This window comes from Nonomuraea cavernae (assembly GCF_014646355.1).
In the GTDB taxonomy this organism is placed as follows: Bacteria; Actinomycetota; Actinomycetes; order Streptosporangiales; family Streptosporangiaceae; genus Nonomuraea; species Nonomuraea cavernae.
The window spans coordinates 113400-169454 of the sequence record NZ_BMNH01000012.1; the positions used below are offsets into that span (position 1 = coordinate 113400).

The 56055-nt window shown below is 72.5% G+C and carries 54 protein-coding genes (2 of these 54 running past the window's edge); 17 read left to right on the top strand and 37 right to left on the bottom strand.

All coding sequences use genetic code 11. The annotated features are described in order from the left end of the window. The 4 genes from IEY82_RS20490 to IEY82_RS20505 all read right to left on the bottom strand — a co-directional run. Positions 1-579 carry the 5' portion of an NAD(P)H-dependent flavin oxidoreductase gene (locus tag IEY82_RS20490; protein WP_263648319.1) on the bottom strand. 471 nt of this gene lie to the left of the window's left edge, so 579 of the gene's 1050 nt are visible here — the first part of the coding sequence; it begins with the start codon at positions 577-579; its stop codon lies off the left edge, out of view. A 125-nt stretch (positions 580-704) separates the two neighbouring features. Continuing rightward, positions 705-1457: a CoA-transferase subunit beta gene (locus IEY82_RS20495; RefSeq protein ID WP_189125771.1), complete on the bottom strand. Its 753-nt coding sequence runs from the start codon at positions 1455-1457 to the stop codon at positions 705-707. After that, positions 1454-2314, bottom strand: coding sequence for a CoA transferase subunit A (locus IEY82_RS20500; RefSeq protein ID WP_189125772.1), 861 nt, complete (start codon positions 2312-2314; stop codon positions 1454-1456). The genes IEY82_RS20495 and IEY82_RS20500 overlap by 4 nt, the downstream gene beginning before the upstream one ends. Further along, entirely contained in the window at positions 2314-3063 is a 750-nt protein-coding gene (locus IEY82_RS20505) for an enoyl-CoA hydratase family protein (protein ID WP_189125773.1), read from the bottom strand. The genes IEY82_RS20500 and IEY82_RS20505 overlap by 1 nt, the downstream gene beginning before the upstream one ends. A 103-nt stretch (positions 3064-3166) precedes the next feature. Between IEY82_RS20505 and IEY82_RS20510 the strand changes: the two genes are divergently transcribed. The 3 genes from IEY82_RS20510 to IEY82_RS20520 all read left to right on the top strand — a co-directional run bounded on the left by IEY82_RS20510 (position 3167) and on the right by IEY82_RS20520 (position 5874). Then, positions 3167-4069, top strand: a complete 903-nt coding sequence (locus tag IEY82_RS20510; protein ID WP_189125774.1) for an SDR family oxidoreductase — start codon at positions 3167-3169, stop codon at positions 4067-4069. A gap of 187 nt (positions 4070-4256) precedes the next feature. Then, the gene (locus IEY82_RS20515; protein ID WP_229697623.1) at positions 4257-4568 is read left to right on the top strand and encodes a hypothetical protein; all 312 of its coding nucleotides are present in this window, start codon (positions 4257-4259) and stop codon (positions 4566-4568) included. Positions 4569-4761: 193 nt separating this feature from the next. Beyond that, complete coding sequence (locus IEY82_RS20520; RefSeq protein ID WP_189125776.1) at positions 4762-5874, top strand: WXG100 family type VII secretion target; 1113 nt, start codon at positions 4762-4764, stop codon at positions 5872-5874. Here IEY82_RS20520 and IEY82_RS20525 read toward each other — a convergent pair. Beyond that, positions 5871-7466, bottom strand: coding sequence for a FadD3 family acyl-CoA ligase (locus tag IEY82_RS20525; protein ID WP_189125777.1), 1596 nt, complete (start codon positions 7464-7466; stop codon positions 5871-5873). The two genes, IEY82_RS20520 and IEY82_RS20525, sit on opposite strands and share 4 nt — an antisense overlap. Before the next feature lie 224 nt (positions 7467-7690). Here IEY82_RS20525 and IEY82_RS20530 point away from each other — a divergent pair, with 224 nt between their 5' ends. Further along, positions 7691-8458 carry an SDR family oxidoreductase gene (locus IEY82_RS20530; protein WP_189125778.1) on the top strand — a complete coding sequence of 256 codons (768 nt, stop codon included), beginning with the start codon at positions 7691-7693 and terminating at the stop codon, positions 8456-8458. Between the two features lie 111 nt (positions 8459-8569). Here the strand turns inward: IEY82_RS20530 and IEY82_RS20535 are convergent, their stop codons facing one another. The 13 genes from IEY82_RS20535 to IEY82_RS20595 all read right to left on the bottom strand — a co-directional run bounded on the left by IEY82_RS20535 (position 8570) and on the right by IEY82_RS20595 (position 23281). Continuing rightward, positions 8570-9757, bottom strand: a complete 1188-nt coding sequence (locus IEY82_RS20535) for a lipid-transfer protein (protein WP_189125779.1) — start codon at positions 9755-9757, stop codon at positions 8570-8572. After that, positions 9754-10293 carry a MaoC family dehydratase gene (locus IEY82_RS20540; RefSeq protein ID WP_225263429.1) on the bottom strand — a complete coding sequence of 180 codons (540 nt, stop codon included), beginning with the start codon at positions 10291-10293 and terminating at the stop codon, positions 9754-9756. Before IEY82_RS20540 ends, IEY82_RS20535 begins: the two co-directional genes overlap by 4 nt. Further along, complete coding sequence (locus IEY82_RS20545) at positions 10290-11594, bottom strand: acyl-CoA dehydrogenase family protein (protein ID WP_189125780.1); 1305 nt, start codon at positions 11592-11594, stop codon at positions 10290-10292. The genes IEY82_RS20540 and IEY82_RS20545 overlap by 4 nt, the downstream gene beginning before the upstream one ends. After that, positions 11594-12712 carry a bifunctional MaoC family dehydratase N-terminal/OB-fold nucleic acid binding domain-containing protein gene (locus IEY82_RS20550; RefSeq protein WP_225263431.1) on the bottom strand — a complete coding sequence of 373 codons (1119 nt, stop codon included), beginning with the start codon at positions 12710-12712 and terminating at the stop codon, positions 11594-11596. Before IEY82_RS20550 ends, IEY82_RS20545 begins: the two co-directional genes overlap by 1 nt. Next, positions 12709-13875, bottom strand: coding sequence for an acyl-CoA dehydrogenase family protein (locus IEY82_RS20555; protein ID WP_189125781.1), 1167 nt, complete (start codon positions 13873-13875; stop codon positions 12709-12711). Before IEY82_RS20555 ends, IEY82_RS20550 begins: the two co-directional genes overlap by 4 nt. A 39-nt stretch (positions 13876-13914) precedes the next feature. Next, on the bottom strand, positions 13915-15570 hold the full coding sequence (casI, locus tag IEY82_RS20560) for a steroid-22-oyl-CoA synthetase (protein ID WP_189125782.1): 1656 nt from the start codon (positions 15568-15570) through the stop codon (positions 13915-13917). A gap of 14 nt (positions 15571-15584) precedes the next feature. Next, positions 15585-16802: an NADH:flavin oxidoreductase gene (locus IEY82_RS20565; RefSeq protein WP_189125783.1), complete on the bottom strand. Its 1218-nt coding sequence runs from the start codon at positions 16800-16802 to the stop codon at positions 15585-15587. A 110-nt stretch (positions 16803-16912) separates the two neighbouring features. Further along, positions 16913-17269, bottom strand: coding sequence for a hypothetical protein (locus IEY82_RS20570; RefSeq protein WP_189125784.1), 357 nt, complete (start codon positions 17267-17269; stop codon positions 16913-16915). 3 nt (positions 17270-17272) lie between these two features. Continuing rightward, a complete protein-coding gene (locus IEY82_RS20575; RefSeq protein ID WP_189125785.1) occupies positions 17273-17983 on the bottom strand; it encodes an ABC transporter ATP-binding protein in 711 nt (236 codons plus the stop codon). After that, positions 17980-18711, bottom strand: a complete 732-nt coding sequence (locus IEY82_RS20580) for an ABC transporter ATP-binding protein (RefSeq protein ID WP_189125786.1) — start codon at positions 18709-18711, stop codon at positions 17980-17982. Before IEY82_RS20580 ends, IEY82_RS20575 begins: the two co-directional genes overlap by 4 nt. After that, positions 18698-20983, bottom strand: coding sequence for an ABC transporter permease (locus IEY82_RS20585; protein ID WP_189125787.1), 2286 nt, complete (start codon positions 20981-20983; stop codon positions 18698-18700). Before IEY82_RS20585 ends, IEY82_RS20580 begins: the two co-directional genes overlap by 14 nt. 70 nt (positions 20984-21053) lie before the next feature. After that, positions 21054-22457 (bottom strand): ABC transporter substrate-binding protein, encoded by a 1404-nt coding sequence (locus IEY82_RS20590; RefSeq protein ID WP_189125788.1) that lies wholly within the window; start codon positions 22455-22457, stop codon positions 21054-21056. Between the two features lie 62 nt (positions 22458-22519). Continuing rightward, positions 22520-23281: an SDR family NAD(P)-dependent oxidoreductase gene (locus tag IEY82_RS20595; RefSeq protein ID WP_189125789.1), complete on the bottom strand. Its 762-nt coding sequence runs from the start codon at positions 23279-23281 to the stop codon at positions 22520-22522. Between the two features lie 237 nt (positions 23282-23518). Here IEY82_RS20595 and casG point away from each other — a divergent pair, with 237 nt between their 5' ends. Continuing rightward, positions 23519-25174 (top strand): steroid-24-oyl-CoA synthetase, encoded by a 1656-nt coding sequence (casG, locus tag IEY82_RS20600; RefSeq protein WP_189125790.1) that lies wholly within the window; start codon positions 23519-23521, stop codon positions 25172-25174. A gap of 144 nt (positions 25175-25318) precedes the next feature. On the opposite strand, the gene IEY82_RS20605 is transcribed toward casG, so the two are convergent. Genes IEY82_RS20605 through IEY82_RS20615 form a run of 3 tightly spaced genes read right to left on the bottom strand, consistent with a single transcriptional unit; the run spans position 25319 to position 29478 of the window. Then, the gene (locus IEY82_RS20605; RefSeq protein ID WP_189125791.1) at positions 25319-25939 is read right to left on the bottom strand and encodes a PaaI family thioesterase; all 621 of its coding nucleotides are present in this window, start codon (positions 25937-25939) and stop codon (positions 25319-25321) included. Then, positions 25936-28311, bottom strand: coding sequence for an acyl-CoA dehydrogenase family protein (locus IEY82_RS20610; RefSeq protein ID WP_189125792.1), 2376 nt, complete (start codon positions 28309-28311; stop codon positions 25936-25938). The genes IEY82_RS20605 and IEY82_RS20610 overlap by 4 nt, the downstream gene beginning before the upstream one ends. 6 nt (positions 28312-28317) lie before the next feature. Next, positions 28318-29478: a steroid 3-ketoacyl-CoA thiolase gene (locus IEY82_RS20615; protein ID WP_189125793.1), complete on the bottom strand. Its 1161-nt coding sequence runs from the start codon at positions 29476-29478 to the stop codon at positions 28318-28320. A 239-nt stretch (positions 29479-29717) separates the two neighbouring features. Here IEY82_RS20615 and IEY82_RS20620 point away from each other — a divergent pair, with 239 nt between their 5' ends. Beyond that, positions 29718-30635, top strand: coding sequence for a 3-oxoacyl-ACP reductase (locus tag IEY82_RS20620; RefSeq protein WP_189125794.1), 918 nt, complete (start codon positions 29718-29720; stop codon positions 30633-30635). 98 nt (positions 30636-30733) lie between these two features. Here IEY82_RS20620 and IEY82_RS20625 read toward each other — a convergent pair whose 3' ends face one another. From IEY82_RS20625 to IEY82_RS20635, 3 genes are all read right to left on the bottom strand, one after another. Beyond that, positions 30734-31510, bottom strand: a complete 777-nt coding sequence (locus IEY82_RS20625; RefSeq protein ID WP_189125795.1) for an SDR family oxidoreductase — start codon at positions 31508-31510, stop codon at positions 30734-30736. A gap of 45 nt (positions 31511-31555) precedes the next feature. Then, positions 31556-32302: an SDR family NAD(P)-dependent oxidoreductase gene (locus IEY82_RS20630; RefSeq protein ID WP_225263435.1), complete on the bottom strand. Its 747-nt coding sequence runs from the start codon at positions 32300-32302 to the stop codon at positions 31556-31558. 70 nt (positions 32303-32372) lie between these two features. Further along, positions 32373-32996, bottom strand: a complete 624-nt coding sequence (locus tag IEY82_RS20635) for a TetR/AcrR family transcriptional regulator (RefSeq protein WP_189125796.1) — start codon at positions 32994-32996, stop codon at positions 32373-32375. A 157-nt stretch (positions 32997-33153) separates the two neighbouring features. Between IEY82_RS20635 and IEY82_RS20640 the strand changes: the two genes are divergently transcribed. Continuing rightward, positions 33154-34713 carry an FAD-dependent oxidoreductase gene (locus tag IEY82_RS20640; RefSeq protein WP_189125797.1) on the top strand — a complete coding sequence of 520 codons (1560 nt, stop codon included), beginning with the start codon at positions 33154-33156 and terminating at the stop codon, positions 34711-34713. Next, positions 34710-35966: an alpha/beta hydrolase family protein gene (locus IEY82_RS20645; protein ID WP_225263437.1), complete on the top strand. Its 1257-nt coding sequence runs from the start codon at positions 34710-34712 to the stop codon at positions 35964-35966. Before IEY82_RS20640 ends, IEY82_RS20645 begins: the two co-directional genes overlap by 4 nt. 128 nt (positions 35967-36094) lie before the next feature. On the opposite strand, the gene hsaA is transcribed toward IEY82_RS20645, so the two are convergent. Beyond that, positions 36095-37261 carry a 3-hydroxy-9,10-secoandrosta-1,3,5(10)-triene-9,17-dione monooxygenase oxygenase subunit gene (gene hsaA / locus IEY82_RS20650; RefSeq protein WP_189125798.1) on the bottom strand — a complete coding sequence of 389 codons (1167 nt, stop codon included), beginning with the start codon at positions 37259-37261 and terminating at the stop codon, positions 36095-36097. A 172-nt stretch (positions 37262-37433) separates the two neighbouring features. Here hsaA and IEY82_RS20655 point away from each other — a divergent pair, with 172 nt between their 5' ends. Genes IEY82_RS20655 through IEY82_RS20665 form a run of 3 tightly spaced genes read left to right on the top strand, consistent with a single transcriptional unit; the run spans position 37434 to position 39669 of the window. Beyond that, positions 37434-38588, top strand: a complete 1155-nt coding sequence (locus IEY82_RS20655) for a 3-ketosteroid-9-alpha-monooxygenase, oxygenase component (protein ID WP_308015991.1) — start codon at positions 37434-37436, stop codon at positions 38586-38588. Further along, the gene (locus tag IEY82_RS20660; protein WP_189125799.1) at positions 38585-38878 is read left to right on the top strand and encodes a ferredoxin; all 294 of its coding nucleotides are present in this window, start codon (positions 38585-38587) and stop codon (positions 38876-38878) included. Before IEY82_RS20655 ends, IEY82_RS20660 begins: the two co-directional genes overlap by 4 nt. Next, entirely contained in the window at positions 38875-39669 is a 795-nt protein-coding gene (locus tag IEY82_RS20665) for an SDR family NAD(P)-dependent oxidoreductase (RefSeq protein WP_189125800.1), read from the top strand. Before IEY82_RS20660 ends, IEY82_RS20665 begins: the two co-directional genes overlap by 4 nt. A 99-nt stretch (positions 39670-39768) precedes the next feature. On the opposite strand, the gene IEY82_RS20670 is transcribed toward IEY82_RS20665, so the two are convergent. Both IEY82_RS20670 and bphC read right to left on the bottom strand, forming a co-directional pair. Then, positions 39769-41241, bottom strand: a complete 1473-nt coding sequence (locus IEY82_RS20670) for an FAD-dependent oxidoreductase (RefSeq protein WP_189125801.1) — start codon at positions 41239-41241, stop codon at positions 39769-39771. Between the two features lie 42 nt (positions 41242-41283). Further along, on the bottom strand, positions 41284-42213 hold the full coding sequence (gene bphC / locus IEY82_RS20675) for a biphenyl-2,3-diol 1,2-dioxygenase (protein WP_189125802.1): 930 nt from the start codon (positions 42211-42213) through the stop codon (positions 41284-41286). A gap of 280 nt (positions 42214-42493) precedes the next feature. On the opposite strand from bphC, the gene IEY82_RS20680 reads away from it, so the two are divergent. Both IEY82_RS20680 and IEY82_RS20685 read left to right on the top strand, forming a co-directional pair. Then, positions 42494-43297 (top strand): SDR family NAD(P)-dependent oxidoreductase, encoded by an 804-nt coding sequence (locus IEY82_RS20680; RefSeq protein WP_189125803.1) that lies wholly within the window; start codon positions 42494-42496, stop codon positions 43295-43297. Between the two features lie 26 nt (positions 43298-43323). Beyond that, positions 43324-43506: a cupin domain-containing protein gene (locus IEY82_RS20685; protein ID WP_372459740.1), complete on the top strand. Its 183-nt coding sequence runs from the start codon at positions 43324-43326 to the stop codon at positions 43504-43506. A 234-nt stretch (positions 43507-43740) separates the two neighbouring features. On the opposite strand, the gene IEY82_RS20690 is transcribed toward IEY82_RS20685, so the two are convergent. The 7 genes from IEY82_RS20690 to IEY82_RS20720 form a co-directional block, all read right to left on the bottom strand. After that, the gene (locus tag IEY82_RS20690; RefSeq protein WP_189125804.1) at positions 43741-44925 is read right to left on the bottom strand and encodes an acyl-CoA dehydrogenase family protein; all 1185 of its coding nucleotides are present in this window, start codon (positions 44923-44925) and stop codon (positions 43741-43743) included. Between the two features lie 8 nt (positions 44926-44933). Beyond that, positions 44934-45956 (bottom strand): 4-hydroxy-2-oxovalerate aldolase, encoded by a 1023-nt coding sequence (gene dmpG / locus IEY82_RS20695; protein ID WP_189125805.1) that lies wholly within the window; start codon positions 45954-45956, stop codon positions 44934-44936. 16 nt (positions 45957-45972) lie between these two features. Continuing rightward, positions 45973-46875 (bottom strand): acetaldehyde dehydrogenase (acetylating), encoded by a 903-nt coding sequence (locus IEY82_RS20700; protein WP_189125806.1) that lies wholly within the window; start codon positions 46873-46875, stop codon positions 45973-45975. Between the two features lie 64 nt (positions 46876-46939). Further along, positions 46940-47725: a 2-keto-4-pentenoate hydratase gene (locus tag IEY82_RS20705; protein WP_189125807.1), complete on the bottom strand. Its 786-nt coding sequence runs from the start codon at positions 47723-47725 to the stop codon at positions 46940-46942. Positions 47726-47829: 104 nt separating this feature from the next. Then, positions 47830-48858, bottom strand: a complete 1029-nt coding sequence (locus IEY82_RS20710) for a ferredoxin--NADP reductase (protein ID WP_189125808.1) — start codon at positions 48856-48858, stop codon at positions 47830-47832. Between the two features lie 20 nt (positions 48859-48878). Continuing rightward, entirely contained in the window at positions 48879-50564 is a 1686-nt protein-coding gene (locus IEY82_RS20715) for an FAD-binding protein (protein WP_189125809.1), read from the bottom strand. Beyond that, positions 50561-51433: an alpha/beta fold hydrolase gene (locus IEY82_RS20720; RefSeq protein ID WP_225263439.1), complete on the bottom strand. Its 873-nt coding sequence runs from the start codon at positions 51431-51433 to the stop codon at positions 50561-50563. The genes IEY82_RS20715 and IEY82_RS20720 overlap by 4 nt, the downstream gene beginning before the upstream one ends. A gap of 219 nt (positions 51434-51652) precedes the next feature. On the opposite strand from IEY82_RS20720, the gene IEY82_RS20725 reads away from it, so the two are divergent. Then, positions 51653-52231 carry a flavin reductase family protein gene (locus IEY82_RS20725; RefSeq protein ID WP_225263441.1) on the top strand — a complete coding sequence of 193 codons (579 nt, stop codon included), beginning with the start codon at positions 51653-51655 and terminating at the stop codon, positions 52229-52231. Between the two features lie 13 nt (positions 52232-52244). Here IEY82_RS20725 and IEY82_RS20730 read toward each other — a convergent pair whose 3' ends face one another. Continuing rightward, the gene (locus IEY82_RS20730; RefSeq protein WP_189125810.1) at positions 52245-53135 is read right to left on the bottom strand and encodes an IclR family transcriptional regulator; all 891 of its coding nucleotides are present in this window, start codon (positions 53133-53135) and stop codon (positions 52245-52247) included. Between the two features lie 193 nt (positions 53136-53328). Between IEY82_RS20730 and IEY82_RS20735 the strand changes: the two genes are divergently transcribed. The 3 genes from IEY82_RS20735 to IEY82_RS39240 are packed head-to-tail and all read left to right on the top strand — an operon-like array spanning position 53329 to position 55081. Continuing rightward, complete coding sequence (locus IEY82_RS20735) at positions 53329-54327, top strand: LLM class F420-dependent oxidoreductase (RefSeq protein WP_189125811.1); 999 nt, start codon at positions 53329-53331, stop codon at positions 54325-54327. Then, a complete protein-coding gene (locus tag IEY82_RS20740) occupies positions 54324-54818 on the top strand; it encodes a nuclear transport factor 2 family protein (protein WP_189125812.1) in 495 nt (164 codons plus the stop codon). Before IEY82_RS20735 ends, IEY82_RS20740 begins: the two co-directional genes overlap by 4 nt. Next, positions 54815-55081, top strand: a complete 267-nt coding sequence (locus IEY82_RS39240) for a nuclear transport factor 2 family protein (RefSeq protein WP_263648330.1) — start codon at positions 54815-54817, stop codon at positions 55079-55081. Before IEY82_RS20740 ends, IEY82_RS39240 begins: the two co-directional genes overlap by 4 nt. Before the next feature lie 61 nt (positions 55082-55142). Here IEY82_RS39240 and IEY82_RS20750 read toward each other — a convergent pair whose 3' ends face one another. Together IEY82_RS20750 and IEY82_RS20755 are read right to left on the bottom strand one after the other, a co-directional pair. Further along, positions 55143-55613 (bottom strand): nuclear transport factor 2 family protein, encoded by a 471-nt coding sequence (locus tag IEY82_RS20750; protein ID WP_225263443.1) that lies wholly within the window; start codon positions 55611-55613, stop codon positions 55143-55145. 141 nt (positions 55614-55754) lie between these two features. Further along, positions 55755-56055, bottom strand: the end of a protein-coding gene (locus IEY82_RS20755; RefSeq protein WP_225263445.1) for an LLM class F420-dependent oxidoreductase. The gene runs 599 nt beyond the window's last position; 301 of the gene's 900 nt are visible here — the last part of the coding sequence; the start codon falls outside the window, past its right edge — the gene reads right to left on this strand; its stop codon occupies positions 55755-55757.

Consider the following 56055-nt stretch of genomic DNA (forward strand, 5'->3'; position numbering starts at 1 on the left):
CCGGGTGCCCATCGCGATGCCCGCCGCGCCGTACGAGAGGGCCGCCGCGAGCCCGCGCCCGTCGAAGAAGCCGCCGGCCGCGATGACCGGGATGTCGACCGCGTCGACCACCTGGGGCAGCAGCAGCGTGGTGGCGACCGCGCCGGTGTGGCCGCCGCCCTCGCCGCCCTGCACCAGCACCGCGTCGGCGCCCCAGGCCGCGACCTTCTCGGCGTGCCGCCGCGCGCCGACGGACGGGATCACCACCACCCCGGCGTCCTTCAACCTGGCGATCAGCTCCTGGCGGGGGGCCAGCGCGAACGAGGCGACCTTCACCTGGTTCCTGATCAGCAGGTCGATGCGGTCGGCCGCGTCGGAGGCGTCGGCGCGCAGGTTGACCCCGAACGGGGCGTCGGTGCGGGAGCGGACCTCCTTGATCGCGGCGGCGAGCTCGTCGAGGGTCATGGTGGCCGAGCCGAGGATGCCGAGCCCTCCGGCGTCGGCCACGGCGGAGACGAGCCGGGGGCCCGCCACCCAGCCCATGCCGGTCTGCACCACCGGATGGCGGACGCCGGTGAGCCGGGTCAGCGGCGTGTCCAGAACCTGCCCGGCCACACCGGAGGCTTCACCCGAACCGTCCTGCCCGGTCACACCGGGACCTCTGCCCGAGCTGGCCTTACTCGCGGTCACACCGGGGCCTTCACCCGGGCTGTCCTCGCGCGCGGTCACGAGCGGACCTCGCGGTCGCGCAGGGAGCGCGGGTCGAGCACCTCGCGGATCAGGCGCAGCTCCTCGGCGGACGGCTGCCGGGTCTCGGGCACGTCGCCCTCGATGACCGGCTCGAACCCGGTGGCGGCCAGGATCTGCTCGACCTCGACCCCGGGGTGCGCCGACAGCAGCCGCATCGCCCCGTCGGGGGCGCCGAAGTCGAAGACCGCGAGGTCGGTCACCACGCGGCGCAGATCGTGGAACCGGGCCGCCCCCGAGCCCAGCTCGGCGGCCCGGTCGGTGCCGACGCCGCTGACCATGTCGACCTTCGGCACGAAGACGCGGGCCGAGTGGCGAGGGATCCAGTAGCTGGTCGGGTTGCAAATCGTGTTGCCCGGCGCGCCCCGCACGCCCAGGAGCTGCGACTTCGGCCGCGCCCAGTCGCCGACGGCGGAGATGTTGGTGTTGCCGTGCCGGTCGATCTGCGAGGCGCCCATCATCACGTGCCGGCGCCCGTTCTGCACCAGCCACAGGTGCTCGCGGAACGGCAGCCACCCTTCTACCGGGCCGGCCGGCGCGCCGAACGGCACGGGCTCGGCGGTGAGCAGCGCGCCGCCGTCGGTGGTCAGCAGGCCGGGCTCGAACGTGAGCCGGGCCAGCCGGGCGCCCAGGATCGAGCAGGTGCCCATCGCCGCCGCCAGGATCTCGCCATCGCCCCGCCACGCCTCGGCGCAGGCCACCACGCAGATCTCCGCTCGGGTCGCGCTCATCGTCCCGCCCCTTCCTGCTCCTCGTGCCACTGCCGTACGGCCTGCCGGTAGGCGTCCTCGTCACCGGACAGGAAGCGGTCCTCGAAGGCGGCCCACCCCGTCGGGTCTGCCGCCGAGGCGGCGTAGTGCCGCTGGAACGCCTCGTCGCGGCCGGAGCCGAGGTCGGTGAAGTGCCCGCCGTCCGGCGTCTCCACCACGCCCGTGACGTGCATGCGGCTGACCAGCAGCGTCTGGGGCGGGCCGTCCAGCTCTCCGGCGGGCACCATCCGCTCGCAGGACAGGTAGCAGCGGGAGGCGGCCTTGGCGAACAGGTCGTCCAGGTACGGGTCGGGGCCGAGGTAGCGGCCGTTGCCCCGGGTGTCGGCCAGGTCGAGGTGCACGAGCGCCGCGTCCATGGTGAGCGCGGGCACCGCGACCAGCTCCTCCTGGTCCTCGTACGGCGAGCGGACGGTGCGCAGGCCGGGGTTGACCCGCACGACGTCGGAGCCGAGCCCGGCCCGCGTCGGCAGGAACGGCAGCCGGTGCGCCCCGGCCAGCAGGCCGAACATGAACATGCCCTCGTCGTACTCGGTGAACTCGATCGCCCCGCTCTGCCGGGCGGCCCGGAAGTGCGGTTCGAGGGCGACGGAGTCGAGCGTCACGAACGGGGCGACGACCCGGCGGACCTTGCCGGCGGCGCAGAGCAGGCCCACGTCGGGCCCGCCGTACGAGACGAGGGTCAGGTCCTTGAGCGAGGACCGGTGGATCGCCCGGACCAGGGCCATCGGCTTGCGCCGCGAGCCCCAGCCGCCGATCCCGATCGTCATGCCGCTCTCCAGCGAGCCGACGATCTCCTCCACGGACATCACGGCGCCCATCAGCTGCCTCCTTCCGCGACGAAGGCGTCCCGGTGCCGGTCACCGGCGCCCATCAGGTTGAGCTCGTAGGTGAGGCCCTGCTCGAAGCGGTAGCTGCGCTTGACGTCAACGGGGTCGATGCCGTTGAGGGACTCCTTGGCGCGCCGGATCACGTACGGGTCCTTGTCGGCGATCCGGGCCGCCACCTCCAGCGCGGCGTCGCGCAGCCCGTCGCGGGGCGCGAGCTCCAGCACCGAGCCGAACGCGTGCAGCTCGGCGGCCGTGACGTTGCGGCAGGTGTAGACCATGGCGCGCATCAGGTGCTGGGGCACCAGCCGGGCCAGGTGGGTGGCCGCGCCGAGCGCGCCCCGCTCGACCTCGGGCAGCCCGAAGTAGGCGTCGTCGGAGGCCACCACGATGTCGGCGTTGCCGGCCAGTCCGACCCCGCCGCCCAGGCAGAACCCGTGCACGGCGGCGATCACGGGAACCTCGCACTCGTAGACCGCCGCGAAGGCCGCGTAGCACCCCCGGTTGGCCCCGACCAGCGCTTCGAAGCCGCTGGTGGCCTGCATCTCCTTGATGTCGACGCCGGCGTTGAAGCCCCGGCCCTCGGCGCGCAGCACGACCACGCGGGTCCCGGGGTCACGTCCGGCCTCTCGTACGGCGTCGGCCAGGTCGAACCAGCCCCGCACGGTCAGCGCGTTGACCGGCGGCACGTCCATCACGACCTCGGCGATGCCCTCGCCGTGGGTGCTGGTGGAGATTCCCATAAGCTACCTTTCGACCTAACATTTGTTAGAAACTAAGCTAGCAGAGCGGCCCGTTCTCCTCGACGCCGCCCGATTTCTCCGTAGAACCGCAAGGAGCCTGAGCATGATCTGCGAGGACCGAGTCGTCATCGTGACCGGCGCCGGGCGCGGCCTCGGCCGCGCGCACGCGCTGGAGTTCGCCCGGCAGGGCGCCCGGGTCGTGGTCAACGACCTGGGGGTGGGCCCCTCCGGTGAGGGCGGGTCGGACGGCCCGGCCCAGACGGTGGCCGAGGAGATCCGCGCGCTGGGCGGCGAGGCGGTGGCCGACCGCTCCGACATCGCCACCGAACAGGGGGCGCGACTGCTGGTGGCGAGCGCGCTGGAGCACTTCGGACGGCTCGACACCCTGGTCAACAACGCCGGGTTCGTCCGCGACCGGATGCTGGTCAACCTGTCCGAGGAGGAGTGGGACGCGGTGACGCGGGTCCATCTGAAGGGGCACTTCCTGCCGCTGAAGCACGCCGGGCTGCACTGGCGGGCCGAGTCCAAGGCCGGCCGGCCGGTGGACGCCCGCGTGATCAACACCTCTTCCGGGGCCGGCCTGCTGGGCAGCGTCGGGCAGGGCAACTACTCGGCCGCCAAGGCGGGCATCGTGGGGCTCACCCTGGTCGCGGCGGCCGAGCTGGGCCGCTACGGCGTGACCGTCAACGCCATCGCGCCCGCCGCCCGCACCCGGATGACCGAGGAGGTCTTCGCGCGGACGATGGCGGCCCCCGAGGAGGGCGTGTTCGACGCCATGGCGCCCGAGAACGTGTCGCCGCTGGTCGTCTGGCTCGGCTCCGCCGAGTCCAAGGACGTGACCGGGCGGGTCTTCGAGGTCGAGGGCGGCCGGATCTGCGTGATGGAGGGCTTCCGTCACGGCCCGGCCGCCGACAAGGGCGCGCGCTGGGAGCCGGCCGAGTTGGGCCCCCGGATCGCCGCCCTCCTCGCCGACGCCACCCCGCCGGAGCCCGTCTACGGCGCCTGACCGGTCAGCCGGCGCTCACGTTCTCGCGGGACACGCGCAGCCCCGTCCAGGCGATGGCGACGAGCGCGACGGTGAGCGCGACGGCGAGATGGCCGGTCGCGCCGAAGGCGGAGGAACCCGGGTGTGGCCGATCGACCGTCCATTCGTCCCGTTAAAGAACTAATCTACCTATATGCATGATCATGTGATGATGACCCCGACCGATATCAAATCGGCCGGCTCAAGATATATCGCGCTCGGAAGCGCACTCGAAGAACGTGCTCGCGCGTTCCGGGACGACGCGGCTCCCACACCACGGTGCTTCGGTCTGGTGGAAGGCGCTTCCAGAGAGCTTGACGATCATTACCTGGACTTCTACACCGAAACGAGCGACTACATCACCGATCTTCACCGGAAGCTGACCGCGGCGGGTACGGCTCTCCTACGCATAGGCCGGAATCAGGAACGCGTCGAGGCGCACGAGCAGGAGCAGATCCGCAGGCTCCCCCACGGCGACTGACGGGAGGTGCCGACGGTCCGCTCACGATGTGGACGTGGATGAACCGATCTTCGAGGTGAGCTGTCGCGGCCGCCGCGCCTGACCCCATGGTCGCGCCTAGCGGGCGGCCTTCGTGTGTGAAGAGGACTGCATGGCTCAGTGGCACGAGAGACCTCTGCAACTTCTGGAGACCCTCTACCACGCGATACGTCGCGTGGGAAACGACGAGGACGTGCACCGCCTGCGCATCATGGCGCAGGCCTGTCGGAATATGCGAGCGAGGCTGCTGGAGACGCACGACGACCTCGTCCAAGCGGAAGATCTGCTCGCGAACTGGCGGGGAGACAGCGCGACCGAGTTCAAGGAAACCCACGGCAACCTTCTGGACCCGGAATTCCGGTTGCAGGCCATCGATCAACTCGGCGAGGCCTACAAGGTCCTCGAAACCGCCGCCGATGTGTCAGTCAGAACGCAGAAAGCCTTGGCGGAGCTGGCGCAAAGCCTGCTCATCGCGATCGTGATGGCAGCGGCGATCTCGAGTGTCACCGCCGGCCTGGCCAGCCTGGCGGCCTGGGCCAGGTCGGCGAAGACGACCAGCGAGATCGCCGTCGTCGCCACCACGACGCTCGGCAGATTTCGGTTGATCTTCCGTACGCTCGGCGGACTCCTGAGGAACCTCACGACAGCCGTCGGCCGATCACGCGTGGTGCGCGGCCTCGGGACGAAGGCCGGCGACGAACCGTTGACCTTCCTCCAGATGGCCCGGGGGTCTTGGAAATCGTACTGGCAGCTGTATCGGTGGGGGTTGTTCGGCAATGTCGCCATCAACGCCGTGGCCAACCCGTTCCGAGGACGGCACCCGCTCGACAGGTCTCTTCTGTCGCTCGCCGAGGGCGGCAACTCCGCCATCGTCGCCGGCCTGATCGGGGGCACCGGAGGCATCGCCGCGTTCGCCGCGATGAACCCGTGGAAGCGCAACCTGATCCAGGGGGCCGTCGCCGGCGGGGGTGCCACGTTCTGGAACGACCGGGTCGAGGGGAAGTCCTGGGAGCAGACCGGCAAGGAGGTGGTGTTCGCCGCCGCGCTTGCGGGCGGTTTGAACGTCTTCTATGTCGGCATGGGGGAAAGCAGGTTCGTGGCCGGACAGGGCTCGGAGGCCTGGCGCCGTTACTGGGGAGACCTTCCCCCCATGGTGAAGGGCTACGTCGTGGGCTATCCCGGCAACGTCTCCATGAGGGTCGCCGTGCCCTGGGCGGCGAAGCCCGAGCCTCTCGACATGCCGACGTTCAGGCTGCCCGGCGGGCCCGACGACCCGGATGCCGACTAGCCAGGGTCGGGGGCGAGGGCGGGCAGGCCGGCCTTGTCGATCTTGCCGGCCGCGTTGCGGGGCAGGCGGTCGACCAGGACGACCTCGCGGGGCACCTTGAAGTTGGCCAGCCGGTCCCGGCAGTGGGCGATCAGCGCGTCAGGGGCGAGGGCGGCGCCCGGCCGGGCCGCGACGTACGCGCGACCCACCTCGCCCATCCGGGCGTCCGGCACGCCGACCACCGCGGCCTCGGCGACGCCCTCGGCGGCGGCCAGCACCTGCTCGACCTCGGCGGGGTAGACGTTGAACCCGCCCACCACGTACATGTCCTTGGACCGGCCGGTGATGGTCAGGTTGCCGCGTTCGTCGAGCCGGCCCCGGTCGCCGGTCACCAGCCAGCCGTCCCTGATCGTCGCGGCGGTCGCCTCCTCGTCGTCGAGGTAGCCCAGCATCACGTTGTGGCCGCGGACCAGCACCTCGCCGTCCTCCCCCACCGGCAGCGGCTCGCCGGCGGCGTCCGCCACGCGCACCTCCACGCCCTCGATGGCCCGCCCGGCGCTGCCGGCCACGGTCTCGTCGTCATCGTCGAGCGAGCAGGCGGTCACCGTGCCGGACGCCTCCGTCAGCCCGTACGCGGTGATGACCTCGGGGAACAGCTCGGCCCGCATCCGCTGGACCAGGGCGACCGGCACCACCGCGGCGCCTGTCACCGCGAGCCGCAGCGACGACAGGTCGTAGCGGTCGCGTTCGGGCGCGTCGAGCATCGTGATGTAGATGGTCGGCGCCCCGGGCAGCACGGTGATCCGCTCGGCCTCGATCAGCCGCATCGTCTCCGCCGCCTCGAAGACCGGCTGGAGCACCATCGTGGCGGCCCGCAGCAGGCAGGCGAACACCCCGGCCTTGAAGCCGAAGGTGTGGAAGAGCGGGTTGACGATCAGGTAGCGGTCGGCGTGGTGCAGCCCGTTGCGCTCGCTCCAGGCCAGGTAGGTGCGGACGTTCTGGCGGTGCGTGCACATGACGCCCTTGGGCCGGCCGGTGGTGCCGGAGGTGAACAGGATGTCGGCCACGTCGTCGGGACGCACCGCGGCGGCGCGGGCGACCGCCTCCTCCTCGGGGATCCCGGCCGCCCCGGCGACGAAGTCCGCCCAGGGCATCGCCCCCGGCCGTGCCTCGTCGTCGTACGTCACCACCGCCGACAGGTCGGGCAGCCCGGCCGCGCCGTCGCCCTCGGCGGAGGGCAGGCCGAGCATGGCGAGGTAGGAGTTGCCGAGGAAGCCGTCCTCGACGAACAGGAACCGGACCCGGCCGCGGCCGAGCAGCCAGCGCGCCTCCTCGCCCTTGTACCTGGTGTTGATCGGCACCACGACCGCGCCGACGCTCATCGCGGCGAGGGCCGTGACGATCCAGGGCAGGCCGTTCGGCGCCCAGATCGCGACGCGGTCCCCCGGCCGGGCGCCGAGCGCGAGGAACCCGCGGGCCGCCTCGCGCACCCGGTCCAGCAGCCGCGCGTAGGTCAGCCGGGACGCGCCGTCCACCACCGCCTCGGTGCCGGGGAACTCGCGGGCCGCCCGCTCCAGGACTCCGGGGATCGTCAGTGCCTCGTTGTCGCTCACAACATCCCTGCCTTCTCAGTCCGGACGCGGCCCGTCGCGCCACGCGTACGTCACGGCCCCCATGGTGGCAAGTGACGGGGGTTCGGCGGAACAGCCGTCCCGCTGGCCGGTATCGGCTCCCCGCGTCCGGCCGTGCGGCCCGTACCCTCCGAGGGATCGTCCGGGGGGATCACCCCGGGATCGTGCGGGTGGACGGTGCGAGTGGACTGTGCGGGAGGACTTCGGTGGACGCGACGCTGGACTTCGGCGGCCGGGCGGTGCTGGTCACCGGCGGCACCAAGGGCATCGGCTTCGAGATCGCGCGGGCGTTCCTCGCCGCGGGAGCCGACGTGGTGGTGTGCGGCCGCGGCGAGCCGGAGACGCTGCCGAGCGCGGGCGGCAGGACGGCCCGCTTCGTCGCGGCCGACGTCCGCGACGCGAGCGCCGCCGTCCAGTTGGTGGAGCGTACGGTCGAGCTGCTCGGACGGCTCGACGTGCTGGTCAACAACGCCGGAGGCTCCCCCGACGCCGACGCGGCGACGGTCTCGCCGAGGTTCGTCGCCAGGATCGTGGACCTGAACCTGCTGGCCCCGTTCTACGTGGCCCAGCCCGCCAACCTGGTCATGCGCGCCCAGGAGACGGGCGGCTCGATCATCAACATCGGCAGCGTCTCCGGCGTGGACCCCCAGCCGGGCACCGCCGCCTACTCGGCGGCCAAGGCCGGCCTGCTCATGCTCACCAAGGCACTGGCGCTGGAGTGGTCGCCGAAGGTGCGGGTCAACCACATCACCACCGGCCTGACCCGTACGGAGGCTGCGGCGGCGGTCTACGGCGAGGACGGCGGCGCGGCGGTCGCCGCGGTCGTCCCGATGGGGCGGATGGCGGTGCCGGCCGACATCGCGAACGCCTGCCTCTACCTGGCCAGCGACCTCGCGGCCTACGTGACCGGCGCGGACCTCGCGGTGCACGGCGGGGGCGAGTTCCCGGCCCGCTACACGGCGACGCGGACCTGACCGATCCCGCCACGATCGCGTTCATCGTGACCTTCACCGGTCGCGGTCCACCGGTCGCGGTCCACCGGTCGAGGGGAAGTCCGGCGAGGCCCGTGCCCCCGCCCGCGCGGCTCAGCCGTCCGCGCCCAGGACGAGGCCGCTGGTGGGCACGCCGGTGCCCGCCGTGACCATCACGTGGCTCACCCCCTCCGGCTGGTTGACCGACGTGCCGCGGACCAGCCGGACGGCCTCGGCGACGCCGTTCATGCCGTGCAGGTACGCCTCGCCGAGCTGACCGCCGTGCGTGTTGAACGGCAGCCGCCCGCCGAGTTCGAGGTGGCCGTCGGCGACGAAGTCCCTGGCCTCTCCCCTGCCGCAGAAGCCGAGCTCCTCCAGTTGCGGGAGCACCAGCGGCGTGAAGTGGTCGTACAGGATGGCCGCGTCCATGTCGCCGGGGCCGAGGCCGCTCTGCCCGTACAGTTGCCGGCCCACCAGCCCCATCTCCGGGATGCCGCTGATCGTCGGGCGGTAGTAGCTGGTCATCATGTGCTGGTCGGCGCCCGAGCCCTGGGCGGCGGCGCGGATCACGGCGGGCGGGTGCGGCAGGTCGCGGGCCCGCTCGGCCGAGACCACGACCAGCGCCTGCCCGCCGTCGGTCTCCTGGCAGCAGTCCAGCAGGCGCAGCGGCTCGGCGATCCAGCGCGACGCCTGGTGCTCCTCCAGGGTGATGGGCCGCTGGTAGAACCAGGCCGCCGGGTTGGTCGCGGCGTGCCGCCGGTCCACGACCGCGACCCGGCCGAAGTCCTCGCTGGTGGCGCCGTACTCGTGCATGTAACGGCGGGCGAACACGGCCACCCACTGCGCCGGCGTCGCCAGGCCGAACGGCGTCATCCAGGAGTAGGCGGCGCGGTCGGCGCTGGTGTCCATCGGCCGGTCCGCCTGGCCGAGGCCGTAACGCTCGCCCGAGCGCTCGTTGAACGCCCGGTAGCAGACGACGACCTCGGCGACGCCGGTCGCGACGGCCATGGCCGCCTGCTGGAGCGTGCCGCAGGCCGCGCCGCCGCCGTGACCGACGCGGGAGAAGAAGGTCAGCTCGCCGATCCCGGTGTTGCGGGCGATGTGGATCTCGGAGCTGCTGTCGGCGGTGAACGTGACCATCCCGTCGACGTCGGACGGCTTCAGCCCGGCGTCGGCCACGGCGGCGAGCACGGCCTCGCAGGCGAGCCGCAGCTCGCTGCGACCCGAGTTCTTGGAGAACTCCGTGGCGCCGATGCCCGCGACGGCCGCGACGCCGCTGAGCGGATGGGGGCGGCTGCTCATGTTCCGTCCTTGGGGTCTGCGGCCTTGGGGGCTGCGGCCTTGGGGTTTATGGCCTTCGGATCGGCGGCCTTCGGATCGGCGGCCGGCAACCTTACGGCGACGGTGCCGGAGACGTGCACGCCCCGGCCGTTGACGCCGCGCACGGCGATCTCGACCCGCTGGTCCTCGTCGTGCTTGGCGGTGACGGCGCCGGTCAGCACCATCGTGTCGCCGGGGTAGTTGGGCGCGCCGAGCCTGATCCTGATCGCCTTGACGGTGGCGGCAGGACCCGCCCATTCGGTGACATAGCGGTCGACCAGGCCGTTGGTGGTCAGGATGTTCATGAACACGTCCTCGGAGCCCCGCTCGACGGCCAGGCCGGGGTCGTGGTGGACGTCCTGGTAGTCGCGGCTGGCGATGGCGGTCGCGACGATCAGGGTGCGGGTCAGCGGGATCGCCAGCTCCGGGAGCGGGTCGCCCACCGCCACCTCCCCGTACGTCCTGGAGGTCGGGTTCACGGCGTCACCGGAGTCGTACGTCCTGGAGGTCGGGTTCACGGCGTCACCGGACCGGTGGCGAGGACGCCGCCGAGGCGGGCCAGGTCGGCGCTCGGCCCGCCCAGGGTTCCGGCGATCTGCCTGGCCCACAGGAAGTGCCGGTGCACGGGGTACTCGACGTCGACGCCGATGCCGCCGTGCACGTGCTGCACCCGGTGGGCCACGGTCAGCCCGGCGTCGCCGGCCCACCACTTCGCGACCAGCACGGCGGCCGGCGCGGGGCCCTCCTCCAGTGCGGTCACGGCCTGCCAGAGGCATACCCGCAGGGCGTCGATGTCGATGTAGCAGTCGGCGAGCTGGTGCTGCACCGCCTGGAAGCCGCCCAGCGGGCGGCCGAACTGCCTGCGCTCGGTGAGGTAGGTCACCGCGTGCCGCAGCGCGCCCTGGGTGACGCCGAGTTGCAGGGCCGCCAGGGCGACGGCGGCGTGTTCGAGGGTCCACGCGACGGCTCCGCCGCCGGGCGTCCCGACCGCCTGCGCGGGCGCGCCGGTCAGGGTGAGGTTGCCGGCCAGGTCGTGCGTGGTGGTCTCGGCCCGTTCCCAGACGACGCCCTCGGCGCCGGACTCGACCAGGAACAGCCCCGGCCCGTGCTCGGTGGCGGCTGAGACCAGCACATGACTCGCGCCGAACGGCGACGGGACCACGGCCTTCGTCCCGGTCAGCCGCCACCCATCGCCATCCGGTACCCCGTCGCCGTCCCGCGCGCTGCTGTCCCGACCAGCACCGTCCCGACCAGCACCGTCCCGACCAGCACCGTCCCGACCAGCACCGTCCCGACCAGCACCGTCCCGACCAGCACCGTCCCGACCAGCACCGTCCCGACCGGCGGCATTCCGACCGGCGTCGTCTCGCGCGCTCTCGTCCCGACCTGCGGCCTGCCGGTGGGCGGCGCAGGCCGGGTGGGCCGGGTCGGCGGGGCCGAACTCCTCCAGCGCGAGGGTGAGCCGGGAGGTGCCGTCCACCACGCCGGGCAGCAGGGTCGCGCGCTGCGCGGGCGTGCCGTGCCCGGCGATCGCGAGGGCCGCGACGGCGGCCGGCCACAGCGGGACCGGCGCCACGAACCGGCCCTGCTCCTCCAGCAGGACGCAGAGCGCGGCCAGGCCGAGCCCGGCCCCGCCCGCCTCTTCCGGCGCGGCGATCCCGAGCAGGCCCGCCTTGCCCAGCTCCGACCAGAGCTCCTCGTCGAGGTGGGTCTCGGAGCTCTCGGCGGCACGGACGCGGTCGGTGGTGGCGCGGTCGGTGAGGATCTCGCGCGCCAGAGCGCGAACCTCTTCGAGCTCCTCGTCCAGGGTGAAGTCCATCAGTGGTGATCCTCCTGCGCGACCGGCCGGAACACGGGAAGTGAGAGACCGGGGTCCGCGTCGAGCCAGTCGAGCGTGACCGGCAGGTCGATCTCGACCTCGTCCGGGGTGACGCCGGCCAGGTTGGTGATGAGCCGGGTGCCTTCCGCGAGCTCCACGACCGCGACGACCAGCGGGTACTCGAACGCCGGATGACGTGGGTGGTGGCTGACCACGAAGCTGTGAACGTGCCCGCGGCCGGACGCCTCGACGGTGTCCCAGTCGAACGAGCCGCACTCCGGGCAGCAGGGGCCGGGCGGATGGCGCAACGCCTGGCACGCGGCGCAGCGCTGGATGACCAGCCGGTGCTCACGCGCCGCCTCGAACCAGAACGCGTTGTCCCGGTTCACCGCCGGCCGCGGCCTGAGCGCCTCCGGCGGGGTCTCCGGGGTGTCCGCCGGAGATGGCGGCGTGGGGCGCCTCTGGGGGCGGAAGCGCAGGGTGCGCCAGCGCTGCACCGCGACCGTCTCGCCGTTCTGGTCCGTGTAGGTGCGTACGGTGGTCACGAACCGGCCGGGGCCGAGGGCGGTGACCTTCTCAGGGGAGATCGACTCGACGACCTCCCGCACGCTGACGTGGTCGCCGGGCACCAGCTCGCGGTGGAACTCGAACTCCGAGTCGGTCGCCACGACCGAGGTGTAGCCGCCCTCGCCGAGCAGGGCGGCGAGTTCCTCGGAGCCCGGGCCGCCGCTCCGGCCCGCCACGGTGGCGGCGTACCCACGCATCGTCCACGCCTGCGTCATCGACGCGGGCGCGACGATCCCCGGCCGGCCGCTCGCGCGGGCCGCCTCCTCGTCCTGGTAGACGGGGTTGCCGTCGCCCATGGCCTCGGCCCAGTGGCGGATCATCGGCGCGTTGACCGGGTCGGGACCGGGCCTGGGCGGCACGATCTCGCGGCCGGTGAAGGCCAGCAGCCGCTCCTCGTACCCGTCAACGGCCACCGGCCCGGACGGGCTGACGTCGTCGGCCACCTGCTCGAACGCGCTGCCGCCGTCGGCCACAGCCCCGGACGCGCTGCCGCCACCGGCCACCGCCCCGGGCGTGCCGCGGTCGTCGCTGACCGGCTGGGGCGCGCTCACGCTCCACGTCCCATCCGGGGCAGGCCGAGCCCCTGGGTGGCGACCATGTCGCGCAGAACCTCGTTCACGCCGCCGCCGAAGGTGTTGACGATCCCCTGCCGGGACAGTTGCTCGATCTGACCGGCGAGCACGGCGCCCGGTGAGCCGGGCCGGATCCGGCCGGCCGCGCCGAGGATCTGCGACAGCGTCCGCTGCACGTCGATGTGCGTCTCGGTGCCGTACACCTTGGCCGCGCCCGCGTCGGCGCCGGACAGCGCGTCCCGCGCGACGGCCGCGGTCATCTTCCAGTTCATCAGCCGCATCGCCTCCAGCCGCGCGTACGTGCGCGCGAGGTCGCGTTGCACCCAGGGCAGCTCGATGGCGCCGTTGTCGCGGGCCCAGCCGAGGACCTGCTCCCAGAGCTGGATCATCCGGCCGCCGAGCGCGGCCAGGCCGACCCGCTCGTGGTTGAGCTGGTGGGTGATGAGTTTCCAGCCGCCGTTGACCTCGCCGACGAGGTTGCCGGCGGGCACCCGTACGCCGCCGTAGTAGGTGGCCGTGACGACCATGCCGCCGACGCACTGGATGGGACTCCAGGAGAATCCGGGGGCGTCGGTGGGGACGATCAGGATCGAGATGCCCCGGTGCTTGGGCGCGTCCTGGTCGGTGCGACAGGCCAGCCACACGTAGTCGGCGGTGTTCGCGCCGCTGGTGAAGATCTTGCTGCCGTCGATGACCCACTCGTCGCCGTCCCTGACCGCGCGGGTGGTGAGGGAGGCCAGGTCGGTGCCCGCGTCCGGCTCGGTGTAGCCGATGGCGAAGACGATGTCGCCGGACAGCATGCCGGGCAGGAACCTGTCGCGCTGCTCGGCCGAGCCGTGGCTCATCAGGGTCGGGCCGACGGTGTTGACGGTGACGAACGGGAAGGGCAGCCCGGCCCGCTGGACCTCGTCGAAGAAGACGTACTGCTCCTCGATCGAGCGGCCCTGCCCGCCGTACTCGGCCGGCCAGCCGATGCCGAGCCAGCCGTCGGCGCCGAGGCGACTGGTCACCTCGCGGAAGCGGGGACCTCCCACGCCCTCCTCACCGGCCCGGCGCCGCTCGTCCTCGGTCAGCAGCCCCGCGAAGTACTCCCGCAGCTCGGTGCGCAGCCGCCGATGCGCGGGGGTCTCGCGCAGATCCATGTTCCGTTCTCCTCCTGAGTTCGCCAAGGCCGTGGGTGGCTAGGGCAGGAACCGCTGTCGTCCGTTGGCCGCGAACTCGGCGCGCAGCGCGGCCTTGTCCTCGCCGGTCATCGGGACGTAGTCGGGAGCGCCGCGCCCGCTCCAGCGGTGGACCTGGTCGCCGGTCCGCCAGCCGTCGTGCTGGATCTCCTTCTTGCGCAGCTTGCCGGAGCCGGTGGCCGGCAGCGCGTGGGAGACCCGGACGAAGCGCGGCGCCCCCTTGGTGCCGAGGTCTGCCTGCTCCGCCAGGAAGGCGGGCAGGGCGAGGTCCTCGAAGGCGGTGCCTTCGGGGATCTCGATGGCGGCCATCACCTGGTCGCCGGAGCGCGGGTCGGGCACGGCGAAGGCCGCCGCCGCCACGATCCGCGGGTGCCGGCGCAGGACGCGTTCGGTGAGCAGGGCGGAGATGTTCTCGCCGTCCACCCGGATCCAGTCACCGGAGCGTCCGGCGAAGTGCAGGTAGCCGGCCTCGTCGAGATAGCCGAGGTCGCCGGTCCAGTACCAGCCGTGGCGGACCCGTTCGGCGTCGGCGGCGGCGTTGTTGTAGTAGCCCTCGAACCTGGCCGCGCCGTCGACGTCCACGATCTCGCCGATGGCCGCTTCGGCGTTGGTCACCCGGCCGTGCTCGTCGAGCAGCGCGGGCGGGCAGGTCTCCCGGGTCTCCGGGCAGACCACTCTGACCCCGGCGTGGGCGGGCCTGCCGAGCGCGCCCGGCGGCCCCTCCGGGGCCAGTGTGATCAGGCCGGAGCCCTCGCTGGACCCGTAGGCCTCGATGAGCCGGCAGCCGAAGCGGCGCAGGAAGGCGGCCTGGTCCTCCGGTGACGCCTCGGTGCCGAAGGCGTGGGTGAGCGGGTTGTCGGCGTCGCCGGGGGTCTCCGGCGTGGCCAGGACGTACGCGATGGCCTTGCCGACGTAGGTGAAGAACGTGGCGCCGTAGAAGCGGACGTCGGGCAGGAACCGGGAGGCGGAGAACTTCGGCACGAGGGTGACGGTCGCGCCCGCGACGAGCGACGGCGCCCACAGGCCCATCACCGCGTTGCCGTGGAAGAGCGGCATGCAGCAGTAGGTCACGTCGTGCCGCCGGACGTCATACTTGCCGGAGTTGGCGTACCCGAGCCTGGCGAGCCGGCCCTGGGAGCAGCGGGCCGCCTTGGAGGCCCCGGTGGTGCCGGAGGTGAACAGCAGCAGCAGCTGCGCCTCGGGCGTGATGTCCGGCTCGCGGTACGGCTCGCGCGCCTGGGCGGCGAGCCGCGCCGCGTAGTCCGGGCCGTCGACGACCAGGAACCGGTCGCGAGGGACGCCGAGATCGAGGCCGTCGAGCAGGCGCAGGCCGGCCTCGTCGGTGACGACGAGCATCGGGTCGGTGTGCCTGACCTCCCGCTCCAGGGTGGAACCGCGCCGGGTGGGGTTGATGCCGACGATGGTGGCGCCGCAGAGGGCCGCCGCGCCGAGCCAGAAGACGTACTCGGGCACGTTGTCGAGCAGGACCCCGATGTGGAACGGGCCGTCGGCGCGCAGTTCGCGCGCCAGGCGGGCGCGGGCCGCGCTCTCGCGCACCACCTCGTCCCAGGTCCAGGTGCGCTCGCGGGTCCGCAGCCCGGGGTGGTCGTCGCCGGCCCGGTCGAGCAGCAGGTCGGCGATGGTGTCTCGTCGCACGGTGGTGGTTCTCCTCAGGCCCGCTCGGCCTGCCTGATCAGGGGCCCGGTCAGCACGCAGTGGGTGCCGCCGTAGATGGCGGTCATGCACTTGTTGCAGTGGATGCACAGGGACTTCACGTCGGCGTCGGCCCGCATCCGGTTGATCAGGTCGGGCTCGCGCAGCAGCGCCCGGGCCATCGCGACGAACTCGAAGCCCTCGCTCATCGCCTGGTCCATCACCTTCTTGTCGGTGATCCCGCCGAGCAGGATGAGCGGCATCCTGACCGCGGCGCGGATCTGCCGGGCGTCCTTGAGCAGGTAGGCGTCCTGGTAGGGGTAGGAGTGCAGCAGCCGCTTGCCGACGAGCTTGACCCCGAGCCTGATCGGCTGGGGCATGGCCGCCGCGAACTCCCGCAGCGGCGCCTCCCCCTTGAACAGGTACATGGGGTTCAGCAGTGAGCTGCCCGCGGTGAGCTCCAGGGCGTCGACGGAGCCGTCCTGCTCCAGCCACTGGGCGACCTGGATCGACTCGTCGAGCCAGAAGCCGCCGGGCACGCCGTCGTCCATGTTGAACTTGGCGGTGATCGCGATCCGGTCGCCGACGGCGTCGCGGACGGCGCGGGCGATGTCCCTGGACAGGCGGGCCCGGTTCGCCAGGCTGCCGCCGTACTCGTCCTTGCGGTGGTTGAGCCTGGGGCTGAGGAACGAGCTGGCGAGGTAGTTGTGCCCGAGGTGGATCTCGACGGCGTCGAAGCCGGCCTCGATCGCCATCGTGCCGGCGTGCCCGTGGGCCTGGACGATCCGCCGCAGGTCGTCGCGGCTGGCCGCGCGGGTGAAGCTGGTCGTCGTGGCGTGGAAGTGCCGGTTCGGCGCCAGCGCGGGCAGCCGGTTGGACTTGGGGTTGGCGACCGGGCCGGCGTGGCCGATCTGCGCGGCGACGGCCGCGCCCTCGGCGTGCACGGCGTCGGTCAGCTTGCGCAGGCCCGGCAGGGCCTCGGGCGTCCACTGGAGCTGCCGCGCGCTCGTACGCCCCTCGGGGGCGACGGCGCAGTAGGCCACGGTGGTCATGCCGACGCCGCCCGCCGCGTGGCGCACGTGAAACTCGATGAGCTCGTCGGTGACCAGGCTCTTGCGGCTCAGCCCCTCGTACGTGGCCGCCTTGATGACGCGGTTGCGCAGGGTCACCGGACCGAGCTTCGCCGGGGCGAGCACGTCCGGCACGTCCTTGGCCGGGGGTGTCGTCTGAGTCAAGGGGGATCCTCCGTCCGGACTCCGGATTGGAGCAAGGTCGACGTTAGTCAGCGGGATCCGCCGGGGATCGGCGAATCCCGCTGACCGGGAGAGCGAGGGGGCGCGGCGGGTCAGTCCCGGCGCTCGCGCAGGGCCTCGGCGAGCTGATCGGCCTGCGCCTGCCCTTCCACGAGCTGGCGGAGCAGCCACAGGCGCAGCACTCCGGCCACGGCCGCGGCGAGGTAGAGGGCGGCGCCCAGCACGGTGACGGAGACGCACGCCGTGGCGAGGATCTGGAAGGAGGCGATGTCGCGCGCGTCGTCCTGGCTGAGGGAGTTGTTGTAGGCGATGAGGGCGCCGACCACTCCGGCGACCATCAGCAGCGCGCCCAGCGCGCGTGCCTTGCCGTCGTGGCGGGAGCGGTCGGTCTTGAGTCTCATCCGCGCCACCTCCGACCTGAACTGCTCGCGTCGTTCCTCTGTCAGCATGGTTCAACCTCCTAGATAGCCGCTGGACAGGTGGTCCTCGATCTCGCCGGGTGTGCCGACCGAGACGACGCGTCCGTTCAGCATCAGGGCCGCGGTGTCGGCGATGGGCAGCACGGCGCGGGCGAACTGCTCGGCCACCAGGACGGACAGTCCCTCGGCGACGAGCTGCGCCACGGTGTCGTACATCTGCGTCACGATCATGGGGGCGAGGCCCATGGACAGCTCGTCGAGCAGCAGGATCGCGGGAGCGGTGCCGAGGGCGCGCGACAGCGCGAGCATCTGCTGCTGGCCGCCGGACAGCGACCCGGCGAGCTGGTCGCGCCGTTCGCCGAGCATCGGGAAGCGGGTGTAGGCGGCCTCCTCCATGTCCCGCAGCCGGGTGCCGGTGCGGGTGGCGACCCACAGGTTCTCGCGGACGGTCAGGTTGGGGAAGATGCCCCGGCCCTCGGGGATGGAGCACACCCCGAGCCGCGCCGCGTCCTCGGCGGCCAGGCCGTTGACCCGCCTGCCGGCCAGCCTGAGCTCGCCTCCGGTGAGCGGCAGCAGGCCCGCGCAGACCTTCATGGTGGTGGACTTGCCGCCGCCGTTGGGGCCGAGCAGCGCGACCACCGAACCGGCCTCGACCCTGAGGTCCACTCCGCGCAGCACCTCGATCGGGCCATAGGCGGCGCGGGCGCCGGCCAGCTCCAGCAGCGGCGCCGGTTCGTCCTTCATGCCGAGACCTCCTCGGTGCCGATGTAGGCGGCGATGACCTGGGGCGACTCCTGGATCTCGCGGGGCGTGCCCGAGGCGATGACCGCGCCGTAGTCGAGGACGTGGATGGTGGAGCAGAGCCGCATCACCAGCGGCAGGTCGTGCTCGACCAGGCAGATCGCCAGCCCGTCGGCGGCGAGGCCGGTCAGCAGCCGGGCGAAGGCGTCGGTCTCGGCCTCGGTCTGGCCGGAGGCGGGCTCGTCCAGCAGCAGCACCCGGGGCGAGGTCATCAGGGCGCGGGCGACCTCGACGACGCGGGCCCGGCCGGTCGGGATGCCGGAGACGTCGAGGTCGGCGATGTCGCTCAGGCCGGTCAGCTCCAGGACGCGGTCGGTCTCCTTGCCGACGTCGGCGCGGTGCCCGCCGGCCCGCCGGATGTCTCCGGCGACCCTGACGTTGTCGCGCACCGACAGCGACAGGAACAGTTCGAGCCGCTGGAAGGTGCGCGCCAGGCCGAGCCGGGCCCGTCTGGCCGGCGGCAGCCGGGTGATGTCGGCGCCGTCGAGCAGCACCTGTCCGGCGTCGGGCCGCAGCAGGCCGGTGACCGTGTTGAACAGCGTCGTCTTCCCGGCGCCGTTCGGCCCGATCAGCCCGGTGATCCGGCCCGGCTCGATGCCGACGCTCACCTCGTCGACGGCGAGGTTGCCGCCGAAGCGGACGGTGATGCCCCGGGTCTCAAGCAATGGCATGGACGTCTCCCTCCTCGACGGCCGGCCTGGCGTGCGGCCCGCCGCGGCCCTCGCGGGCGGGCAGGCCGAGCTCCTGGTCGAGCCGGTCGCGCAGCTCGTCGGTGTACGGCTCGTCGATGCCGGCGAGCTCGGGCGGTACGCTCCGGCGCCGGGCGAGCTCCTCCTCGGTCAGCACGGCCCGCGGCATGAGCGCCCTGCCGAGCGCCGGCAGCGTCATGACCAGCAGCGCGGTCAGGATGGCGAACCACCAGTTGCCGATGACGCCGGTCAGCGCGAGCAGGTAGAGCACGGCTCCGGCGGCGGCGCCTCCGGCCAGCACGGGCCGGGCGCCGCGCAGCGTCCGGTAGCCGTCGAAGAGGTCGTGTACGAGGCCGCTGGGGTTCTTGCCCACGCCCATGCCGATCAGGGCGGTGGCGACCAGCACGACCTGGCCGAGGGTCTGGTAGATCGTCGCCATCTCGGGGGTGGCCCTGGCCAGGTCGTTGAAGGTGCCGATGATGATGACGAAGCCGACGCCGGACATCAGGCCGCCGAACAGGGCGCCGCTGACGTATCCGATGCCGCCGACGACGGTGAGCATCACCAGGGACAGGCCGGCCATGATGGCGAAGTTCTCGCCCGAGACGGATCCGGCGGCGGTCGACATCAGGACGCCGCCGAGCCCGGCGATGGCGGCCGACAGCATGAAGACGCCGAACTTGAGCCTGACCAGGTCCTGGCCGAGCATCGCCGTGGCGGCGGGGCTGTCCTTCATGGCCGCCAGGCGCCTGCCGTAGCCGCTGCCGCGCAGCGCGACCAGGCCGACGGCGATCGCCGCGAACAGCGCGGTGGCGCTGATCAGCAGCGTGCCGGGGTCGCGCAGGTCGAGCGGGCCGAGCTGGAGCGGCGGGACGATCAGCGCGCCGTTCGGGAACAGCGAGAACGTGACGCCGAAGAGGGTGTGCTCGACCGTGTCGCGCAGCACCATGTTCGACAGGAACACGCCGAAGGCCATGGTGGCGAGCGCCAGGTAGAGCCCGCGCAGCCGGAGCGCGGGCAGCGCGACCAGGCCGCCCACGACGGCGGCCACGAGCACCGCGAGCAGGATGCCCCACAGGGTGAGGCGGGCGGCCAGTCCGGTGCCGGTGATGCCGAAGTGGAAGGCGACGATGGTGGCGACCGCGCCGAAGGCGAGCGGCGCGAGGTTCAGCTCCCCCGCGTAGCCGGTCAGCAGGGTGAGCGAGAGCGCAATGATCGCGAACGTCATGCCCAGCCCGAACGTGGTGATCGAGGTGTCCTCCATGAGCGGCATGAGCAGGACGACGGCGGCCACCAGGGCGACGCCCCAGACCGCGGCCCGGCGCACGGTCGGGACCCGGTAGCGTTCGCGGGTCCGGACGGCGGCGCCGCGCAGCCGGTCCTGGGGCAGCAGGACGAGCACCACGAACAGGATGATCATCGGGAGCGAGACGCGGAGGTTGCCGGCCCACGTCCAGTCGGTCGGGAAGTAGGCGGTGACGTACGTCGCGGCCAGGCCGAGCACCATCGCGCCGGCGAAGGTGCGCGGGATGCTGCGCAGCCGGCCGAACATCGCCGCCGCGAACGCGTCGATGACGAGCAGCGTGAGCGCGTTGGCCTCCAGCGCGCCACCGCCGATCGGCGTGATGAGGATGCCGGCCAGCACGGCGAGGGTCGAGCCCATCGCCCAGGAGAGCGCGGCCACCCGGTCGGGGTTGTGCCCGTTGAGCCGGATCAGGTCGGGGTCGTCGACGGTGCCCCGCATGACGACGCCGACGCGGCTGCGGGTGAAGAGCATGCGCAGGCCCACGGCGATCGCGGCCGCCACGAGCAGGCAGATGATCTCGTGGACCCGTACGACGACGCCGAGGAACTCGACCTTGGCGTCGGCGCCGAAGAACATCTCGACGACCCTGGCCTCCTCCGGATGCCAGAGCCACTGCGACAGGAACACCATGCCGAGCATGATCGCGACGGTGACCACGATCCTGGTCACGTCCGCGGTGTCCCGCAGCCCCTTCATGATCACGGCATGGAGCGCGGCCCCCATGGCGGGCCCGACGACGCCCACCACGACGACCAGCGCCAGCCAGACCGGCCAGCCCCAGCCGTGGGCGAGCTGCCAGTAGAGGAACGTGCCGAGCATGGCCTGGGCGCCATGGGCGAAGTTGAAGATCCCGGAGGTGTTGTACGTCAGGACCAGCCCGGAGGCCGCGATGGCGTACACCGCCCCGAGGACGAGCCCCAGGAGGGTGAAGGTCAGGAACGTGGTCATGCGCTGCCCTTGCTCTGGACGGCTGGAAGGCCGCGGACCGGCGGGCGGCCGGTCCGCGGCCGGGGGACGATCAGCCCTGCGGCTTGATCACGTCGGGAGTCAGGAACGTGGTGGCGATCCGGTCCTCGCCGAGCTTGGTGCCCCACGTGGACGGGTCCGTCTTGATCACGTTGGCCGGGTCGCAGTCGAACTCGCCGACGGTCGCCGGGGCGACCTGCTTGTACGTCGAGCCGGTGAGCTTCACCATCAGCGAGCAGGAGGCCGGCAGGTTGCCGCCCGGGTCGGTCGGGGCGTGCAGGCCGCCGCCGGTCCACTCGTGCACCTGGCTGAGCTTGTTGACCATGCACTGGCGGGTCAGGTCGGAGCCGCAGTCCTTGGCCGCCGTGGCCCAGAGCAGGAACGCCGAGGTCGCCTGCATGCCGAGCAGCGCGGTCTTGCCGCTCTCGGCGTTGACCAGGTCGAGGTACTTCTTGACCGCCGGCACCTGGCCGGCGTTCTCGAACGGCTGGAAGATCAGGCCGGCGTGCAGGTTGTCGCCCTGGCCGGCGGCGTTCCACTTGGCGACGGCCTGGCTGTACCAGGTGGCCTCGAAGACCAGCGTCGGGTCGGCGCCGACCCGGTCCAGCGCCTCCAGCAGGCTGAAGGCGGCGGGGTCGGGCGACTTGGAGGTCCACAGCGCCTTGACGCCGCACGACTTGAACTTCTCGGCGAACGGCACGTAGCTGGGGTCGCCCTCGTTGTTGAGCTGGACGCCGCACTTCTTGGGGGTGACGCCGATGCTCTTCATGGCGGCTTCGATCTTCTTGCTGCCCGCCATGACCGCCGGCGAGGTGGAGGTGATCAGGTCGACGTCGCTGGCGAAGCCGGGGAACGTCTTGGCGGCCACGCGCAGCGGCGCGGCGTTGAAGTGGTCCACCGGGTAGGGGACGGGCTCGAACTTCATCGGGCCCATGGCGGCGTTCGGGCCGACGGTGTAGCCGGCGACCATGGGCAGCTTGCAGCCGACGCGATACTGCTCGGCCGCCTCGTCCAGCGCGAAGCCGTGCCCGACCAGCATGAAGTCCTGCTTGCAGGCCTTCTGCATGACGGTGGCTGCCTGCATGTAGGCGGCGTCGTACTGGTTGCCGGTGATCTTGCGGCCGTTGATGCCGCCCTGGCCGTTACACCACTTGATCATGGCGCCGACCGCGTCGCCCATCTCCTTGGACAGGCCGGGCGCCTTGGGGAAGCCGCGGTCGTCGCCGAAGCCGATGGTGATGCCGGTGTCGGTGACGCCCTGGTCGGTCGCCCCCTTGGCGGTGCCCGGCCCGCAGGGTGACTGCAGCGTGCCGAACGTCTCCTGGCTGGCGGCGGCCGACGGCTGCCCGGCGGCGGTGGTGGCCTCCGGCGCGGCGCCGCGTTCGCTCGCGCAGGCCGCGAGCGTCACCAGTGCCAGGGCACCGGCCGCCAAACGGGTGATCGCCTTCACTTCCATGCGATCTCTCTCCTTTCGTGACCGCCCGACCGCGGCGGTGTCTGTGGGGGGGGTGGTGCGGGTCAGCCGAAGTTCGCCTGACCACCGTCGAGCGGCACGGTCGCGCCGGTCAGATACCGCAGGTCCGGGCCCACCAGCGCGACCACGGCCCGGCCGATGTCGGCCTCGCAGTCGCCGATGCGGCCGAGCGGGATCGTCTTGCGGAACTCCTCCGCCTCCTCGGGGTTGGTCTCCGTCCACCCCTTCAGGCCCGGGGACAGGGCGTGCGGGGCGATGTTGTTGGCGCGGATGCCGTCGCGGCCCCATTCGGCCGCGGCCGTACGGGTCAGCGAGCGCAGCGCCTGCTTGGCCGCGGCGTACGCGCCGTAGGTGGAGGGGTCCCATCGGACCATGGCCGAGGTCACCAGGTTGACGATGCTGCCGCCGCCGCGCCGCTTCAGGTGCGGGTGGCACGCCTTCATGAACGCGAAGGCGGCGAACGGGCCGCTGCGAAAGCCCTTCTGGAACGCGCCGTCGCTCATCGACAGCAACGGGCCGTAGGAGCCGGAGTAGGCGTTGTTGACGAGGATGTCCACCCCGCCGAACCGCGCCGCCACATCGTCGACCACGGCCGGGATCGCCTCGGTGTCGCTCACGTCGCACAGGAACGGCTCGGCCGTACCGCCTCGCTCGCGGACGAGCGCGCAGGTCGATTCGAGCTTGTCCATGGTGCGCCCGAGCACCGCGACGGCGGCGCCCTCACCGGCGAGTGCGAGGGCGATGCCCTGGCCCACTCCCTGGCCGGCTCCTGTGACGATCGCGACTTTCCCGGCGAGAATTCCCATGTGGTGTCCCGTTCCATCGGCATTGGCCGCCATAGTGATGTGACCTTGCTCTCCTGGAGATCGGCTGTCCCGCTCACCGGGAGTCGCCTGTCGATCACGAAAGGGACACGGTGAGGTGTGGCTCCTGTCACACGATCCCGCTGAGCGGGAGCCGCACCCCGGTGTGACCGCCGATGGACAGAATGAGCGGCCAGAAGGCACACCGGCGTAGCGACGCGTCGGTGGGAGAGGGAGCTGATGGGCACGCCGACAGATCCGAGAACCGCGGCGATGGAGATCATGACACGCCTCACCGGACCGGGCGGCGAGTTCGAACTCGCCGAGGAGGAGGTGCTCGGCGCCCGTATGACGGTGTTCGCGAACCGCCGGCGCAACCTAGGTGAGGTGCTGGCGGAGTCCGTCCGGTTCGGCGAGCGCGACTACGTCGTGACCGCGGACGGGCGGCTGAGCTTCGCCGAGCACGCGCGTCAGGTCGCCTCGCTGGCCAGGGCGCTGCGCGAGGACCACGGCGTCCGGCCGGGTGACCGGGTCGCCATCGACGCGGCCAACTCCCCCGGCTGGATCCTGTCCTTCTGGGCGACGGTGGCCGTCGGCGCGATCGCCGTGGGCTACAACGCCTGGTGGTCGCCCCGGGAGACCGAGTACGCCCTGGGCCACACCACGCCCAAGCTGGTGATCGCCGACGCCAAGCGGGTGGCGGCGGTCGGCGGCCGCGCCACGGTCCTGACGCTGGAGGAGGACATCCCCCGGCTGGCCCGCCTGCACCCGGACGAGCCGCTGGCCCCGTACGACGCCGGCGACGACGACCCGGCGGTCATCCTCTACACGAGCGGCACCTCGGGCCGGCCGAAGGGCGCCACGCACTCGCATCGCAACCTGACGTCGGTCATCGAGTACCACCGCATGAACGACGCGCTGCTGCGCGCGTTCGGCGACCCGACCGACCCGATGGACCGGCGCTACCTGCTGGTCCTGCCGCTGTTCCACATCGCGAGCCTGCACAACCTGGCCGTGCCGCGGCTGGCGAACGGCAGCACCGTCGTCCTGCACGAGGGCGCCTTCGACGTGGACCGGGTGCTGCGCCTGATCGAGAAGGAGCGGGTCACCAACTGGGGCGCGGTGCCCACGATGGCCAAGCGGCTGATCGAGCACGGCGACCTGAGCGGGTACGACCTGTCCTCGCTGACCTCCTTCGCGCTGGCGTCCGCGCCGTCGTCACCCGCCTTCAAGGAGCGGCTGCGCGCGGCGTTCCCGGTGGCGCGGCAGGCCCTGGTCGACAGCTACGGCCTGACGGAGACGTCGACCGCCGTGGCCGCCGCGAGCCCCATGGACCTGGCGGAGGCGCCGGGCACGCTGGGCAGGCCGATCACGACCGTACGGGTGGAGGTCCGCGACCCGGAGGGCAGGGCGCTGCCCGAGGGCGAGGAGGGCGAGATCTGCGTCCGCAGCCCGTTCGTCATGCTCGGCTACTGGGAGGATCCGGAGGCCACGGCGCGGGCCATCCGCGAGGACCGCTGGCTGCACACCGGCGACATCGGCGTGGTCGAGCAGGGCCGGTTGCGGCTCACCACCCGCCGCTCCGACCTGATCCTGCGCGGCGGCGAGAACGTCTACCCGGCCGAGGTGGAGAACGTCCTGGCCGAGCACCCCGGCGTGCTGGAGTGCGTCGTGATCGGCACCCCCCACCCCGACCTGGGGCAGGAGGTCACGGCCGTCGTCGTCACCTCCGCCGGGCGGCCCACCGGCGAGGAGGAGCTGGCCGCGTACACGCGGGAGCGGCTGGCCTACTTCAAGGTCCCGTCCCGGTGGCGCATCACCACCGAACCACTCCCCCGCAACCCGACGGGCAAGGTGATCCGGGGCGAGGTCGAACGCTCCGTCACGTCCACCTGACCCGCCTCAGCCACGCGAAGAGCCCAGGCCATCCCGGCCTGGGCTCTTCCTGGTCCGTCGAGCGGGCGCGGCGACCGCTCGACAACGGACGGCTTTCGCGACCGTCAGCGCGGACACGGCGACCGCTCGTCGCTTCTGCCGCCGTCAGCGCGGACGCGGCAGCTGCTTGTCGATGAACAGGCCCTCAGCGCTGACGACGACCTCCCCGCCGGCGCTGATCGTGCCCACGGTCCTGATCTTGCGTCCGTCCACGGAGACCTGCCGTCCCGTCACGGTCAGCGACTCGAACAACGGCGTCGGCCGGTGGTAGCGCAGCGTCAGCTCCGCCGTCATCCCCGACGGCCCCGCCCAGTGGTTGGCCACGCCCAGCGTGTGGTCGAGCAGCAGCGCGGAGACACCGCCGTGCACGTAGCCGGGCGGCCCCTGGTAGGGCATGCCCAGGACGACGACGCCCTCGATGGAGCCGTCCTGCCTGCCGTGCAGGTGCAGTGGCGGGGCGAGCGCGTTCTCCGGCCCGGTCACGGGGTCGTGCCGGGTCACGCCCTCGCCCCGCCACATGTCGATCATCCGCTCCTCCACGGCGGGCGCGTGCTCCTCCAGGTGGTCGGCGACGGCGTTCAGCCGGTCCGCCATCGTCGACATCTCGGCGGCCGAGCGGTCGCCCGCGTGCAGCAGCGCGGCGATCACCCGCCGGGCCGCGGCCACCGCCTCGTCCACGCCCTTGTTGCGCGGCGTCGCGGTGAGCTCCGGCCGTTCGGGCGTCATGACGCTGCCCCCGCGGGCGCGACCGGCTCCGGGTCGCGGGGCAGGCCGAGCAGTCGTTCGCCGATGATGTTCAGCTGCACGTCGGTGGTGCCACCGGCGATCGACATGCACCGGGCGTTGAGGAACCGCCAGGCCGCGTCGGGGACCTCACCGCGCTCACCGGTGATGGAGGCCGGGCCGAGCCACTCCATCGCGGTCTCCCAGACCTCCTGGACGTGCTCGACGCCGATGAACTTGGCCACGCTGGACTCCGCGCCGGGCTGCTGCCCGGTCAGTGACCGCATGGTGGTGCGCAGGCCGAGGAGCCCGCCCGACTGGGCGTCGCACAGGATGGCGCCGAGCCTCGTCAGCCGCTCGTCGTCCACCTCGTGCGGCGCGGCCGCCGCGAGGTCGAGCAGGGCCTCTCCGCCGCTGCCGAGCGAGGAGTCGTGCGACAGGGAGACCCGCTCGTTGGCCAGGGTGGTGCGGGCCAGCTTCCAGCCGTCGCCCGGCCGGGCGACGAGCATCTCGTCCGGGACGAACACCTCGTCCAGGAACACCTCGTTGAACAGCGCGTCGCCGGTCAGCTCGCGCAGTGGCCGGATGTCGATGCCGGGGCTGCGCATGTCGAGCAGGAAGTACGACAGGCCCCGGTGCTTCGGCGCGGACGGATCGGTCCTGGCCAGCAGGATGCCCCAGTGCGCCTCGCGGGCCATGGAGGTCCAGACCTTCTGGCCGGTGACCTTCCAGCCGCCTTCGACCTTCTCGGCGCGGGTGGTGAGCGCGGCCAGGTCGGAGCCGGCGCCCGGCTCGCTGAACAGCTGGCACCAGACGAGGTCGCCGCGCATGGTCGCGGGCAGGAACCTCTCCTGCTGCGCGGCGTCGCCGTGCGCGATCAGGGTCGGCGCCACCCAGGCGCCGATGATCAGCGCGGCGGCCCTGAGCCCGGCCGAGCGCATCTCCTCGGCGATCACCAGCTGGGTGACCGCGTCGGCGTCCTTGCCCCAGGGGGCGGGCAGGTGCGGGGCCGCGTAGCCGTGCTCGCCGAGGTAGGCCAGCCGCTCCTGGCCGGTGAGGTCCAGCGCGGGCCGCAGCTCGGCCCGGATCCCGGCGCGGACGTCCTCGGCCTCGGGCGGCAGTTCGACGCCGAGGCCGCGGCGCACACCGTCCAGGGTGAGGCGGGCCACCCGGCGCAGCCACCACGGCGTGGGGCCGAGCAGGATGCGCAGGGTCTGGGCGCGCCGCAGGTAGAGGCTCGCGTCGTGCTCCCAGGTGAACCCGATGCCGCCGAGCGTCTGGATGCAGTCCTTGGCGGTGGCGAAGGCGGCCTCGACACTGGTCGCGCCCGCGACGGCGGCGGCGAGTGACGCCTCCGCGCGGCTCGCGTCGCTGGTGGTGTCGGCGGCCCCGGCGGGGGCGGTCGCGGCGTTCCCGTGACCGATGCCGTCGGCGGCGCGGGCGGCGTCCCAGGCGCAGACCCTGGCCTGCTCGGCGCGCACCAGCATCCGGGCGCAGCGGTGCTTGACGCCCTGGAACTGGCCGATCGGGCGGCCGAACTGGTGGCGCACCTTGGCGTAGTCGGCGGCGGTCGCGGTGGCCCGGTCGGCGATGCCGGAGGCCTCGGCCGCGAAGAGAGTCGCGGCCAGATCGGGCACGTCGCCGGGAGCGAGGCCGGTCAGCACGTCTGCGGAGGCGACGGTGAGGTCCGCGGCGGTGACCCGCGACAGCCTGCGGGTCAGATCGTGGCCGGGCAGGTCCTCGACCTCGACCGAGGCGCGAGCCACCACCACCCATACCGTCGCGAGACCGCCTGAGGCATCCCCGCCGCCCAGGGCGTGCCGGTCCTCCCGGCCGTGCCGATCCTCCCTCTGATCCCGAGCGTCCTGGCGATCCCAGGCGCCCTGGCGATCCCGGGCATCCACGGCGGGGAGTACGAACAGGCCGGCGACGTGGCCGCCCATGACGGGTTCGGAGACGCCGGAGAGGGACAGCCGCCCGGTGTCGTCCCGGGTGAGCGTGAGCCCGCCCGGCCGCAGCCCGACCGCGCCGATCATCGTGCCCGAGGCCAGCCCTGCCAGGCAGGCCCGGTGTCCGGCGCGGCGCAGCACGGCTCCGGCCAGCACGGTGGGCAGGAAGGGCCCGGGCGCGACCCAGCGGCCCAGCTCCTCGGCGACGACGGCGAGTTCGAGCAGGCCGTAGCCCGCTCCCCCATCGGCTTCGGGAAGGTGCAGGCCGAGCAGCCCCTGCTCGGCGAGCGCCGGCCAGAAGGCCGGCAGTTCCTCGCGCTTGGCGTCGACCGCCGCGCGCACCACCTCCGGGGTGATCTCGCGGGTGGCGAAGGCGCGCACCGCGTCGCGCAGGTCGCGATGCTCCTCGGTCAGTCCAATGGTCATCGGGCGTCAGATCCGTTCGATGATGGTGGCGGTCGCGTGGGCGCCGCCGGCGCACATGGTGATCAGGGCGGTCGCCTTGCCGGACCGTTCGAGCTCGTGCACGGCCTGGGTGATCAGGCGGGCGCCGGTGGAGCCGACGGCGTGCCCGAGGGCGATGGCGCCGCCGTTGACGTTGACCTTGTCCAGGTCGGCGTCGTGCGCCTGCACCCAGGAGAGCACGACCGAGGCGAAGGCCTCGTTGATCTCGACCAGGTCGATGTCGCCGAGCGACATGCCGGCCTTGCGCAGGACGTGCTCGGTCGCGTCGACCGGGCCGTCGAGGTGGTAGTAGGGGTCTGAGCCGACCATGCCGGAGGCCACGATCCGGGCCCGGGGCCGCAGGCCGAGCGCCTTGGCCCGATCCGCCGACATCAGCAGCACGGCCGCCGCGCCGTCGCTGATCTGCGAGGTGTTGCCGGGGGTGTGGACGCCGTCGGGGAGGACGGGGTTGAGCTTGGCCAGGCCCTCGGCGGTCGTCTCACGCAGTCCCTGGTCGCGGGTGATCACCGCGGTCTCGCCGGTCGGGCCCTCGGCGCCCATCACGGGCGCCTCGACCTCGACGATCTGCCCGTCGAAGCGTCCCTCGGCCCACGCCCGCGCGGCGAGCCGCTGCGAACGCAGGCCCAATCCGTCGACGTCGGCGCGGGTCAGGCCGCGCTTGCGGGCGATCCGCTCCGCCGCGGTGAACTGGTCGGGCAGGTCGATGGACCACGAGTCCGGACGGGGGCTGCCGGTCTCGGGGGTGAGCGCCTGGCCGAGGAAGACCCGGCTCATCGACTCGACGCCGCAGCCGATGCCGGCGTCGATGGCGCCGGACGCGATCAGCCCCGCGACGAGGTGCACCGCCTGCTGCGAGGATCCGCAGGCGCAGTCGACGCTGGTGCACGCGGTGGTGTACGGCAGGCCGGCGTGCAACCAGGCCTGGCGGGTCACGTTGTTCGACTGCTCGCCCGCCTGGGTGACGCAGCCGCCGATCACCTGCCCGATCGCGTCGGGCGCGATCCCGTTGCGCGCCAGCAGCCCCTTCTGGGCGATGCCGAGCAGCTCGGCGGGGTGCAGCCCCGACAGCACGCCATAGCGTTTGCCCACCGGCGTCCGCGCCGCGTCGACGATGACGGCCTCAGCCATTGTTTCTCCTCGTTAGCGGGGGTTTGCCACGATCAACCTTGGTGCGGTCGAGACTAGAATGAATTTCTATTCTTTCCGTTACGAGTCCCGCTGAGTGGTCCGCGCGACCGCCAGGCCAGGCCTCGGCGGGGTCCGGAGCGCCACCGCCCACGTCCACTCAACGGGACGCCCACTTGGGCGAAAACAGAATGAATACTAGTTTCGCCTGGCCAGACGAGCCGACCGAGCAGGAGCCGCAGATGAGTTCGAACACCGGCCTGGAGGGCAGGACCGCCGTCGTCACCGGCGCGGGCGCCGGTCTGGGACGCAGCGAGGCGCTGGCGCTCGCCGCGCACGGCGCGAACGTCGTCGTCAACGACATGGGGCCGGCCGCCGACGAGGTCGCCGACGAGATCAGGGCGCTCGGCCGGGAGGCCGTCGCGGTGCGCGGCGACGTCGGCGACTGGTCCCTGGGCGACAGGCTGGTCGGCACGGCGGTCGAGACGTTCGGCGGTCTCGACATCCTGGTCAACAACGCGGGCGTGCTCCGCGACAAGATGCTGTTCAACCTGACCGAGTCCGACTGGGACGACGTCATCCGCGTCCACCTCAAGGGGCACGCCTCGGTCTCCCGGGCCGCGGCCGTCCACTGGCGGGCGGCGAGCAAGGCGGCGGGCGGCCCGGTCTACGGCCGGGTGATCAACACCTCCTCCGAGGCGTTCCTCTTCGGCTCCGCCGGACAGCCCAACTACTCCGCCGCCAAGGCCGGCATCGTGGCGCTGACCCTGTCGACCGCGCAGGGCCTGTCGAGGTACGGGGTGCGGGCCAACGCGATCTGCCCCCGGGCCCGCACCGGCATGACGGCGGACGTGTTCGCCGACGGGCGCGCGGCGGGCGCGCTGGACATCCTCGCCCCCGAGCGGGTGGGCACGTTCGTGAGCTACCTGGCCTCCCCCGCCGCCGAGGAGATCAACGGTCAGGTGTTCGTCGTGTACGGCGACATGGTCGCGCTGATGGCCGCTCCGGTCGTGGAGCGGAAGTTCACCGCGGCCGACGGGGTCTTCTCCACGCGCGAGCTGGACTCGCTGCTCACGCCGTACTTCAGCGGGCGCGACCCGTACCGGACCTATGCCGCCTACGGCGTGGCCGCGCTGGACACCACGGAGACGCAGCGCTGACCGGACGGGCGCCGCCCCCGGTGAGGGGCGGCGCCCGACGCGGGGCGGTCAGACCTGGTCCGGCCCGCGCAGGCCGCCCCCGCACCGTCGCGGGGCGGTCAGACCTGGTCCGGCCCGCGCAGGGTGGCCTCCGCGCCGCCGTCGACGAAGATGATCTGCCCGGTCATGTGGGAGTTGTCCGGGCCGATCAGCCAGCGCAGCGCGTCGGCGATCACCTCGGGCCCGGCGTGGCCGTTCAGCGGCATGGGCACCGCCTCGTCCATGACCTTGCGCATCGCCTCGTCCTCGAACAGAGGCTCCGTCATCGGCGTGAGCACGATGCCGGGCGCCACCGCGTTGAGCGGGATGCCGCATCCGGCCCAGTCGGGGGTGACGGCTCGCCCGCGCAGCCAGCGGGCCAGCGCGTTCTTCGACGCCGGATACAGCCGCCAGCCGTCACCGCGCTCCATGGCGCGCTCGGCCAGCGTCACCGCCTCCGGCTCGGCGTCGTCGAGGCAGGCGCGCACCACCTCCGGATCGACCGGCTGGACGGCGGCGATGGAGGCGACCACCGCCGCCCGCGGCCTGGGGGCGCGGGCGAGCGCCGGGCGCAGACCTTCCAGGAGCGCGGTCACGCCGAAGAAGTTGACCCTGACCGTCTGCACGGTCATCCCGGCCACTCCGGCGCAGGCGACCACGCCGTCCAGCACGCCATCGGTCAGGCCCAGCACGGACTCGACGGCCTTCCCGCGCCCCTCCGGGGTGGACAGGTCGGCGCACACGTCGGCGTCCTTCAGGTCGACGCCGATCACCTCGTCGCCCCGCTCCCGCAGGGAGGTGGCCAGCGCCTTGCCGATGCCCGAGGCCGAGCCGGTCACCACGATCTTTCGTCGCACACTCGCTCCTTGATGGTCGCTCCTTGACGAGGTCGTCGGGGGCCCTCAGGTGCCGGATCCGCCGTCCACCAGGATCTCGGCCCCGGTCAGGTAGCCGGCGTCCGCCGAGGCGGCGAACGCGATGACCGCCGCGATCTGCTCCGGGCCGGCGCTGCCGAACAGCGAGCGGATCCGGCCGAAGTAGCGGAGGTCGAGCCCCTCGGGGAATTCGAGGCCGCTGGTCAGCGGGGTCGCCACGGTGCCGGGCGAGATCGGCACCACCCGGATCCGGCGCCCCGCCAGCTCGGCCGCCAGGCTCAGCGAGAAGCTCAGCACCGCCCCTTTGGACGCCGAGTAGGCCGTCATGTACGGAGTACCCTGCGTGGCGGCCGACGAGGCGACGTTCACGATGACGCCGGTTCCGTCGGGCAGGTGACGCAGCGCCTCGCGGCACAGCAGCGCGGTGCCGACCAGGTTGACCGAGAACAGCAGATGGAGGTCGGCGACCGTCAGCGTCTCGATCGGCGTCGTCCGGTGGATGCCCGCGACGTTGACCAGGACGTCGATCCCGCCCAGCTCGCCGGCCGCCGCCGCCACGGCCTCGACGACCGCCTGCTCGTCGGTCACGTCGGTGACGTGCGGGACGAACCGGCCGGGCCCGGACACCAGCCCCGCGGTCTCCGCCAGCCCCTCCTCACCCCGGTCGAGGGCGAAGATCTGCGCGCCCTCCGCGGCCAGCCGGATCGCGGCGGCCCGCCCGATGCCCGATCCGGCACCTGTGAGCAGCACCTTCACCCTGTCGAATCGGTTCACTGCCAGCCCTCCGTCGTCCGCGTCACGGCACGCTATCCGCGCGAGATCCGCCACGGCGGCGGCGTCCCGTTCAGCGGGAGGGCGGAGCCGCGTTCGAACGCGAGGCGAGCAGCAGCCGGCAGGCGATCCGGATGTCGCTCTCGGCGTCGGGGATCGACATCCGGCCGTTGAGCGTCGACTGCAGCACGCCGTACCAGCACTGCATGAGCAGCCGCACCAGCGTGATGTCCATGACGGTCGGGTCGTCGATGCCGAGCGAGCGCAGCACGATCTGGCGGAAGCTCGCGTCGATCCGGCCGGCGTCGGCGACCGCGGCGGCGTTGGCCACGTTGGCGGAGGTGAGCATCGCGAGCGCGAGCGCGGGCCGGCGCAGGAACTGCCTGCTGGCCGACACGAGCACATCGCCGACCGTGTCCTCCGGGCCGGTGCCCGGCTTGGGGGCCCCGACGGTGTCGCCGAACCGGTCGACGTGCTCGGCCATCACCGCGGTGAACAGGTGGGTCTTGGAGGGGAAGTAGCGGTAGAGCGTGGCGATGGCCACACCGGCCGCCTTGGCCACCTCCTGCATCTGGACCCGGTCGAGCCCCTTGTCGGCCCCGATGTGGGCGGCGGCCCGCAGGATGCGCACGTGCCGGGCCCGCTGCTCCGGCGAGCTGGGCTCGGCCGGCGCTCTGACCTCGGCGATTCGTGGCACGCTTCCCCCTGTCCGTCTGGTGTCGGAACGACGATACACACGGCCACCGGCCCCTCCGCCAATCGTCCATACCGGTGAGTGGGACGGAGCCGCCGCCACCCCCTGCCCTGCGCTTGCCTGGGGGCAGTGCGATCAGCGATCGGCAGGAGGGACGGTCATGGCGGGCGCCGAACCGTGGGACGACGAGTACGACGTGGTGGTGGCCGGGTCCGGCGCCGGGGCTCTGACCGGCGCGCTCGCCGCGGCGGGGCGCGGGCTGCGCACGGTCGTGCTGGAGAAGACGGCGCTGGTGGGCGGCACGTCCGCCTACGCGGGCGCGGCCGTGTGGCTGCCGGGCAGCCAGGTGCAGCAGCGGGCCGGCATCGGCGACTCGACGGAGTCGGCGCGCGCCTACCTCACGGCCCTGCTGGGCGAGGCGGAGGCCGAGCGGCGTGAGGCGTTCCTGGAGACCGCGCCTGAGGTCGTCGCGTTCCTGGAGCGCGACCCGGCCATCGACTTCGCGTTCCGGCCGTTCCCCGACTACTTCGCCGCACCGGGCCGGTCGGCCGCCGGACGTTCCTTCGTGCCGCTGGACCTGCCCGCCGAACGGCTCGGCGAGCTCGCCGCCCTGGTCCGCCCGCCGGTGGACCGCGACCGCGCGGGCCTCGGCCATCCCGAGGGACCGCTGTCGGCCGGCCGGGCGCTCATCGGCCGGCTGCTCCTCGCCCTGGTCACGACGGGGAACGGCACCGTGCGCACCGGCACCTCCGTCACCCGCCTGATCGTCGAGGACGGCCGGGTGACCGGCGTCGAGGCCGGCACGGCCGACGGCCCGGTACGGCTGCGCGCCGCCCGGGGCGTCCTGCTGGCCGCCGGCGGCTTCGAGGGCAACGACGCGATGCGCGAGAAGAACGGCGTCCCCGGCGCGGCCGGATGGACGATGGCCCCGCGCGGCGTCAACACCGGCGAGCCGCTCCTGGCCGCCACCGCGATCGGCGCCGCCACCGGCCTGATGGACGAGGCGTGGTGGTGTCCCGGCGTGGCGCAGCCGGACGGCGGGGCCGCCTTCACGCTGGGCTTCCACGGCGGGCTCATGGTCGACGCGTCGGGCCGCAGGTTCGCCAACGAGTCGCTGCCGTACGACCGGATGGGCCGCGAGATGGCCGCCGGGCCCGGCCGCGTGCCCGCGTACCTGATCTTCGACTCCCGTAACGGCGGGCGGCTGCCGGCCATCACGGTGCCCGGCCGCCCGGCGGAGGAGCACCTCGCGGCGGGCACCTGGGTACGGGCCGACGGCCTGGCCGAGCTGGCCGAGCTGATCGGCGTGCCGGGCGACGCCCTGACGGCGACCGTCGAACGCTTCAACGGCTTCGCCGCCACCGGCGTCGACGAGGACTTCCACCGGGGCGAGGACCCCTACGACCGGTTCTTCACCGGCGCCTCGCCGGACGGCAACCCGTGCCTGGTCCCGGTGGACCGGCCGCCCTTCTACGCCGCGCGCATGGTCCTCAGCGACCTCGGCACCAAGGGCGGCCTGCGCACAGACCCGGACGCCAGGGTGCTCGACCGGGACGACCGGCCGATCCCCGGCCTGTACGCCGCGGGCAACACCAGCGCGTCGTTCGCCGGCCGCTGCTACCCCGGCCCGGGCGTCCCCATCGGCTCGGCCATGGTGTTCGCCTACCGGGCGGTACACGACATGGCCGGGACCGGCACCTCTCGGAAGGATCACTCGTGAAATCCCCCCGTACCACCGCTTTGCTGCGCCGCGCGACGGCGGTGACCCTGGCCGCCCTGACCGCGACGGCGGCCACAGCACCCACGGCCTCTGCGGCCTCTGCGGCCTCTGCCGACGCGGCAGCCTCGCGCACCGCTGTCACTTCCACTGCCGAGGGCGCGCGTGTCCCGGCGGTCTCCGGCCCGCGTGGCAAGCTGCTGACCGCCCGCCCGCTGAAGGGCGGGGCGGCGCTGCCGAGCGCGGCGCGCACCTGGTCCGTCACCTACCTCTCCGAGGGCGCCACCGGCAAGCGCGTCGTGGTGTCCGGCACGGTGTCGGTGCCGAAGACGGCGCCCCCGCGCGGCGGCTGGCCGGTGATCAGCTGGGCGCACGGCACGACCGGGACGGCCGACGTCTGCGCCCCCTCGAAGGACGACGAGAACGGGCCGGCGCACGCCTACGTGTCCGCGATGCGGCCCACGCTCGACGCCTGGGTGGCCCGTGGCTTCGCCGTCGTGCAGACCGACTACGAAGGGCTCGGCACGCCGGGCGAGCACCCGTACATGAACAGCCGCAGCGCCGCCAACACCGTGATCGACATCGTGCGCGCGGCGCGCGGGGTGGACCGCCGGGTGGGGCGTGACTGGTTCACGGTGGGGCACAGTCAGGGCGGGCACGCCGCGCTGGTCACGGCCGCCGCGAACGACACGAGGAAGGGGCCGCGGCTGCGCGGCGCGGTGTCGATCGCGCCGGGCGGGTGGGGGCTCAGCCAGACCGTGCCCTACTTCCGCGACAACCTGCCCGCGCCGGTGGACGCCCTGGCCTTCCTGCCCACGATCCTCATCGGCGCCTCGGCCGCCGAGCCGGCCGTCAAGCCCGAGGAGATCCTGACGGACGAGATGCGTCCGCTGCTCGCGGCCGCCCGCACGGCGTGCGTGGCCCAGGTGCGCGAGGTGGCCGCGGTCACCCCCGTCAGCCAGGTGATCAGGACGGACGCCGACCTGGCCCCGCTCACCGCCTACCTGCGGGCGCAGGAACCCGTCGGCCTGCGCGTCACGGTGCCGACCCTGGTCGCCCAGGGCACGCACGACGGCCTGGTGCCCAAGCAGACGACGGACCTGATCGTGGCCGACCTGTGCCGGCAGACCCCGAAGGTCACCTACCGGGTCTACGACGGCGCCGACCACCGGGGCGCGGTCCCGAGGTCCTTCGATGACGCCCTGGCCTTCACCAAGGCGATCCTCGCCGGACAGACCCCCGCCACCACCTGCTGACCCTCGCCCGACCACCGGCGCGTCCGGTCCCGGCCTCACCAGGCGGGACCGGGGGCGCCGGACCGCTGCCCGGCTTCGCCGAGGGGCCGGGCGCGCCGGACCGGTGCCAGGGGCCACCGGCGAACCCGTCAGACCAGGTCGGCCTCGATGGACAGGCCGAACTCGCCCTTGCCGTACATCGCGAGGGCCCGTTCGACGTCGTTGGCGACGTGCACGCTGCCCGCGTGCGCGTCGCGCCAGGCGCGCTCGATGGGGTTGCCGCGGCTGAGCGAGCTCCCGCCGGCGGTCTTGAACAGGATGTCGATCGCCTCCAGCGCCCGCTCGGTGGCGCGGACCTGGTCCCTGCGCAGCCGCAGCCGCAGCTTCATGGGGATCGGCTCGCCCCTGACGGTGTGCTCGTACAGCTCGCGGATGTTGCGGTCGGTCTGCAGGACGGCCGCGTCGATCTCCGACGCGGCCCTGGCCACCGCGACCTGGGCGAACTGGTCCTCGGCGAACCGGCCGCCGCCCAGGCTGAGGCGGACCCGGTCGCGCATCGCGGTGACGTAGGACCGGTAGCAGCCGGCCGCCATGCCGATCACGGGCGCGGTGATCGTGGTCGTGAACATGCCGCCGAACGGCATCCGGTAGAGCGGGCCGGTGTTGACCTTCTGGCCGGGGCCGCGCAGCTGCGCCTGCTCGTAGTTGCGCATGACGCGGTGGTCGGGCACGAACACGTCCTCCACGATGATGTCGTTGCTGGCCGTCCCGCGCAGCCCGATGACGTCCCAGACGTCCTCGATCACGTACTCGGTTCGGGGCACCAGCACGGTCATGAAGTCCACCGGCCTGCCCTGCTCGCCCACGACCAGGCCGCCGACCAGCGCCCAGGACGCGTGCTCGCACCCGGAGGAGAACCGCCACCGGCCGGACACCCGGTAGCCGCCCCGCACGGGCGTCAGCCGGCCGATGGGAGCGTACGACGACGACACCAGCACGTCCGGGTCGTCCCCCCAGACCTCGTCCTGCGCCGCCTCGGCGAACAGGCCGAGCTGCCAGGCGTGCACCCCGAGCACGGAGACCAGCCAGCCGGTGGACCCGCACACGGCGGAGATCTCCCGGACGACCGTGAAGAACAGCGCCGGGTCGCCCTCGGCGCCGGAGTAGCGCTTGGGCTGCAGCATCCGGAAGACCCCGGCGTCGAGGAGCTCCCTGATCGTCTCCTCCGGGACCCGCCGCTCCTCGTCGGTGGACCGGGCACGCTCGGCGAACCTCGGCAGTAGCGTGCGAACCGAGTCCAGAACCTCGTCACTCATCGTCTTGACGCTCCGTGTCGCGCTCGTCGGGCAGGTGCCGTCCATGATGGTGCGTCGCACCGGCCTGCGCGTGTCCGGGGCATCCCGCCCAATGGGACTCATCGTCCGGTCGCGCTTCCCAGCTCCTACGTTGACGAACGGAGACAAGTGCGTCCTGAAGGGTTGGATAGACGTGACTGCAGCAGAAGCCGGCACCGACGGCGTCCGCGCGATCGAGGCGGAAGCGGTGCCCACGCGATTCGCCAGAGGCTGGCACTGCCTCGGCCTGTCGGAGAGGTTCAAGGACGGCAGACCGCACACCGTCAACGCCTTCGGCCAGAAGCTCGTGATCTTCCAGAGCGGCGACGGCAGGCTCAACGTGCTCGACGCCTACTGCCGGCACATGGGCGCCGACCTGTCCCAGGGCACGATCAAGGGTGACGAGATCGCCTGCCCGTTCCACGACTGGCGCTGGGGCGGCGACGGCCGCTGCAAGCAGATCCCCTACTCGCGCCGCGTCCCGCTGCGCGCCCGCACCTCCGCGTGGACCACGATGGACCAGGACGGCCTGCTGTTCGTCTGGAACGACCCGGAGGGCAACCCGCCGCCGCCCGAGGTGACGATCCCCCGCATCGAGGGCGCCACGAGCGACGAGTGGACGACGTGGGTCTGGAAAGAGATCGTGGTCGACACCAACTGCCGCGAGGTCGTGGACAACATCGTCGACATGGCGCACTTCTTCTACGTGCACTACTCGTTCCCGACGTACTTCAAGAACATCTTCGAGGGCCCGGTCGCCACACAGATCATGAAGGGCGTGGGCCGTCCCGACGCGCGCCCGCCCGCCAAGAACGGCGAGCCGCAGATGCGCGGCAACACCTCGGTCGCGTCCTACCACGGCCCGTCGTTCATGATCGACGACCTGACCTACCACTACGACGACATGGACCTCCATTCCGTCCTGATCAACGCCCACTACCCGATCGACGCCAACTCGTTCGTCCTGCACTCGGGCATCATCGTGCGGCGCAGCGACAAGCTCCCGGCGGGCGCGGCCGATGCCATGGCCGTCAAACTGGGCGACTTCATCCTGCGGGGCTTCGACCAGGACGTGCAGATCTGGAAGCACAAGACGCGCATCGACAACCCGCTGCTGTGCGAGGAGGACGGGCCGGTCTACCAGCTCCGCCGCTGGTACGAGCAGTTCTACGTGGACGTGGCCGACGTCCGGCCGGAGATGGTGGAGCGCTTCGAGTTCGAGCTCGACACCACCCGGCCGACCGAGGTGTGGAAGCAGGAGGTCGAGGCGAACCTGGCGCGGCGGGCCGCCGAGAGCCGGACACCATGACGATCCGCACGGACAACAGGCTGCTCGACGGCGCGCCCATGCAGCCGCTGAGCTGCCTGCAGTGCGGCGCCGCCGTGGGCGTGCGCAAGGCGAGCTGGCACCAGACCAGCATCCAGTGGGACTCCGAGTCCGTGAACGCCTGCCTGGAACGACGTGCCGCCGCTCCGGGCGGAGGGCCGAACGGCGAGGCGTTCACGGGGTGCGCGGCACTGTCCGACTCGATCAGGCGAGCGGTGCTGGACGGCGTGGTCACGGTGCCCGACGCCGGGACGGAGGACGGGCAAGAGTGATCGACAAGAACGTGTACGGCCCCTGGGCCGTGATCGCCGGCGGCTCCGAGGGGGTGGGCGCGTCGTTCGCGCGCCTGCTGGCGGAGGCCGGGTTCAACCTGGTGCTGATCGCCCGCAAGCCCGGACCGCTCGACGAGACCGCGGCGAAGGTCCGGGCGACGGGCGTCGAGGTCCGCACCGTCCAGCTCGACCTGCTCGACCCGGACGCCCTGCGGACGCTCCGCGCGGTGACCGACGAGCTGGAGGTCGGCCTGCTGATCTACAACGCGGGCGCCAACAGCTACGGCCACGAGTTCGTGACCGGCGACCTGGACCGGTTCCGCGACGTGATCGACCTCAACATCACGGCGCAGCTCGCGCTGGTGCACCACTTCGGCGCGCTGATGAGGGAACGCGGCCGGGGTGGCGTCCTGCTGGTCGGCTCGCTGGCGGGCTATCTGGGCCAGCCGCAGATCAGCGTCTACTCGGCGGTCAAGGCGTTCTGCCGGATCTTCGCCGAGGGGCTCTGGCAGGAGCTCGGCGAGCACGGCGTGCACGTGCTCGAACTCGTCCTCGGCATCACCCGCACCCCGGCCATGGAACGCGCCGGGCTGCGGATGGACCTCCCGGGGCTGAACATCGCGGACCCCGACGACGTGGCGCGCGAGGGTCTGGAACACCTGGCCGACGGCCCGGTCTGGGTCGCGGGCGGCAACCACGCCGCCACCGTCAAGCGCAGCGGCCCGGCCCGCGCCGAGCTGGTGCGCGGCGCGTACGAGGCGACCAGGCGGCTCGTCCCGCCCCCGAGCTGAGCCCTCGCGCGTGCCCACGCGAAGAAGGCGGCCCACCATCCGGTGGCCGCCTTCTTCGCGTGTCGCGCCTTCCGCCGTGGCTGTTCGGCGTCGCCGTGGCTATTCGGACGCCGTCGCGGCGTGCCGGCCCGCGCGGCGGCCGAAGAAGGTGCCGTCGCCGAGCGAGGTGCCGCTGACGTACCCCTGGCCGTGGATCCCTGCTCCGGCCCGGCCGGCCGCGTACAGGCCGGGGATGGGCCGGCCCGACTGGTTCAGCACGGCGCCGTCGACGGTGGTGTGCAGCCCGCCGAGGGTGAAGCCGGCCACGCCGGTCCCCTGCTCCTCCCGGCCGCCGAACCCGCCGCGCGGGTCGGCGGCGGCGAACGGCGGCCGGAGCGGCCGCAGCCACTTGGGGTCCTTGTGGAAGTACGGGTCCCGCTTGCGCTCGGCGTGCCGGTTGTAGGCGGTGACGGTGGCCTCCAGCGCGCCGGGCGGCATGCCGAGCGCCTCCTCCAGCTCGGCCAGGGTCTCGGTGACATGGCGCGGCCGCACGCCCCACAGGTCGCGCGCGGGGATGTCCTCGAAGCCCTCCTCGTCGATGATCGCCCAGTACGGTCCGGGCTGGTGCACCACGGCGGCGTGGCTGAACAGGCCGGGGTAGACGTCCTCGTTGATGAACCGCTGGCCGAGCCCGTTGACGAGCAGGCCGCGCACCAGCATGGCGGGGAGCGCCGTCAGCGCGACCTCCACGGAGGCCATCCGCCGGGTGGCCGCGCCGAGCGCGGTGGCCATCCGGATGCCGCTCCCGTCGTCGAGGCCGGCGCTGACCTTGCCGTGGCCGAGGAGCACCGGGGCGTGGTGGGCGAGCATCTCCTCGTTGTCGACGAAGCCGCCGGTGGTGAGCACGACCGCGCTGCGGGCGCGGTAGGTGACCGGGTCGCCGTAGCGGTGCGCCACGACCCCGATGACCCGGCCGTCGTCGTCCACGACCAGGTTGGTGGCCCGCGTGTCCTCGTGGCCGGTCGCCCCGGCGGCCTTGGCCGCGGCGACCAGCCGCTCCATGATCAGCCAGCCGCCGAAGGACTCGGTCGCCGGCCGGTGGCCGCGCGGCACCGGGCGGGCGAGGGTGTTGTAGGGGTGGGCGTTCTCCCCCAGCCACATCAGGCCGTCCGTGGTCGGCGGCATCCAGCTCGGCGCGTCGTACAGCGACTCGTTGAACGTCAGGCCCCGGGCGCGGAACCACTCGAAGTGCTCGACGCTGCCGTCGCAGTAGAGCCGCAGCTTCTCCTCGTCGGCGTGCGGCCCGAGGGCGGCCCTGAGGTAGGCGAACATGTTGTCCGGGTCGTCGTCGAACCCGCACGCCTTCTGCAGCGCCGTACCGCCGCCGAGGTAGAGCTCGCCGCCGGACATCGCGGACGAGCCGCCGGGCCCGCCCGCGCGTTCCAGCACCAGCACGTCGGCGCCCGCCGCCGCGGCCTCGAACGCGGCGGCGGCGCCGGCGCAGCCGAAGCCGACCACGAGCACGTCACATTCATGGTCGAAACCCGTCAGCGAGCCGGCGCTCACGGGCTCCACCGAGGGCGTGGCGGTCACGCGACGCCCCTCCCTCGCGGCACACGCTTCATGGGGATCCGTTCAGGACGTGGTGGCGACGGACTTGGGGACGAAGGCGGCGAGCGGCTCGGACCCGGACCAGTCGTGGCCCCAGTAGCTGTCGGCCGTGATCTCCTCGGCCGTGTAGTAGGTCTCGTCGACGAGCATGCCGTCGGTGCCGTACTCGATGTCCCAGCCGCCGGGCGCGCGGACGTAGAAGGAGACCATCTTGTCGTTGGTGTGCCGGCCCAGCGTCGAGGAGATGGAGAAGCCGCTCTTGCCCACCCGGTCGAGCGCCATCCCGACCGCGTCGAGGCTGTCGACCTCGACCATCAGGTGCACCAGCCCCGGGTCGCCCGCGAAGGGCGCGGGGCAGATGGCCAGGCTGTGGTGGCGCTGGTTGATCCCGAGGAAGCGGACCCGCCGGACGGGCGGCCGGCCGCCGCCGACCTTCATGGCGCCGCGCGGCAGGAAGCCCAGCACCTCGGTGTAGAAGGAGACGGTCTCGTCCATGGCGGTGGTGGGCAGCACGACGTGGCCCATCCCCTGCGGCCCGGTGACGAACTTCTGCGCCATCCCGGTGACGACGGGGCTGTGGTCGAGCACCGGACCGAAGAAGATCTCGACCGGGACGCCGGCCGGGTCGGTGAACGTGATGACCTGCTCCACCGCGCGCTCGGCGGCCTGCTGCTCGTCGAGCATCTTGACCGGTGTGCCGGACGCCTCGACGGCCCTGCCGACGGTGGCGAGCGCGAACTGGTCGCGCACCTCCCAGCCGACGGCGAGCACCCGGTCGGTGTCGCCGGGCACCACGATGAGGCGTGCCTGGCGCTCGTCCATCCGGAGGTACAGGGTGTCCGGGTCGGGCCCGGATCCTTCCGCGAATCCGAGCCCGTCGATCACGAGCTCGCGCCAGCGGTCGATGTCACGCGTCTGGACCTTGAGATAACCAAGTCCTCGGATCTGCGTCACGTTCCCCCATCCAATCTGCCGATGTAGAGGTCGAGCATCGAGCCCTCCGGTCCGTGGCGGCCTCATGTCCACCCCAAGGTGGCAGAGACCGCCCGGGACCGCCCCCGGCCTCCCGCTGAGTGAGAGTCACCGCCCGCCGGGGCCGGTCCTCCAGGTCCGGTACGGGCTCACGAGGCCGCCCGAATGGAATCCCAGTGATCGGAATCCATCCCCAGGCGTCCCCCGGCGCGGCGCTAGGTTCCCCACGATCCGTATTTTCGACGAGCGGGAGGCGGGCCTCATGGGCTCCGGGCGGCTGGACGGGCGGACGGCGATCATCACCGGTGGCGGCGACGGGATCGGCAGGGGCGTGGCCCGCCGCTTCGCCGCCGAGGGCGCGCGGATCCTCGTGGCCGAGATCGACGAGGAGACCGGCCGGCGCACCGCCCTGGAGCTGAGCGACGAGTTCGGGGCCGACGCCCGGTTCCTGGCCACGGACGTCACCGACAGGGCGCGGGTGGAGGCCATGGTGGACGTCGCGGTGCGGACCTGGGGCGGGGTCGACATCCTGGTCAACAACGCCTGGGGCAGTGTGGGCGGGCTCGGCCGGGTCGAGAACAAGACGGACGAACAACTCGGCCAGGGCTTCGCCATGGGCTACTACGGGCCGTTCTGGGCGATGCGGGCGGCGTTCCCGCACATGAAGAGGCAGGGCTGGGGCCGCGTGGTCAACATGTGCTCCCTGAACGGGGTCAACGCCCACATGGGCACCCTGGAGTACAACTCGGCCAAGGAGGCGCTGCGGGCGCTCACCCGCACCGCCGCCAGGGAGTGGGCGCCCACCGGGGTCGTGGTCAACGCGGTCTGCCCCGGCGCGAAGAGCGCGGCGTTCAACCGGAGGATGGCGGCGAACCCGGAGCTCGCCGCGGCGGCCGACCGGTCCAACCCGATGGGACGGATGGGCGACCCGGAGCAGGACATCGCGCCCGTCGTGCTGTTCCTGTCCAGCGAGGACGCCCGCTACCTCACCGGCAACACGCTCTTCGTGGACGGCGGATCGCACATCAACGGCGTCGCCTGGGCCCCCGACCTCGACGCCTCCTGACGACCGGCACGGCTGGTCAGCGGCCGGTGGACCCGTCGATCAGGTTCGTGCTCGGCGAGCGGGAGTTCCGGCTCGGCGTCGGCGAGGCCGCGGAGTTCGACACCCGCGTGCCGCACTGGATCGGCAGCGCCGACGACCAGCCGGCCGAGTTGCTCACCCTGTTCGGCGCGCAGGGAGAGCGGGCCCATCTGGCACCGTCCGGGCACTGACCGTCGCAGGACGTGAATTCAGCACACGCGCCATCACTCACGGCCCGATCTGGGTGAGCAGGACGATGAGCTGGAGCAGGCCGTAGGCGGCCGTCATCGTCTCGGTGTCGAACGCCACGGTGCGCCCGTTCTTCCGGACCACGCCGGGAACGAGGGCGGCGAGCTCCGCCGAGCGCGGCTGGTGCAGGTCGACCTCGACGTGGAGGATCGCGTTCGTTCGACCCTCATGCCGACTCAGATCATCGAGCGCATCGGCCCCTGCGGCGGCTCGATGTCCAGCTCGGTCAGCGCGGAGACGTGGAAGACCGAGCCCGGCACGTGGATCGCGTGGGTGAGGCCCACGTGCGCGTCGCGCCAGAAGCGCTGGATCGGGTTGTCCACGCGCATGGCGTTGCCGCCGGAGCGCGCCACGATCTCGTCCACCGCGCGGACCGCCCGCCAGACCGCCTGGACCTGGGTGCGGCGGCCCACGGCCCGCTCGCCGAAGGTGACCTCGCGGCCGGTGGCCACGACGTCGTACATGCGCGAGACGTTGTCGAGCAGCGCCGAGCGCGCCGCCGCGATGTCCGCCGCCGCCTCGCTGATCGCGTAGAGCACGTACGGATCGTCCTTGATCTTGGTGCCGGTGATCTGCACCCGGCCCTTCTGGTACGCCAGGTGGTGCGCGAGCGCGCCCTCGGCGATGCCGATCACCGAGGCGCTGATGCCGAGCGGGAACGCGGCGGAGAACGGCAGGTGGTAGGTCGGGTTGACGAGCCCGGCCTCCCTGGCGGCGGTGCCGTCCACCACCTTCGAGAACGGGATCACCCGGTAGTCGGGGACGAACGCGTCCTTGACGATGATGTCCTTGCTGCCAGTGCCGCGCAGGCCGACCACGTCCCAGGAGTCGTCGACGATCTCGTAGTCGGAGCGCGGCAGGATCAGGTGCAGCGAGGTCGGGGGCTTGGCCATGTTGCCGTCGGCGTCGCCGAGCATGCCGCCGAGGAAGATCCAGTCGCAGTGGTCGGTGCCGGAGGAGAACTGCCAGCGGCCGTTGAAGACGTATCCGCCGTCGACCGGCCGGGCGATGCCCATCGGCGCGTACGGGGAGGCGATCCAGGTGTCCTGGTTCTCGCCCCAGATCTCCTGCTGCACCCTGGGGTCGGCGAACGCCATCTCCCAGGGGTGCACGCCGACCACGCCGGTGACCCAGCCGGTCGAGCCGTCCAGGCCGGCGATCTTCATGACGGTCTCGGCGAACTCGCGCGGGTGCAGTTCGAGGCCGCCGTGCCCGGACGGCTGGAGCATCCGGATGGCGCCCGATTCGCGCAGCACCTTGGCCGCCTGGTCGTCCAGTCTGCCCAGTGCCTCGTTCGCGGGGCCGAGCGCGCTGATCTCCTCGGCCCGCTGGGTGACCGCTTCGAGTACCGGATTGGCCATGGCTTCTCTCACTTCTTCGCCGCGAGGGCGACTGCGATTTCGATGAGCTGGTCTTCCTGACCGCCGACGAGGTTGCGGCGCCCGGCCTCGATGAGGATCTCGGCTCCGGACACGCCGTACTTGGCGGCCTGGCGGTCGGCGTGCTTGAGGAAACTGGAGTAGACACCGGCGTAGCCCATGGTGAGCGTCAGCCGGTCGAGCTGGCACTCGCCGTCCATGATCGGGCGTACGACGTCCTCGGCGGCATCGATGATCTTGAGGGTGTCGATGCCGGTGCGGATGCCGAGCCGCTCGGTGACGGCGGCGAACGCCTCGACGGGCGTGTTGCCCGCGCCCGCGCCGAACCGGCGGGTCGAGCCGTCGATCTGCAGGGCCCCCGCACGCACGGCGATGACCGAGTTGGCGACGCCGAGGCCGAGATTCTCGTGCCCGTGGAAGCCCACCTGCGCGTCGGACCCGAGCTCGGACACCAGGGCGGCGATCCGGTCGCCGGTCTGCTCCATGATCAGCGCGCCGGCCGAGTCGACGACGTACACGCACTGGCAGCCCGCGTCGGCCATGATCCGGGCCTGCTTGGCGAGCACCTCCGGCGGCTGGCTGTGCGCCATCATCAGGAACCCGACCGTCTCCAGCCCCAGCTCCCTGGCCAGGCCGAAGTGCTGGACCGAGATGTCGGCCTCGGTGCAGTGGGTGGCGATCCGGCAGATGCTCGCGCCGTTGTCGGCCGCCTCGCGGATGTCGTCCTGGATGCCGAGGCCGGGCAGCATCAGGAACGCGATCCTGGCCCGCTTCGCGGTCGCCACCGCGGCCTTGATCAGCTCCTGCTCGGGGGTGTGGCTGAAGCCGTAGTTGAACGACGAGCCGCCCAGGCCGTCGCCGTGCGTGACCTCGATGACCGGCACGCCCGCCTCGTCGAGCGCGGCCACGATGGAGCGCACGTGCTCGACCGTGAACTGGTGCTGCTTGGCGTGGGAGCCGTCGCGCAGCGACGAGTCGGTGACCCGGATGTCCAGGTCGGCGCTGTAAGGCATGGATGATCTCCCTGTGCTAGGAGCGCTCGGCGAGGAGCCGCTGCGCGAAGCCCTCACCGACCTTGGTGGCGGCTGCGGTCATGATGTCGAGGTTGCCGGAGTACGGCGGCAGGTAGTCGCCCGCGCCCTCGACCTCGACGAACACGGCGACCCGGGCGAGCCTGCCGCTCACCGGCGTGGGGTCGTCGAACTGCGGCTCGGCACGCAGCCGATAGCCGGGCACGTACGACGCCACGGCGGCCACCATCTCCTTGATCGAGGAGGCGACGGCCTCGCGGTCGGCGTCCTCGGGGGTCGAGCAGAAGATCGTGTCCTGCATGAGCATCGGCGGCTCGGCCGGGTTCAGGATGATGATCGCCTTGCCCTTGGCGGCGCCGCCGATCGTCTCGATGCCCCGGCCGGTGGTGCGGGTGAACTCGTCGATGTTGGCCCGCGTGCCGGGCCCGGCCGACGGCGAGGCGACACTGGCCACGATCTCGGCGTAGGCCACCTCGGTGATCCGCGAGACGGCGTGCACGATGGGGATCGTCGCCTGCCCGCCGCAGGTGATCAGGCTGACGTTGGGCGCGTCGAGGTGCGCCCCGAGGTTCACGGCGGGCACCACGGCCGGGCCGAGCGCGGCCGGGGTGAGGTCGACCGCCTGGATGCCGAGGGCCGCGTACTTCGGCGCGTTCTCCTTGTGCACGTACGCCGAGGTGGCCTCGAAGACGAGGTCGGGCCGCTCGTCCTGGGCGAGCAGCCAGCCGGCTCCCTCGGCGGAGGCGGTCAGGCCCTCGGCCCCGGCGCGCTTGAGCCCGGGGCTGTCGGGCTCGACGCCGATCATCCAGCGCGGCTCGATCAGCTCGGAGCGCAGCAGCTTGTACATCAGGTCGGTCCCGATGTTGCCAGAGCCGACGATCGCGGCGGTCGCCTTGGTCACAGTCCCAACCTCATTTCGTCTGACTCAGCCAAACTCGTGCGTACTCGTGCGTACTCGTGCGAACTCATGTGAATCGAGCGGTCACGGAGCCGAGCCCGGCGAACTCGGCGCGGAAGGCGTCGCCAGGGCGCACGTCGATCGCCCTGGTGCAGGAGCCGGGCAGGATGACGTGCCCCGCTTCGAGCTTCACCCCGAACGAGGCGACCTTCCTGGCCAGCCAGGCCACGGCGGTGGTCGGGTTCCCCAGGACGGCGCTGGTGTTGCCCCGGGCGACCTCCTGGCCGTCCTGGTAGAGCACCGCCTCCACGTCGGCCGGGTCCAGCTCGGCCGGGCTCACCCGGGCGGCGCCGAGCAGCACGCCGGCCGAGGACGCGTTGTCGGCGATCGTGTCGGCCAGGCCGATCTTCCAGTCGCGGATCCGGCTGTCGATCAGCTCGATGCTCGGCACCACGTACTCGGTCGCGGCCAGCACGTCCGCCTCGGTGCACCCCTCGCCGGGCAGGCTCGCGCCGAGCACGTAGCCGATCTCGACCTCGATCCGCGGGTAGCAGTAGCGATCCACCTGGATCGGCACGTCCTCCGACAGCGCCATGTCGTCGAGCAGGTGCCCGTAGTCGGGCTCGTCGACGCCCATCATCTGCTGCATCACCAGGGAGGACAGCCCCACCTTGTGCCCGAGGACCCGGGCGCCGGCGGCGAGCCGCCCACGGATGCCGGCGAGCTGGATCTCGTACGCGTCCACCACGTCGATGTCCGGGAAGGACTCGGTCAGCGGCCCGATCGGGGCCCGGTCCCGTTCGGCCACCCGCAGCCGCTCGGCCGCGGCGGCCCGCTGCGCCTCTTCCAGCATCCAGTCCTCCGCAGATGTCGACGTCGGGGTAAGGGTTCCAGTCATGGCCGCCACGCCGGTGCGCGCTTCCCGCTCAGTGGGAGCCGCCGGTGGCGCGGGCGGGTTCAGCCGTCGTAGGTGACCTTGACGTGTTCGCTGACCGGGATCGCCTGGCAGGACAGGATCAGCCCGTCGGCCAGGTCGCGCTCGTCCAGCACCGTGTTGTGCTCCAGCGTGACCTCCCCTTCCAGCAGCACGCAGGCGCACGCGCTGCACGACCCCTCGCGGCACGAGTACGGCGCGTCCAGGCCGGCGGCCAGCAGCACGTCGAGCAGCTTGGCGCCGGCCGGCCACGCCACCGTCGTCGTCCGGCCGTCCAGCTCGACCTCGGCCGTGCCGCCGGGGGCCGCCTCGTCGATCACCACGCCGGACTCGGCGAACGGGTCGCCCGCCAGCGACTCGAACCGCTCGACGTGGACCCGGGGCGCGCCCATCCCGGCGAGGATCGCCGTGACGACGTCCATGAACGGCTCCGGCCCGCACACGAACGCCTCCCGGCCCGCGTACGGCCTGGCCAGCGCGGCCAGTCCGGCCGCGGTCGGCAGGCCCTGCACCGACTCCAGCCAGTGCACGACCGTCAGCCGCTCGCCGTGCTCGGCGGCCAGCGCGACCAGTTCGTCACGGAAGATGACCGACCGCTCGTCCCGGTTGGCGTAGACCAGGGTGACGGCGCCCGTCCCGCCGCGCAGGCACGACTTGAGGATCGACATCACCGGGGTGATGCCGCTGCCGCCCGCGAAGAGCAGCAGGTCGTCGTCGAGCGAGGACGGGGTGAACGTGCCCGAGGGCCGCAGCACCTCCAGCACGTCACCCTCGGTGACGTTGTCGCAGATCCAGTTGGATCCGTAGCCGTCCCGGGTGCGTTTGACGGTCACCTTGAGCCTGTCGTCGCAGACGGGCGAGCTGCTGAGCGAGTAGCAGCGCGCCGCGCCCTCCGGCCGGCTGGTCGGCACCCGTACGGTGAGGAACTGGCCGGGCCGGTAGCCGAGCCGGGAGTCGTCGCCGTCGGCGGGCTCCAGCACGAGCGAGTGGGCGTCCGGTGTCTCGCGGATCACCTCGACGACTCGGACCTTGAGCGATGCCGGTTGCGTCATGGCCGTCTCCGTCCCCGCCGTCACGCCGAGTGGGGCAGCGTGACCTGCCCGCCCGAGCGCGCTCTGGAGGCGGCGTGCCGCGCGGCGATGTACCCGAAGACGATCGACGGGCCGATCGTGGCGCCGGGTCCGGCGTACTCGTTGCCCATGACCGACGCCGAGGTGTTGCCCGTGGCGTAGAGGCCGTCGATCACCGAGCCGTCGCCGCGCAGCACCCGGCTGTGCTCGTCGCACACCAGGCCGCCCTTGGTGCCGAGGTCGCCGACCTCGATCCGGAACGCGTAGAAGGGGGCCCTGTCGATGACGTCGAGGTTCGGGTTGGGCAGGGTCGGGTCGCCGTAGTAGCGGTCGTAGGCGCTGTCGCCGCGGCCGAAGTCGTCGTCCCGGCCGGCCTCGGCGAACCGGTTGAACCGGGCCACGGTCCCGGCCAGCGCCTCGGCCGGGACGCCGATCTTCCCGGCCAGCTCGCCGAGCGTGGTGGCGGTGAACGCGATGCCCTGGTCGTAGAACTCCTTGGGGATCGGCATCCCGGGCAGGATCTGCGCGAACGGGTAGCGGGCGCGGGCCTTGGCGTCCATCACGAACCAGGCCGGTACGTGCCCGCCCGCGAGCTGGTCGTGCACGAAGTTCACGTACGGGGACGACTCGTTGGTGAACCGGGTGCCCTGGGCCGACACGATGATCGACGGCGGGATGCACCGCTCCGACACCAGCGGGATGGTCGCCCCGGCGGGGTGCCGCACGGCGGGCATCCACCAGGCGTCGTCCATCAGGTCGAGCGCGGCGCCGAGCCGCTCGCCGGCCAGGATGCCGTCGCCGGTGTTCTCCCGGGCGCCCATGCCGAAGTCGGCCTGTCCGCCCTCGGGCAGGTACCTCGCCCGCAGCTCCCGGTTGTGGTCGAAGCCGCCGGTCGCCAGCAGCACGCCGAGCCGGCCGCGGATCCGCACGGGCTGGCCGTCGCGCTCGGCGACGATGCCGGTGACGGCGCCGTCGTCGCCGGTGACGAGGTCCTTCATGGGGGTCTTCAGCCAGAGCGGGACGTCCGCGTCCTTGAGCGCCATCCGCAGCCGGGCGACGAGCGCCCGCCCGCCGGTGGCCATGTGCCGGCGGCGGACCACGTTCGAGGAGACCCGCCAGGCGGCGACGACGGAGGCCCACCGGCCGCGCCAGGTGCGCTTGACCATGGCCAGGTCGTGGTAGTCCTTGCCGGTGATCCACAGGCCCAGCGGGCCCTTCATGCTGTTGGGCCGCTGGTACCTCTCGTCCTCGCCGAGCTTGCGGGTGTCGAACGGCACCGCCTCGATCGACCGCCCGAGCGGCCGGCCGCCGTCGAGCTCGGGGTGGTAGTCGGCGTAGCCCTTGGTCCAGAAGAAGCGCATCCACCTGCTCGTGCCGAGCAGCTCCATCGCGGCCGGGCCGTGGTCGACGTACGCGTCGAGCCGGGCCGCCGGGACCCGGCCGCCGGTCAGCAGGTCGAGGTAGCGGCGGATCGACTCTCGGCTGTCGTCGTGCCCCCTGGCCCGCAGGGTGGGGTTGTTCGGGATCCAGACGCCGCCGCCGGAGATCGCGGTGCTGCCGCCGTACTTCGAGCCCTTCTCGACCACCACCACCGACAGTCCGCTGTCGCGCGCCGTCAGCGCGGCGGTCATGCCACCGCCGCCGCTCCCGACGACGACGAGGTCGAACTCGTGGTCCCAGCCGGTCACCGGCCATCCTTCCTGGTCAGGAAGGCCAGCACGGCGCTCTCCCAGGCGGCCTTCTGCTCGATCATCACCCAGTGGCCGCAGTCGGGGAAGACGTGCAGCTCGGCGTCGGGGATGGTGCGCATCGGGACGAGGGCCATGTCGAGCGGGCTGACCCGGTCGTCGCGGCCCCACGTGATCAGCGTCCTGGCCTTCAGCTTGTGCAGCATCGCCCAGTACGGCGGCGCGTCGGAGGCGGCCGCGTGGGCCCGCTGGGCGGCGAACGCGGCCCTGCCGTACATCCGGCGGGCGGCGGCCAGCGTGGCCGGGTCGGTGGCCTGGGCCCAGCGCTCCTCGATGAGCTCCTCGGTGACGAGGGCCGGGTCGTACACCATGGAGTGGAGCCACTGGATCAGCGCCTGCCGGGTGGGGTTCTCGGTGAACTCCATGAGCAGGTTGATGCCTTCGCCGGGGCCCGGGCTGAACAGGTTGCGGCCGATGCCCCCGATGGTGACGAGCCGGCGCACCCGGTCGGGGTTGGCGATGGCCACCTGGGCGGCCACGATGCCGCCCATGGAGTTGCCGATCACATCCACCTGCTGGAGGCCGAGCCCGTCGAGGAAGCGGATCACCGCGCCGCCCGCCGCGACCATGGGGTGCCGGTCGGTCGGGTCGCTGACCCCGAACCCGGGGAACTCCAGGACCAGGCAGCGGAACCGCTCGGACAGGGTGGCCAGGTTGTCGCGGTAGTTGCGCCAGCCCGTGACGCCGGGGCCCGAACCGTGCAGGAGCAGCAGCGGCGGGCCCTGGCCTGCCTCGTGGTAGCGCAGCACCCCCTCCTCGGTGGCGAGCTCGCGCAGGGTCGACTCGTGGGTCAGCTCCGTGGTCATCATCCGTCCATAGGTAGGCTTCGTCGAAGGTAATCGGACAGAACGGGCGAGCCCTGAGATCATCCCAATCAGCGAGACCGGGACCGGAACGCCGGGCGACGAGAGTCGGGGGCCTGCCGGAGCGGAAAGCCCTTCCACTCATCGGGATCCCGCCGTCTGGGCGCCGTACGGGCTTTTGTACGTTCGTCATCCGAGCCACCCCCCGGTACGCGAGGTGAATTGATGACAGCCGCATCCTCCGACTCGCCGTTCACTCCGGACCCCGGCGCGCCGACCCCGGCGGAGTTCCGGCGGGCGATGGGGATGTTCGCGAGCGGCGTGACGGTGATCAGCGGCCTGGACGGCGAGGAGCCGGTGGGCTTCGCGTGCCAGTCGTTCGCCTCGGTGTCGCTGGAGCCGCCGCTGATCCTGTTCTGCGCCGACCACAACGGCCGCACCTGGCCCCGGATCCGCGACTCGGGCCGCTTCTGCGTGAACGTGCTGGGCGAGGAGCAGGTCGACATCTGCGGCCGGTTCGGCTCCAGCAAGGGCAGGAAGTACGACGGGCTCGACTGGGACCTGTCCCGATGGGGCACGCCGGCGCTGCGCGACGTGCTGCTGCGGGTGCACGCCGAGGTGCACGACGTGCACGTGGCGGGCGACCACGACGTGGTGATCGGCCGGGTCGTGGAGCTGGAGCCGGTCCGCGAGCAGCGCCCGATGCTGTTCTTCCGCGGCCGGTTCGGCGTCGAGCGGCCGCTGCCCGCCGATCAGGCGCCGCCGGGGCCCAACCTGTGGGGCTGGGGCGACCACTGGGGGTGATCGTCCTCGCGCCTCACAGCCAGTCGCCGTCCTGGCCGACGGCCAGCATCTGGTTCATCGTCTCGGTGGACCAGGTGGGGTCGGGCGTCCGCGCGGCGGCGCGGGTGCGCCGCGGGCTCTCCAGGCCAGGGAAGAGCGTCAGCGCGGCCTGCCGCGCGGCGTCGACCACGAGCGGGGCGACCTTCTCCAACGGGGTACGGCTCTCGCCGACCAGGGAGATGCTCGCCACCGGCCCCTCGTGACCGCGGATCGCCGCCGCCACGCAGGAGATCTGCGGGAAGCACTCCCCCCGCTCGAAGGCCAGGCCGTGGCGCTGCCGGATCCGGTTGAGCTCCTGGTGCAGGGTGGCGATGTCGCCGATCGTGTGGTTGGTCAGCCGGCTGATGGGGCCGTCGATCAGCGTGTCGACCTGCTCCGGCTCCAGCCAGGCGAGGATCGCCTTGCCCAGCGCGGTGCAGTGGGCCGGCGCCCGGCCGCCCACCCGCGAGGGCACCGACAGGGCGAACCTGCCGCCGACCTTGTCCAGGTAGAAGACCTCCGCGCCGTCGAGGACCGCGAGGTGGACGACCATCCCCGTCTTGATCTGCAGCTCGTGCAGCAGCGGCGCGGCCGCCTCGCGGATCTCGCCGTGGCTGCCGTCGCGGCCGCCGAGGCCGAGTGCGCGCTTGCCCAGGCGATAGCCGAAGGACGTGTGGTCGAGCCAGTTCAGCTGGACGAGCTGGTCGAGGATCCGGTGTGCCGTGGAGCGTGGGAGATGGGTACGGCGGGCGACGTCCTCAAGGGTGAGCCGGGTGGAACGGCCGGTGAACGCGTCCATGATCAGCGTCATCCGCTCGACCATCGACGGCGGCAGGTCCCGTCGCGGCGCCGCCGGCGAAGCCTGCTCAGTGCTGAGAGCGGCCATCACACCCCCCAAAACTGAAATGAATTCTTGTCTGGACCATAGCAACGCGCTGCCCCGGTGGGAAGACGTCGAACGACCCGTACGCTCCGTCCTGTCCGATTCCGTTCAGTGAGACCGGCAGGTCAGCCCGGCGACCGGTTGAGTAGAAAGAATTCCGCGAACCAGGGTCCAGAGACGATGCGAGGTGAAGCCGGTGCGGATCGGCATAGTGAGTCCCATCGTGGTGCGCTTTCCGGGCACCCACTCGGAGTGGGAGGCCACGGCGGGCGCCGACGACCTGGGCCGCGTCGCCGAGACCGCCGACCGGCTCGGCTACCACCACCTCACCTGCAGCGAGCACGTGGCCGTGCCGGCCGAGGCGGCCCGGCAGCGCGGCGGCGCCTACTGGGATCCGCTCGCCACGCTCGGCTATCTCGCCGCCCGCACCCGCCGCATCCGGCTGGCCACCCACGTGCTCGTGCTCGGCTACCACCACCCCCTGGAGATCGCCAAGAGGTACGGCACGCTCGACCTGATCAGCGGTGGGCGGCTCACCCTCGGGCTGGGCGTGGGCAGCCTGGAGGAGGAGTTCGAGCTGCTCGGCGTGCCGTTCGAGGATCGCGGCCCGCGCGCCGACGAGGCGCTCGCCGCCCTGCGCGCCTCCCTCTCGCGGCGGGAGCCGGAGTTCCACGGCCGCTACTACGACTACTCCGGATTCGTGGTGGAGCCGCACGCGGTGCAACCTCGGGTGCCGATGTGGATCGGCGGCCAGACCCGGCGCTCACTGCGCCGAGCGACGACCCACGGCGACGGCTGGGCGCCGTTCGGGCTGCCCCTGGACACGCTCGCCACGATGCTCCGCGAGACCGACCTGCCCGACGCCTTCGACGTCGTGCTCGGCATCAGCCGCCCGGTGGACCCGACGGGCTCGCCCGGCCCCGCCGCGCGCGCCCTGGAACGGGTCCGTGAGGCGGGCGCCACGGTGGCGGCCGTCTACGTGGCCGCCACCTCGTCCGCCCACTACTGCGACCAGTTGGAGGCACTGCACGCCCTCGGGGTCGAGATCGGCCTCGACTTCGGCCCACCGGCCCCGGAACCGTACCCGGCCCCGGGAGTGACCACGGGACCGGCCACGGAACCGGCCACCGGATCGGCCACCGGATCGGCCACGGGATCGGCCACCGGATCGGCTCGTCTCGGGGAGGACCGTTGACCGGCGTCGAGGAGCGGCTCGCCCTGCTGGAGGAGCGCACGCGCAGGCTGGAGGACGAGCTGGAGGTGACCCGCCTCGTCCTGTCCTACGGCCCGCTGGTCGACAGCGGCAGCGCCGACGCCGTCGCCGCGCTCTGGGAGCCCGCCGGCGTGTACGACGTGGACGAACTGCTGATGAACGGCCGGGACGAGATCGCCGCCATGGTCCGCTCCGACGCGCACCAGGGCTGGATCGCCCGCGGCTGCGCCCACGTCATCGGCGCCCCGCACGTCACGGTGAGCGGGGACGAGGCGGTCGCCCGCGGCTACTCCCTGATGATCGTCAGGGACCGCTCCGGCGACGGGTTCAGGGTCCGCCGCGCCACCGCCAACCACTGGACCCTGCGCCGGGGCCCGGACGGCTGGCAGGTCGTCACCCGCGTCAACCGCGTCCTCGACGGCCGCTCCGAGTCACCCGAACTCCTGGCCGGCGACCTCCCGGCCTCGTCCTGAAAGGGGCGTCGCCACCCACCTCGGCTGCCTCCCAGCACCTGCTCGGCAACCACCGGGTCGAGGTGTCCGGCGACCGGGCCCGCTCCCTCACCTACGCCCGGGTTCACCATCAGGGCGCCGGTCCCTTCGCGGGCCGCTCCTACGAATGCCTCGGCGAGTACGACGACCACTGGGCCCGCACCCCGGCCGGCTGGCTGCTCACCTCCCGGGTCTTCGCCATGACCATGTCGATCGGCGACGTCGGAGTCCTCCAGCCCGGCTGACCGCACTCTCCTTCGGACCGGAGAGTCTCGACCCGCGCAGGCCGACCGCGCTCCCCCGGCCTCAGCCGGTCCGGCCGCGCAGGCGGCGCACCGGCCGGGTCTCGATCCAGTCGATGCGGATCGCCCGCCGGATGATCCGCCAGGCGCCCGCCTCCTGCCGGTAGGCGTCGAGGTAGCGCAGGTGCCACACCAGGTCGGACGGCCCGCCGTCGCGCTCGGCCAGGTGGTGCGCCACACAAGCCACCCTGCCCGTCGCGGTGCCCGGCTCCGGCCCCACGTCGAACACCTGGCCGCAGAGCGCGTGGAAGGTCAGGACGAAGCCGTCCAGCGCGGACACCGCCCGGCCGATCTCCTCGGGCCCGGTCCGCGTCAGGACCGGCTCCAGCTCGCGCGGCGGGTCGGGCAGCACGAGCACACCGTCTCCGGTGAACAACCCGGTCAGCCCCGCGATGTCCCGCTCGTCGGCGTACAGCGCGTACCGGGAGACCAGGTCGGCGAGCCCGGCCACGTCGGCCGCCTCCAGTCCACTCACCGGGCCGCTCACCGGGCCGCTCACAGGCCACTCGAAAGGCCGCTCGAAGGACCGCCCGCTGGGGCGCTCACATGGTCGCTCACCTGGACGCCGACCGGGTCGCCGACCGGAGCGGCGGCGCCCGCCGGGGATCGGCGCCCATCAGGGCGTCAGCCCGAGGCGGGCCGCACAGGCGGAGAGCTCGTCCATGGCAGCCGCCAGGTCTGCCGTCGGCGTCCCCGACAGCAGGATCCGGTCCGCGCCGAGGGCGGCCAGGGCATCGGCCTTCTCAGGCGTGATCCGGGAGACGAGGTGCCCGAGGGTGAGTTCGAGAGCGAGCGGATCGCGTCCCGCCTGGTCGGCCGCGGCGCGCATCTCGCCGAGCAGCCTCCGTAGGTCCTCCCCCGCCACTCCGAGCGGCTGGAAGCCGTCGCCGAGCAGGCCCGCGCGGCGCGCGGCCGCG

What these genes read in the sequence shown, in the direction of transcription:
- IEY82_RS20595 (WP_189125789.1), bottom strand. Translation starts at nt 23,281, where the DNA reads ATGGGAATTCTCGCCGGGAAAGTCGCGATCGTCACAGGAGCCGGCCAG.
- dmpG (WP_189125805.1), bottom strand. Translation starts at nt 45,956, where the DNA reads ATGCCTTACAGCGCCGACCTGGACATCCGGGTCACCGACTCGTCGCTG.
- IEY82_RS20500 (WP_189125772.1), bottom strand. Translation starts at nt 2,314, where the DNA reads ATGGGCGCCGTGATGTCCGTGGAGGAGATCGTCGGCTCGCTGGAGAGC.
- IEY82_RS20510 (WP_189125774.1), top strand. Translation starts at nt 3,167, where the DNA reads ATGATCTGCGAGGACCGAGTCGTCATCGTGACCGGCGCCGGGCGCGGC.
- IEY82_RS20555 (WP_189125781.1), bottom strand. Translation starts at nt 13,875, where the DNA reads ATGGATCTGCGCGAGACCCCCGCGCATCGGCGGCTGCGCACCGAGCTG.
- IEY82_RS20505 (WP_189125773.1), bottom strand. Translation starts at nt 3,063, where the DNA reads ATGGGAATCTCCACCAGCACCCACGGCGAGGGCATCGCCGAGGTCGTG.
- IEY82_RS20590 (WP_189125788.1), bottom strand. Translation starts at nt 22,457, where the DNA reads ATGGAAGTGAAGGCGATCACCCGTTTGGCGGCCGGTGCCCTGGCACTG.
- casG (WP_189125790.1), top strand. Translation starts at nt 23,519, where the DNA reads ATGGGCACGCCGACAGATCCGAGAACCGCGGCGATGGAGATCATGACA.
- IEY82_RS20575 (WP_189125785.1), bottom strand. Translation starts at nt 17,983, where the DNA reads ATGAAGGACGAACCGGCGCCGCTGCTGGAGCTGGCCGGCGCCCGCGCC.
- IEY82_RS20605 (WP_189125791.1), bottom strand. Translation starts at nt 25,939, where the DNA reads ATGACGCCCGAACGGCCGGAGCTCACCGCGACGCCGCGCAACAAGGGC.
- IEY82_RS20640 (WP_189125797.1), top strand. Translation starts at nt 33,154, where the DNA reads ATGGCGGGCGCCGAACCGTGGGACGACGAGTACGACGTGGTGGTGGCC.
- IEY82_RS20710 (WP_189125808.1), bottom strand. Translation starts at nt 48,858, where the DNA reads ATGACGCAACCGGCATCGCTCAAGGTCCGAGTCGTCGAGGTGATCCGC.
- IEY82_RS20660 (WP_189125799.1), top strand. Translation starts at nt 38,585, where the DNA reads ATGACGATCCGCACGGACAACAGGCTGCTCGACGGCGCGCCCATGCAG.
- IEY82_RS20570 (WP_189125784.1), bottom strand. Translation starts at nt 17,269, where the DNA reads ATGCTGACAGAGGAACGACGCGAGCAGTTCAGGTCGGAGGTGGCGCGG.
- IEY82_RS20725 (WP_225263441.1), top strand. Translation starts at nt 51,653, where the DNA reads ATGACAGCCGCATCCTCCGACTCGCCGTTCACTCCGGACCCCGGCGCG.
- IEY82_RS20585 (WP_189125787.1), bottom strand. Translation starts at nt 20,983, where the DNA reads ATGACCACGTTCCTGACCTTCACCCTCCTGGGGCTCGTCCTCGGGGCG.
- IEY82_RS20720 (WP_225263439.1), bottom strand. Translation starts at nt 51,433, where the DNA reads ATGATGACCACGGAGCTGACCCACGAGTCGACCCTGCGCGAGCTCGCC.
- IEY82_RS20515 (WP_229697623.1), top strand. Translation starts at nt 4,257, where the DNA reads ATGATGACCCCGACCGATATCAAATCGGCCGGCTCAAGATATATCGCG.
- IEY82_RS20580 (WP_189125786.1), bottom strand. Translation starts at nt 18,711, where the DNA reads ATGCCATTGCTTGAGACCCGGGGCATCACCGTCCGCTTCGGCGGCAAC.
- IEY82_RS20495 (WP_189125771.1), bottom strand. Translation starts at nt 1,457, where the DNA reads ATGAGCGCGACCCGAGCGGAGATCTGCGTGGTGGCCTGCGCCGAGGCG.
- IEY82_RS20610 (WP_189125792.1), bottom strand. Translation starts at nt 28,311, where the DNA reads ATGACCATTGGACTGACCGAGGAGCATCGCGACCTGCGCGACGCGGTG.
- IEY82_RS20730 (WP_189125810.1), bottom strand. Translation starts at nt 53,135, where the DNA reads ATGGCCGCTCTCAGCACTGAGCAGGCTTCGCCGGCGGCGCCGCGACGG.
- IEY82_RS20705 (WP_189125807.1), bottom strand. Translation starts at nt 47,725, where the DNA reads ATGCTGGAAGAGGCGCAGCGGGCCGCCGCGGCCGAGCGGCTGCGGGTG.
- IEY82_RS20620 (WP_189125794.1), top strand. Translation starts at nt 29,718, where the DNA reads ATGAGTTCGAACACCGGCCTGGAGGGCAGGACCGCCGTCGTCACCGGC.
- IEY82_RS20545 (WP_189125780.1), bottom strand. Translation starts at nt 11,594, where the DNA reads ATGGACTTCACCCTGGACGAGGAGCTCGAAGAGGTTCGCGCTCTGGCG.
- IEY82_RS20535 (WP_189125779.1), bottom strand. Translation starts at nt 9,757, where the DNA reads ATGAGCAGCCGCCCCCATCCGCTCAGCGGCGTCGCGGCCGTCGCGGGC.
- IEY82_RS20690 (WP_189125804.1), bottom strand. Translation starts at nt 44,925, where the DNA reads ATGGCCAATCCGGTACTCGAAGCGGTCACCCAGCGGGCCGAGGAGATC.
- hsaA (WP_189125798.1), bottom strand. Translation starts at nt 37,261, where the DNA reads ATGAGTGACGAGGTTCTGGACTCGGTTCGCACGCTACTGCCGAGGTTC.
- IEY82_RS20680 (WP_189125803.1), top strand. Translation starts at nt 42,494, where the DNA reads ATGGGCTCCGGGCGGCTGGACGGGCGGACGGCGATCATCACCGGTGGC.
- IEY82_RS20615 (WP_189125793.1), bottom strand. Translation starts at nt 29,478, where the DNA reads ATGGCTGAGGCCGTCATCGTCGACGCGGCGCGGACGCCGGTGGGCAAA.